Genomic DNA, 57,671 nt, shown 5'->3' on the forward strand with positions numbered 1-57,671 from the left:
GCAGGAGGAAACCGAGCGCGCGCTCGAGCACCTCGATCAGTTGATCCGCCTCGAGGGGCCGAACTCGATCGCGGCGATCGTGCTCGAATCGGTTCCCGGGACCGCGGGGATCATGGTGCCTCCGCCCGGTTACATGGCCGGCGTCCGCGAGATCTGCGACCGCTACGGCATCGTGTTCATCGCGGACGAGGTGATGTCGGGGTTCGGCCGGACCGGAAAATGGTTCGCGATCGACCATTTCGGTGTCATACCCGACCTGATCACGTTCGCGAAGGGGGTCAACTCCGGCTACGTTCCGCTCGGCGGTGTCGCGATCAGTGAGAAGATCGCGGCGACGTTCGCCAACCGGCCGTACCCGGGCGGACTCACCTACTCGGGACATCCGCTCGCCACCGCCGCCGCGGTCGCGACGATCAATGCGATGGAGGACGAGCGGATCGTCGAGAACGCGGCCAGGATCGGCAGCGAGATTCTCGGTCCCGGACTGCGTGGCCTCGCCGACCGGCACCCGTCGATCGGTGAAGTGCGCGGGCTCGGCGTGTTCTGGGCGATCGAACTCGTCGCCGACCGTGCCACGAAGGAACCGCTCGCCCCGTACGGCGCGTCCAGTCCGGCGATGAACGAGGTGATCGCGGCCTGCAAGGCAAGTGGACTGCTGCCGTTCGCCAACTTCAATCGTATTCACGCGGTGCCGCCGTGCACCGTCACCGAGGCCGAGGCCCGTGAGGGTCTCGCGGTCCTCGACACGGTTCTCGACATCGCGGACGCACACCGCAACTCCTGACACACCCCGTCCGACGACACACCCGTGTCCCGGCACTCGATCCGCCCCGCGGTCAATGGCGCCCGCGGGGCGGATCTTTCTCTATTCCACGACAACCACTCGGCGCCCGGATCTCAACGGAGAGAATCTATGAGCTCGATTTCGTCCACGATCGCCCTGTCCCTGCCGGAAGGCTATGTCGAAGAACGGGATCGGCCACCGCTTCCCGACGTCGCCATCCTCGACCGACTGACCGCCGACGCCTTCGACCTGCACGTCGACACCGCCGGAACCGGTGAGAATCCGCAGTTCCGGGTCACGCTCTACAGCGGCGGCTCGACCGTGTCGCTCGAGCGGGTGCTCCGCCTCCTCGGGAGTCTCGACCTCGCGGTCGACGACCAGCGGACGTCCGTATTCCGCCGCGCCGACGGACTGGTGTGCCGGCTCTACGACTTCCGGGTGTCCGCGGGACCGCTCGTCGCGTCCGCGATGGCCGCGGGATCCGTCGAGCCCGAGGCCGTCGTGGAGACGTTTCGGGCGATGTGGTCGGGCCGGGCGGAGGCGGATCGGTTCAACGTGCTGGTGCTCGCCGCCGGCCTCGACTGGCGGGAGGTCGTGCTCCTGCGCGCCTACGCGCGCTTCCTGCGGCAGAGCGCTCTGCCCTACGACCAGGGCCGGATCGAGGCGGTGCTGTTGTCGCGTCCCGAGTTCGCCTCTGCGCTCGTGGGTCTGTTCCACGCGCACTTCGATCCGCGCGGGCATTCTGCCGGCGACGTCGAAACCTGCCGAGCCACGGTCGAGTCACTGCTCGAAGAGGTCGAGGGCCTCGACGCCGACCGGATCCTGCGCGCGTACGTGAATCTCGTCTCGGCGACGACCCGCACCAACTTCTACCGGGACGGGACGCTCGGCCCGGCCCGGCCCCAACTGTCGCTGAAGTTCCGCTCCGGCGAGATCGACGAACTTCCGCGGCCGCGGCCGTTCTACGAGGTCTTCGTGTATTCACCGGACATGGAGGGTGTGCATCTGCGATACGGACCCGTCTCGCGCGGCGGCCTCCGCTGGTCCGACCGCCCCGACGACTATCGCACCGAGATCCTCGGACTCGTCAAGGCGCAGGCGGTGAAGAACGCCGTGATCGTGCCCGCAGGCGCCAAGGGCGGTTTCGTCGTGCGCAATCCGTCGTCCACCGGCCTGGACTGCTACCGGCAGTTCATCTCCGGGTTGCTCGACGTCACCGACAACCGTTCGGACACCGCCGAATCGGTTCACCCGGACGGCGTCGTCTGCCGCGACGGCGACGACCCCTACCTGGTGGTGGCGGCGGACAAGGGCACGGCCACGTTCTCCGACGCCGCCAACGAGGTGGCCCGGAAATACGACTTCTGGCTCGGTGACGCGTTCGCGTCCGGTGGTTCGGTCGGCTACGACCACAAGAAGATGGGCATCACCGCGAAGGGTGCCTGGGTGAGCGTCACCCGGCATCTTTCCGAACTCGGAATCGACGTCGATCGTGACAGCTTCACGGTGGCGGGGATCGGCGACATGAGTGGCGACGTCTTCGGCAACGCCATGCTGGAGACGTCGAGCATCGGGCTGGTTGCCGCGTTCGACCACCGGCACATCTTCGTCGACCCCACTCCCGGCCGCGAGCAGGCCTGGCAGGAACGCCGTCGGTTGTTCGAGCTGCCGAGGTCGTCGTGGGCCGACTACGACCGGACGCTCATCAGTGCGGGCGGGGGTGTCTGGTCGCGGGAGAGCAAATCGATTCCGGTGAGCAGCCAGATGCGGACTGTGCTCGGTCTCGCTCCGTCGGTGACGACGCTGACGCCGCCGGAGATGATCCGCGCCATCCTCGCAGCCCCGGTGGATCTGCTGTTCAACGGCGGCGTCGGGACGTACGTCAAGGCCTCGTCGGAGTCGCACACGGACGCGGGGGACAAGGCGAACGACAACGTCCGGATCGACGCCGGCCGGCTGCGCGCACGGGCCGTCGCCGAGGGCGGGAACCTCGGCATGACCGCACTCGCCCGCATCGAATTCGCCCGCACGGGTGGACGCGTCAACACGGACGCACTGGACAACTCGGCCGGCGTGGACTGCTCGGACCACGAGGTGAACATCAAGATCCTGCTCGACTCGCTGCCGGTCGACCGGCGGCTCGATCCGGCCCGGCGCTCGGACCTGCTCGGGACACTCACCGACGACGTGTCGGAACTCGTCCTCGCGAACAATCGCGCACAGAATCGGGTTCTCGGCGACGCCCGGTCGAACGCCCACCGGATGGTGGACGTGCACGCACGGATGGTGGGCGACCTGGTCGACAAGCGCGGCCTGGACTGCGAACTGGAGGCGCTGCCGAACGCCGACGGCTTCACCGAACTGTCGGAGGCGGGGCTCGGGTTGACCTCACCGGAACTGGCGACCCTCCTCGCGCACGCCAAGCTGGATCTCAAAGCGGAACTGGTGGATTCGGCCGTCTTCATCGACGGGTACTTCTCCGGACGGCTCGGCGCGTACTTCCCGGCTGCACTGCGCTCCGTCCTCCCCGTCGACGCGCACCCCCTCCGCCAGGAGATCCTCGCCACCGAGATCGTGAACGACATCTTCGCCCGCGGCGGGCTCACCTATGCGCACCGGTTGCGCGAAGAGACGGGGGCCGGGCCCGCGGATGTGGTGCGCGCGTTCGTCATCACGTCGGAAGTGTTCGGGCTTGCGGAACTCTGGTCCGACATCGCCGCGGCGAAACTGCCGCCGGCGACGGAGTACGAGCTGGTCGTCGAGGCCCGCAGGTTGCTCGACCGGGCGTCGCGGTGGTTCCTCGCCAACCGACGCCAACCGCTGTCGGTGGACGCCGAGATCGACGACTTCCGGCGTGCCGTCCACACGCATTCCGGCGACGTCGGCGGATGGCTCCGCGGCGCCGAGGTACTGGCGATGGAGGAAACGCGGCGAATCTACGACGAGGCGGGCGTCGAGACGTCCATCGCCCGGCGGATCGCGGACGGCCTCTACCGGTTCAGCCTGCTCGACATCGCCGACGTCGCCCGCGAACTGGACCACGACGTCGCCGAGGTGGCGCCGCTCTATTTCGCGCTCTCCGATCACCTCGGTGTGGATCGGTGGCTGATCAAGGTGTCGGCGCTTCCACGGGGTGAACGGTGGCACACCCTCGCCCGGGTGGCGCTGCGTGACGACCTGTACCGCTCCGTCCGGCTCCTGACCCGCGACGTGTTGTCCTCGGGTGAATCCGGAGATTCAGCGGACTCCCGGATTCTTCTGTGGGAGAGCACGAATCGGGCGAGAATCGAGCGCGCTCGCCGGACGCTGGGGGAGATCGACGCCGCGTCCACCCACGATCTCGCGTCACTGTCGGTCGCGGCGCGCCACGTGCGCTCCATGGCCTGATGCGCTTCGCGCCTGTGAGTACTTATTAACCGCCCGCGGTTAATAAGTACTCACAGGCGAAGCTATACGGTGCGCGCCGGGTCGGCGGCGGGGGCGTCGTCCTCGTCGTCGTCGGGCACGAAATCGGCCTCGACGGCGGACGCCGGTTCCTTCCAGACCCACGGCTGACCGTCCTGGACGACGCGCCGGTAGGCGTACAGCACGATCGACAGGGACAGGACGAAGACCCCGACGATCAGTTCCTTCGTGCTGCCGTAGCCGGTGATGGAGGCGCTGAGAGCGCCGACGACGACCATGATCGTGTCGACGACCACGAGGACGCCGGCGATGTACACCCACTGCTTGCCGAGCTTGATGGGGCGATGGGCGTCCGGTTCGTCGCGGCGCAGGTTGAGGAAGCCGGTCAGCGACAGGATGTGGCAGATCAGGTAGCCGACGATGCCTGCGACGATGACGGCGAGGGCCTCGCCGACGAACAGGATCAGGATGACGTTGACGAGCAGGTCGAGCGACATGGCCCGCCCCGGGACCTTGAAACGGTTGAGTTCACCGAGTTGCTTGATGGTGAGGCCCTCGCGGGCGCTGCCGTGGAGCACGCGTCCGCCGTCGGCGGTGGTCATGACCATCAGGAGAACGAGGCCGGCGATGAGGCAGATCGCCATCACGATGTCGCCGCCGGGGAGGAGGCTTTCGAACACGGTCAGGTAGAAGGAGACGGGGTTCTCGGCGACGTCCGCCTGGTCGACGAGTCCGCCGACGCCGAACGGGACCAGGATGTAGACGGCGATGACGAAGAAACCGGCCAGTCGCAACGCAATTCGGCTGTCGCGGATGGTGTCGCGGAACTCGGGCACGAACGAGGCGACCGCCTCGATGCCGTAGACCGACCAGGCGAGGACGAACATCCAGGCGATGGCGGTGCGCCAGCCCGCTTCACCGCTGGCGGCGATATCCCAGTGCAGGTTGCTCATCGACCAGGTGTCGGATAGGAGCGGAGCGGCCGCGAAGACGACGATCGGGACGAGGACGAGGGCACCGGTCGCGTACATCAGCCACATCGCGGGACGCATCCCGAGGACGTTCAGTCCCCAGCCCATGAACAGGACACCCAGTGCGATGACGTGGGGTAGTCCGATGGTGGCCAGGCCCGTGGAGAACGTCCACGTCTGTTCGGGGAACCACTCGGCCTGGACCAGTTTCCCGATCTGGAGGCCGTAGATGGCGAGCGAACTGGACCACGAGAACCAGTAGCCGTAGGTCGCGAGCGGACCGACGAGGGTCGAGCGGGTCCGCCAGCCCTGATGGGCGTACATCGAGATGCCGCCGACCTTGTCGACGAACATGCTGGCCATCTCGGAGTAGATGAAATTCTGCAGGCACGCCAGGACGGCGACGGCGCCGAGGAGGACGAGCGTCGTCCAGGCGCCGATCAGGCCGATTGCGTAGCCCATGCCGACGAACAGTGCGGCCGGGATGGAGAGGCTGATGGTGAAGCCGTCCCACCACCGCAGGTTCTTCTCATAGGTGTGGTCGTCGGCGAAGGAATCGTGCAAGCTCACGGGATTCTCCAGTTCTGGGCCTTGTCGGCGCAGTGTGTGTATTCAGAATGCGGCCCTCGGTGACTCGAGTCGAGTGGGGTGGAGGCCGACGGGCCGCCGCAAGTATGTGATTCAAGACACTAACACCGCGCAATGCGTCGCACAAGACAAGATATCAACGCAATGCGCATCAACTGAGGCTTTGCGTCCATGAAATGCAGTCTTTTGTCCCCGGAACGCCACTGATCTCGTCGTTCTGGATAGAGTCGGTCCATGTCTCAGCACACTCTGGACGAACTGGACCGCGCGATCCTGCGGCAACTCGAAGACGATGGGCGGCGAGCGTTTCGGGAGATCGCCCGCAACCTGGGTTCGTCCGAGGCGACGGTACGGGCCCGCGTGAAGCGTCTGCAGGACCTGAACATCCTGCGCATCGTCGCGTTCGCCGATCCCGAGCGGCTGGGCGACTCCCAACTGGCTCTCGTGTTCCTCACCGTCGACCCGGCCCGGCATCAGGACGTCGTGGACACGCTGACCGAGATGCCCGAGATCACGTACGTCTCGACGCTGCTGGGGCGGAGCGACATCTGCGTCGAGGTCGGCAGCGCCAACAACGCCGAACTGTGGGCCTTCCTCAATCAGCACGTCAGCGCCATCGAGGGCGTGCGCACCACGGAGACCATCTCGATCCTCAAAGTGCACAAACTGCGGTACGGCACGCCCTCGAAGGAGTAGCCCTACTGCGTCGCGCCGAACACCGTGCGGTGCCACGCTTTCCGCGACACTCCGGTGATGTCGCTCATGACGTGCTTGACGGTCAGGTACTCCTCGAACGAGTACGTCGACATGTCCTTGCCGAAGCCGGACGCGCCGACCCCGCCGTGCGGCATCTCGCTGATGATCGGGATGTGATCGTTGACCCACACACAACCCGCGTCGATCTCCCGTGATGCGCGCTGCGCGCGGTACAGGTTCGTCGTCCACGCCGACGCGGCGAGACCGTAGTCGGTGTCGTTGGCGCGGCGGATCGCGTCGTCGTCGCCCGAATGACGGCTCACGGTGAGCACCGGTCCGAACACCTCGTCGCGGTACACCTCCGCATCCTCGGTGACGTCGGCGATCAGGGTGGGGAGGTAGAACGCTCCGGGCAGGTCGGGGGCGGATCCGCCCGTCACGATCCGGAAGCCGGCGGCGCGGGCGCGCTGCACCATGCCGTCGACCCGGTCGCGATGCGCGAGCGTGATCAGCGATCCGAGGTCGGTGTCCGGGTCGTAGGGATCGCCCACCACCACCCGTTCCATCAGTTCGGCCACACCCGCGACGAAGTCGTCGTACAGCGAGTCCGCCACGATTGCGCGGGTCGCCGCGGTGCAGTCCTGGCCGCCGTTGATCAGCGACGCCGCGACCGCGCCGTGCACTGCCGCCTCGAGATCGGCGTCGTCGAACACGACGAACGGGGCCTTGCCGCCCAGCTCGAGCTGCACGCGGGTGCCGTTCGTCGATGCCTGCGCCATCACCGTGCGGCCCACGGCGGTCGACCCGGTGAAGGTCAGCATGTCGATTCCGCGGTGTCCGGCGAGCGCGGCGCCCACCTCGGCGCCGGTGCCCGTCACCACGTTGAACACTCCGTCGGGGAGCCCGGATTCGGTGGCCAGCCGGGCGAGGCGGAGCGTCGTGAGGGGGGTGAGCTCGCTCGGTTTGAGCACGACCGTGCACCCGGCGGCCAACGCAGGAATCACCTTCCAGACTGCCATCTGCAGCGGATAGTTCCACGGCGTGATCGACCCGACGACGCCGACGGCGTCACGCCGGATGCTCGACGTGTGGTCGGGGGAGTACTCCGCGGCGGCCTTGCCCTCGAGATTGCGGGAGGCTCCGGCGAAGAAGTCGATGTTGTCGATGCTGCCCGGGACGTCGAACTCGCGAGCGAGCCGGATTGCCTTGCCGGTCTGCGCGACTTCTTCGCGGGCGAACAGTTCCGCGTCGCGCTCGAGTGCGCGGGCAAGGGTGGTGAGAACTGCTGCGCGCTCGGCCGGGGCGGCACCCGACCAGCCGGGGAAGGCGGCACGCGCCGACCGGACGGCGGCGTCGACGTCCCGGGCGGTCGCGAGGGTCAGTGCCGTGACCGGGGCGCCCGTCGCCGGATCGATGATGCGGTGGATGTCGCCGGAGCCCTCGGCCGGGGATCCGGCGATCCAGCAGCCGGGCACGGTGGTGGGCAGGCCGAGCGAGGTGGACGGCGGAAAAGGGACCGAGACGGTCATGAGATCACTCCAAGACGGGGGCGAGAAAAAAGATTCACCCACAGTAGAAGAGCGCACTCGTGTTGGCTACCCGACGCCACGAATTCAGTCACCAATCCGGAACATTTCCTGCGCATTGCGTCAATATTTATCAAGTTGCTACTTGAATTCGCGGGCAGAAGGCGTCACGATTGACGCATGCCGGATCGGACCTCGGCGTTCGACGGCCTGCCGAGGCGATCGGCCCGGATTCGGCCTCTGATGCTGGACCAGTCCGAATTCGACTGAACCGAAACACAATTGAGGACTACGATGACTGCAGTCACCGAAAGAACCACGACCGGACTCGAAGCGTCCGCCCGCCGCCATCTGTGGGGGCATTTCTCCCGGCACGGGGACAACATCACCCCGCCGATCATCACCCGCGGCGACGGCGCCCGGATCTGGGACTCCACCGGTAAGAGTTACCTCGACGGRCTGTCCGGGCTGTTCGTCGTCCAGGCCGGRCACGGCCGGGCCGAGCTCGCCGAGGCCGCCGCCAARCAGGCCGAACARYTSGCGTTCTTCCCRCTCTGGTCCTACGCCACCGAACCCGCCATCGAACTCGCCGAACGCCTCGCCGGCTACGCCCCSGGCGAYCTGAACCGGGTCTTCTTCACCACCGGCGGCGGCGAGGCCGTCGAAAGCGCCTGGAAACTGGCCAAACAGTACTTCAAGAAGGTCGGCAAACCCGGCAAACACAAGGTCATCTCCCGCTCCATCGCCTACCACGGCACCCCCCAGGGCGCCCTCGCCATCACCGGCATCCCCGCGCTGAAGGCGCCGTTCGAACCGCTGACCCCCGGCGCGTTCCGGGTCCCGAACACCAACATCTACCGCGCCCCCGACCCCCTCGGCAGTGATCCGAAGGCGTTCGGGATCTGGGCCGCCGACCGGATCGCCGAGGCCATCGAATTCGAGGGCCCCGACACCGTCGCCGCCGTCTTCCTCGAACCGGTGCAGAACGCCGGCGGCTGCTTCCCGCCGCCGCCCGGCTACTTCGAGCGGGTCCGGCAGATCTGCGACGAGTACGACGTGCTGCTGGTCTCGGACGAGGTGATCTGCGCGTTCGGSAGGATCGGGTCGATGTTCRCGTGCGAGGACTTCGGGTACGTGCCCGACATCATCACCTGCGCCAAGGGCCTGACSTCGGGGTAYTCGCCGATCGGGGCGATGATCGCCTCGGACCGGTTGTTCGCACCGTTCGCGGACGGGACGTCGATGTTCGCGCACGGCTACACCTTCGGCGGGCACCCGGTCTCCGCSGCGGTGGCRYTGGCGAACCTGGACATCTTCGAACGCGAGGGCCTCAACGCGCACGTCGCCGAGCAGGCGCCGGCGTTCCGGGCCACCCTCGACAAAYTGACCGATCTGCCGATGGTCGGGGACGTGCGCGGGGAGGGGTTCTTCTACGGCATCGAACTGGTCAAGGACAAGGYCACGAAGGAGTCGTTCAGCGACGCCGAGGCCGAGCGGATCCTGCACGGGTTCCTCTCCACCGCCCTGTTCGACGCCGGCCTGTAYTGCCGGGCCGACGACCGCGGCGACCCGGTCATCCAACTCGCACCCCCGTTGATCTGCGGGCAAACCGAATTCGACGAAATCGAAAACATCCTCCGCGGCGTCCTCACCGAAGCGTGGACCCTGTTGTAACGCAACAGGCCCCACACGAAGGCGGCACTTCGACAACGGCGTCGAGGTGCCGCCTTCGTGTTTCCGGTGCGCCTCACGCGCGCATCGCACCTTCTCACGAGAACGGCAGAATCATGACTTCCCACTCCTCGCTGTCCGCGAACGGCGGTGCCGGCCCGGACGGCCCCGATCGCGGCGAGAGCATGCATCCCCTGAACCGCGGATTGGGCGTCGGCGCCATCGTCTTCATGGTAGTGGCCGCCGCCGCACCGCTCGCCGTCGTCGCCGCCCAGGTGCCCATCGTCATCGCGTTCGGCGGCGGTATCGGTGCGCCGCTGTTCTTCCTGATCGCCGCTGTCATCCTCACCCTGTTCGCGGTCGGGTACACGCTGATGAGCAGGCACGTCCGCAACGCGGGGGCGTTCTACTCGTACGTGCAGGCCGGGCTCGGACGGATCAACGGGCTGGGTGCCGCGTTGCTGGCGCTCGTGTCGTATTCGATGCTCCTCATCGCCGTCTACTCCTATCAGGGGGTGGCGGCGAGCAACGCCGCCGCGCAGTACCTGCATGTCGACGCCCCCTGGTGGGTGTTCTCGTTCGCAGCTTTCGGGATTGTCTCCGTGCTCGGGTACCGCGACATCGAGCTCAGTTCCAAGGTTCTCGGGGTACTCCTGATCGCGGAGGCGCTCATCGTCGTCGTGCTCGACGTCGCCATCCTGGTCAAGGGCGGCGCAGCAGGACTGACAGCCGCCCCTCTGCTGCCGACCACGTTGTTCGACGGCTCGCCCGGGCTGGGTCTGATGTTCGCGTTCTTCGCCTTCTTCGGGTTCGAGGCCACGGCCGTGTTCCGGAACGAGGCGCGCGACCCCGACCGCACCGTTCCGCGCGCAACGTACGTCGCGGTCGTGTCGATCGGTGCGTTCTACGCGCTGTCCGCGTGGGCGGTGGTCGTCGGAGCCGGTGCGACCGATGCGGTGGATACGGCATCGGACGATCCCGTGAACATGGTGTTCGACCTCGCCACCCGGTACGCGGGGACGGTCGTGCACGACATCATGCAGCTTCTCGTGGTGACCAGCGTCTTCGCGTGCGTGCTGTCGTTCCACAACGTCATCACGCGATACCAGTTCACTCTCGGCTCGATGGGAGTGCTGCCGTCGGCGCTCGGCCGGGTCAGCCCGAAGTACGGGGCGCCCTCGCGCTCGTCGATCGTCCTGACCGCGATCTCCGGAGTGCTGCTTGCGGTGGTCGCGGTCAGCGGTATCGATCCGATCACCCAGGCCTACACGTGGCTGTCCGGTGCGGCGACGCTCGGGATCGTCCTGCTCATGGCGCTCACCAATCTGGCGGTCATCGTGTTCTTCCGCAGGCACGATCTCGACAAGCGCCGGTGGCACACGGTGGTGGCACCGTCGCTCGCGATCCTCGGTCTGCTCGCGGTGGTCGCTCTCGTCGTGACCAACTTCGAACTCCTCATCGGAGATCGGCTGGGCGCGTTGATCATCGGAGGCCTGGTGCTCGCCGCGTACGGCGTCGGTGTGGTCGTCGCCCTGCGGATGCGACGGTCCCGCCCGGCTGCCTACGCGGCGCTGCGGGACGGCGAACCGCAGACCGGCGACCGACGCTGCGCAATGCGCAGCAGGACCGACGAAGTTCGACGCAAAGTTTTGGTGTTTCTAGGGTTGTGTGTCGGTTTGCGCGCTGTTAGTGTGGTCTGCAACACGCAAAGCGTTGAATCAATCCGCATTGGCTGCCGAAATGCGCAGCATCGGGTCCCACCCGCCGCCGAAGCGGCGCAATCAGAGGAGCGTGTCTTGACGATTCAGGACTTTCCCACCGCAGACTGGCCGGGCGGCAAGGCCGCCGCGGTGTCGTTGACCTTCGACGTCGACGCGGAGGCCGGCTGGCTCGGGGAGGGCGACGAGTACGCACGCCGTCTGACCATCCTGTCCGAGGGCCGCTACGGCGTCACGCGCGGAGTGCCGCGCATCCTCGACCTGCTCGCCCGATACGACATCTCGGCCACATTTTTCGTTCCCGGACACACCGCGCAGCATCACCCCGCGATGGTGGAGAGCCTGCTCGACGCGGGGCACGAGATCGGACACCACGGACACCTGCACCTGCGCAGCGACAAGGTGAGCGAGCAGCAGCAGATCGACGAGATCGACAGGGGCCTCGAAGCCCTCGAGCGGCTCGGCGTCCCGCGGCCGAAGGGATATCGCTCCACGTCCTGGGAACTCACCCCCGAGACGTTCGCTCTGCTCGTCGAGCGCGGATTCCTCTACGACTCCAGCTGTATGGGCGACGACCGCCCGTACATCGAGTCCTGGGACGGCCTCGAGATCCTCGAACTGCCCGTGCACTGGTCGCTCGACGACTGGCCGCGCTTCGGCTGGAACATCGACGGCGGCGGCAACGTCGCCGACCCTGAAGAACTGCGCCGTTGCTGGACAGCCGAATTCGAGTCCGCCCGCGCCGAACGTCGGCACACGAGCTTCACGATGCATCCCGAGGTCATCGGACGCCCCTACCGGCTCGCCCAGTTCGAGCAGGTGGTGGCGCACATGGCCGAATCCGGCGACGTGTGGTTCGCCCGCCTCGACGAGGTCGCCGAGTTGGTGGCGCCGCGACTGCTGCGGGTGGCGTCGTGACCCGCCGGTTCCGCTCCACGCAGACCCGGCCGTGGGACCGCGGCTACGAGTTCGGCAGTGCCCACGCGGAACAGGTCGGCGCGTCGGTGGCCGCGTACCAGCAGCTGTTCGACCGCGCTGCCGGCTCGGCCGTCGACCTCGACCGCTGGGGGACCCTCGCCCTCGAGCGGATCACGGCGGCCGCACCCGCACTCGCCGACGAGATCGCCGGCATCGCGGAGGGTGCCGGTCTGCCGGTGGCCGCGGTCGCGGCGATCAACGCACGGACGGAAGTGCTTGCGACGGTAGGCTCGACCACACCGAGCGAGTGCTCGACCGTCGTCCGGCTCCGGGACGGGGCGCCGCCGGTTTCCGTGCAGGCGTGGGACTGGTTCGCCGAACTCGCCGACCTGTGGCTCGTCTGGGAGATCCCGCACGAGAACGGTCACCTGACCACCACCGTCACCGAATACGGCATCGTCGGCAAGATCGGCGTCAACGACCGCGGCCTGGGCGTGCACTTCAACATCCTCCACCACACCGGGGACGGAAACGGGATCGGCGTTCCGGTGCACGTGCTCGCCCGCGCCGTGCTCGACGAGTCACGCGACCTCAACCACGCGCTCGTCCGGCTCGCCCAGGCGGAGGTGTCCGCGTCGACGTCGCTGACACTCGTCGCGAGCACCGGCGGCGAATCCACCGCCGCGAGCGTCGAACTCAACCCCGGCGGGATCGGGTACGCACTGCCGGACCCCGACGGCCTCCTCGTCCACACCAACCATTTCCTCAGTAGCCCAGCGAACCTGCACGACAGGGAACTCCGGGACGGACCGGACACCGTGATCCGGTTCGACATGCTCCGCCGTCGACTGGCCGGCAGACCGGACGTCGACGCCCCCGCGGTTGTCGAGGCGATGACGTCGCACCTGCTCGGCGGCGGAGCGACGTGCTGCCACGTCGACCCGGCCCTGCCGGCGTCGGCACGCTTCGAAACCCTCGCCACCGTCTCGCTCGACGTCGAGAACGGAACCCTGACCGCCCATTCCGGTGGGCCCTGCACCATTCCTGCCGATTTCGCGGCACCGACCAAGGAGAACACCGTGCTGAAACTGAAGCGCATCGACAACATGGATATCCTCACGCGCGATGTCGACGCCCTCGTGGAGTTCTACCACGGCGGCCTCGGGCTGCCCTTCCACCTCCCGTACGAGAAGGACGAGGAGTGGGCGGCGATCGACATGGGCAACGTGACGCTCTACATCTTCAAATCCGAATTTGGCGAACACGCTCCGCGCCGCACCGCGGTCAACCCCGACAACGCACCCGGCTACGATTCGATCGCGTTCGAGGTCGACAGCCTCGACGAGGCCGAGGCCGCGCTGGACGGGCGGGTCGAATGGGTCGACGAGCGGATCCAGTGGAAGCACCCCAGCGGCACCTGGTACCAGTACCGCCCGTTCTTCGACCCCGACGGCAACATGCTGTACGTCACCGAGCCGCACATCGTGGGAGCCGGCGCATGAGTGTTACCGCGATTCCGAGTGTTCGGCTGGACGACCGCGTCGCGCTGGTCACCGGCGCGGCTCGGGGCATGGGCGCCGCACACGCGCGGACCCTCGCGTCCCGCGGAGCCGACCTGATCATCGCCGACCGCGACGCCGCGGAACTGTCGGCGGTCGCCAAGGAGATCCGCGACAGCACCGGCCGTCGCGTCGAATGCCTCGACCTCGACGTCACCGCTGCGGACGCCGGCGAACGGGTCGTCGCCGTCGCGAACGACAATTGGGGCCGCCTCGACATCCTGGTCCACAACGCCGGCATCATGCACGACTGGAAGACCCTCGCCGAGACACCCGTCGCGAACCTGCGGCCGTACCTCGACGTCAACGTCCTCGGGCCGTACGCCATCACCCGCGCCGCCGCGCCGCTCCTCGCCCGCAGCGAGGCACCGCGCGTCATCTTCATCTCCTCGCAGTGGGGGCAGGTCCCCGGCGGCCACTCCTACGGCTACATGGTGTCCAAGACCGCGCAACTCGGGCTGATGAAAGCGCTTGCCTCCGAACTCGTCTCGCAGAAGATCCTCGTCAACGCCGTCGCACCGGGCGCGATCCACACCCGGATGGTCCCCGACGACGTCTACGCCGAGGAACTCGCCGCCGTTCCCCTCGGCCGTCTCGGTGACGCCCACGAAATCGCCGCGGCCGTCGCCTTCCTCGCCTCCGACGGAGCCGCCTTCATCACCGGACAGACCCTCGCGGTCAACGGTGGAGCGCTCGTCGTCGGCGCCTGAACTCCCCGAAAGGACCCTCGTGACCACCTCGATCCCCACCCCCACCAAACGCGAACTGGCCGAAGCGTCGATGCGCCGCTCCTGGTTCCCCGTCGCCCGCCTCTGCGACCTCGACAAGCCCCAGACGGCCACGCTTCTCGGCGTCAGCCTGGTGATCTACCGCGACGGCGAGGGGCGGATCTCGGTGCAGTCGCGGCGCTGCCCGCACCGCGGCGGCGACCTGTCGATGGGCGAAGTGCACCAGAGCTCCATCGGCTGCCCCTACCACGGCTGGGAGTTCTCCAGCACCGATGGCAGCTGCAGCCGCATCCCGTCCCTGGCCGATCAGGGCAAGATCCCACCGCGCGCGTCGATCGCCACCTACCCCGCCGTCGAACGGTTCGGTCACGTCTGGACGGTGCTCGAAGACCCGATCCGCGGCATGTACGAGATCGAGGAGTGGCAGGGCCTCGACCTCGAATGGCTCGCCGCCGACCCCATCGACTCGTCGGTCGGAGTCGGGGTGACGATCGAGAACTTCCGCGACGTCGCGCACTTCCCCTTCGTCCACAAGGTGTCGATGGGCCCGACACCGGAGGTCGTCGAACCGCTGAACGTCAACCGGGACGGACTCGACGTCTGGATGGACCGGCCCCTCGACGCCGGCTCCGGCGACTGGGCCAACGACGGCGACTGCATGATGCGGTACCGCTGCTCCGCACCGGGTCTCGCGTCCATCACCTACCACTACGAGAAGCTGGGCCGCCGCGTCGTCGCCGGGTTCCCGTCGCCGATCGATTACGAGCACGTCAAGATCTTCTGGGGCGTCGCCAACGAGGTCGGCTACCGCGGCGCGGACCTCGAGGAGTGCCTGCGCGTCGAGGAGATGGTGTACCTCGAAGACATCCCGATCGTCGAATTCATCGAACCCCGTGAAATCCCGTGGGATTCCGAGTTCCAGGAATTCTCCGTACCCGCCGACCTGTTCACCCTCAACTACCGGCGCTCGTTCACCGCGCTGATGAACCGCGTCAAGGACGGCAGTCATGTCAACGAGTTCGTCTGACCCGCAGACCCTCCCGCTCCGTGTCGTCGCCGCCCGCTGGGAGGCGGAGTCGATCACGTCGTACGAGTTCGCCCGTTCCGACGGCGGCGAGCTGCCGGCCTGGGAACCGGGCGCGCACGTCGACGTGCACCTGCCGTCGGGGACGGTCCGGCAGTACTCGCTGTGCGGCGATCCCGCCGACACGAGCCGCTACCGCATCGCCGTCCTCGAACTGCCCGCGGGCAGGGGTGGCTCGGTGGAGGTCCATCGCGAGCTGCGCCCGGGTCGCGTGGTCGAGATCGGCCGTCCCCGCTCCAATTTCGCGTTGACCGAGGCGGATAGGTACGTGTTCGTCGCCGGCGGCATCGGCATCACCCCGATGCTGCCGATGATCCGGGAAGTGCAACGCCGCGGCGGAACCTGGGAGCTCGTGTACGGAGCGCGCACCGCCGAGCACTTCGCGTTCGTGAGCGAGCTGGACGCGTCCGCGGTGCGGCTGGTGCCGCAGGACACGAGCGGTCGCCTCGATCTGGAGGCCGTCGTGGCGTCCTCGGCGGGGGCGGCGGTCTACTGCTGCGGGCCCACACCGCTCATGGACGCGCTGGTGGAACGAATGTCGCAGGCGGGTCGCGCCGGCGACCTCCACCTCGAACGGTTCGCCGCGGCGGCCCCGGCGGTCGGGTCGAGTGGTGAGTTCGAGGTCGAACTCGCCCGCAGCGAGAAGGTACTCCCGGTGCGTCCCGACCAGACCGTGCTCGAAGCGGTCCGCGACGCCGGCATCGACCATCCGTCGTCGTGCGAGATGGGCATCTGCGGGTCCTGCGAGGTGAAGGTCCTGAGCGGCGACGTCGACCACCGCGACGACCTCCTCACCGAAAGCGAACGCGCGCAATGCAACAGCATGATGATCTGCGTGTCCCGCGCCCGGGGTGATCGTCTGGTCCTGGACCTGTGATGCGGCTCCGCCACCCGTGAGTACTTATTAACCGCGGGCGGTTAATAAGTACTCACGGGCGCGAAGCGCACGACGACGCCGGGACGGAGCAGGGCAGGGGGAGTGCGCCCGGCATCCCAGATCGGTTCGTCCGTGGTTCCGATGAGCTGCCATCCGCCGGGCGAGGAGCGGGGGTAGATTCCCGTGAACTCCCCTCCGAGCGCCACCGTCCCGGCGGGGACGGAGGTCCGCGGCGTCGCGCGGCGCGGCACGTGCAAGTCGGGTGCACCGCCGGTGAGATAACCGAAACCGGGGGCGAAGCCGCAGAACGCCACCGTCCACGGCGTTCCGGTGTGCGCCGCGACGACGCCGTCGACACCGAGCCCGGTCAGTTCGGCCACGTCCTCGAGGTCGGGGCCGTCGTAGCGCACGGCGATCCGGACCTCCTCCGGGGCGTCCTCGGCGACCGCCGCCGCCGGTTCCGTCGTCCGCACCCACTTGGCGACGCGGTCGCGGCTCGTCGCGCCGTGGTCGAACCGCACCAGGATGGTGCGCGCCGCCGGTATCACCTCCCGGACCCCGGGTGGCCGGGAGTCGTCCAGAGCACGGAAGTGCGCGAGCACAGTGCCCTGGTCCTCGAACTCGGCGAGGATCGCGCTTTCTCCGACGTCGAGGATGCGCATCACACGAACGGCTCCACCGTGACGCCCTCGGCGTCGAGCAACGACCGGATGGCGGTGGCCATCTCGACGGCGGCGGGCGTATCGCCGTGTACGCAGACGGATTCGGCGGTGACCGCGAGGACGGTGCCGTCGACGGCTTCGAGGGTGTGATCGACGACGAGTCTGCGGACCCGCTCCGCCACGACCGCCGGATCGCGCAGGACCGCGCCGTCCGTCGTGCGGGGCACCAGCGTTCCGTCGGGCGTGTACGCGCGGTCCGCGAACGCCTCGATGACCGTCCGCAGCCCGGCCTTCTCGGCCTCCTCCAGGAACACCGAACCGGGCAGACCGAGAACCGGAAGCGTGTCGTCGTACGCGGTCACCGCCGCGACCACCGCGCGGGCCTGCTCACGGTGATGCACGATCGCGTTGTACAGCGCGCCGTGCGGTTTCACGTACGCCACCGCGGACCCGGAGACCTGGGCTAGACCGTCGAGTGCGCCGATCTGATAAACGACGTCGGCCGTCAGATCACGCGGGGCGACGTCGATGAACCGGCGCCCGAACCCGGCGAGGTCGTGATAGCCCACCTGCGCGCCTATCCGGACCGTCAACTCGGACGCCGCGGAACAACAGGCCCACAGCGTCGCGGGGTCGCCCGCATGAAAACCGCAGGCCACGTTGGCGCTGGTCACGAGCTTCAGCATCGCCACGTCGTCGCCGAGGGTCCAGGCACCGTAGCTCTCGCCGAGGTCGCTGTTCAGATCGATTGCCGGCACATATTCGATACTAGGGTTCCGAATGCCGTCTTGTAGATTCTCTCGCGGGGGCGGGCGGAACCGGTGAGGGTCCTGCTGCGTCAGAACAATTGACCGTGTGTGGCGGACCGCGCCATCGGAGGGGGAAACGTGACCGACCCGGCATACATCAAGGATCCCGAGAACTTCCACTCGGACCAGTGGGACCACGCGAGGATCGCGAGTGCCGTCGCCGGCATGGACGTCGAGCACGTGAGCGGCATCGCGCGAGCCTGGACCGAACTGGGGACGACGGCCCACGACGCGATCGTCGAGTTCAGCGACGCGATCAAGAAGGCGATCAGCGAGAGCTGGCAGGGGGCTGCCGCGTCGGCGGCCTATGGCGAGACCGAGCGGTACTCGACGTCCGCGCCGGAGGCACAGGATCAACTTCACGGAGTGGCGGCGGCGCTGACCCCGCTGGCGGAGACGGTCGCGTCGCTGCGGTCGCAGGTCCCCGAAACCATCGGCACCGGACTGTGGGACAAGCTGACCCCCTGGGACACGGACACCGAGGACGAGTACTACCGGCGCGAGGGCGAAGCGCGCGAGAAGATGGCCACGATCTACAACCCGGGGCTCGCGACTTCGGACGGCAACGTCCCGGCGTTCACGAGACCGGAGAGCCGGGTCGATGTTCCTTCGGGTCCGTCCGCGCCCGGCGTCGATTACTCGAGCGGCGCCCCCAGCTCGAGCGAGCGGTTCGGGGGACCGAGCGCCGGCCGGCCGACTTCCGGCGACGCTCCGGATAGCGACAGTCCCGCCAGCGACGCGTCCGCTGCGCCCGGCACCCCCGCAGTGGACGGCGCGCAGCAGAATGCGGAAACCGCGCCGTCGTCGCCCACCGCGCCGGCGGTGACGGCCCCGGCCTCGGTGTCGGTCGATCAGGCGCAGAGCCGGTCGGCGATGCCGCAGGGCGCCGATTCGTCCTCGGGTGCCGGTTCGCGATCCGCAGGTGCGGGTGCGGGTGGGGGTGCCGGTGCGGGCGGATTCGGCGTCGGCGGGCTCGGCGGCGCCAGCGGCGTCGGCGCCGGAAGTCGGGCGGGGGCTGGTGCCCGGCCGGGCTCCACACCCGGGGTCGCGGGGGCCGCAGCCGGTGGTCGCACGGGCGCCGGGATTCGAGGTACCGGCCCGATGGGCGGCGGAATGATGGGCGGCGCCCCCGGGGCTGCCAAGGGCGGCGGCGAGGACAAGGAACACAAGACGCCCGACTACCTGATCACCCTCGACAACGGCAACGAGCTGATCGGCAAACTGCCCCTCGTCTCGCCGCCGGTGATCGGCGCATGAGCGTGCGCAATTGGCGGCTGCGTCCCGAACTGTTCGAAGCCCTGTGGGCAGGCACCGGGCAGGACCGCATCCCGTACCCGTTCCGGATCGTGAGCGCACACCCCGGGCTCAACGCCTATGTGGCAGAGCAGAACCGGATACGAGAAGCCTTCGGGGGAGCCGAGCACGACGACGTGAAGTCGGCGTTGGGCGTGCTCGCCGAGCCCGAGGTGTATGTCGAGATCTCCGGCTCCACCGTCGACGAGACACCGATCCGCATCATCGGTGCCCAGCACCGGCAGTGGGTCGTGATCGCGTCACAACTCCCCGGCCGGGCACCGCGGATCGGCGGCGACGTGGTGATCGGCGCCGGGCAGGCCGGAAAACTGGGCGCGCAACTGATCGGCCTCATCCCGCAGAACGCCGCCGGCAGGCGCCGGTTCCAGCGACGGGACGACGAAGATGCCCACTTCTCCCAGGGAATCCTGCAGGAGGTCAACCGGGCGGCTCCCGTCCCCAGACTCGAATCCGCTGTGCAGAAGGGATACGCGGGCCGCGGCAAGATCCGAGTCTTCCGCGGCCCCCGCTACGGCACCGGCCGCGACGTCGGCGTCATGCAGTGGATCGACATCGCCGGCGACGGCCGCTACGTGATCGGCCCGCACGATCCCGCCGCCGCGCACCCGGCAGGTCCTGACCAGCTCGTATCCTCGCTCGACACCCTGATCAGGGTGGGTACGACTCCTCGGGCAGGCTCGGTCGGTGCCCGCGATTGGTAGATTGCCACGCGCCGGCGATTGCGCAGGTGGGGACACAGCACGACACAGGGAGGGGCACAAACATGGCGGGGCCAGAAGCACCGGAAGCCGGTTGGAAGGCTTTCACCGAGAACATCGTGGGGGGAGGCAGGCTCGAACTCGACCCGGCCGGGTTAGAACAGTGCATCAAGCTGTGCCAGGAGCATGCGGAGGATATGCGCGAATTGGTCAGGCGCGCGCGAAACGACCTTCGAGCCCTGGACCTCGGTATAGGTGAAGAAGACATCGAATCAGCGAAGGACCTTGCTCGGAAGTTCGACGAGAAGGCAATTGGCGGCAGCGGAACCATCGATTCCGGCAACACCGCGGTGGGGTTGTTTCTCGCTCATGAGGCCTACGCACTCGATATGAAGTCGATGTTCGAGGCGACACTCACACGGTATCGGGAGCAAGATTCAGCGCTTGCCGGAGACTTGAATCAGTCAGGACAGCAACTGTGATCTATTACCGCAAACGCGTCGGATCCGTGGTCATTCTCGCGGCAGTCTTCGCGCTCAGCGCTTGCAATCAATCAGTCGATGGTCAGCCGGGCCAGCAACCGGAACCTGAGATCACATTCCATCCGTGCGACGGACTCCCGCCCGACGCGATCCGCGCCATCGGTCTCGATGTGCGGCCGCCGGAACGCGATGACACCGACGTCCCACGCGCTCTCGGCTGTGGGTATTTGTCTAATAATCCGAATTACGGCATCACGATCGCAGCGCGTGCCGAAACGTTCAGCAGCGTCGAGTCGAGCGACCGCTTCGACGTCCTGAGGGAGACCGACATCGGCGGGCGGAGTGCGCTGGTGTCGGATTTTCGCGGTGGTAGTGCGTGCACGGTGTCGGTGGCGATCGAGCCGGGGATTCTGGAGTTCATGATCGGGTACAGCGAGTTGGAGGATTTCACGACTGTGGATGCAGCGTGCGATCAGGCAACGAAGGTGGCGACGACGCTGGCGCCGTATTTCCCCGACCACCTCTAGGCCCGCTTGCACTGAGCCGCCACCCTTCGGCGTGTGAGGGCCGATTCGGCCGCCGAGCGGCGAATAGTGGCGGCTCAGTGCGTGTGTGCGTGGGTGTGGGCGATGCGTCCGGCGTTCTTGCGTCGTGAGGAGCCGCTGAGTCGGCATGCGAGGTAGATGACGAACGAGATCGTGGTGACGAAGCTGGACACGGGCACGCCGGGTGCGAGGGACAGCAGGATGCCGCCGACGGCGGCGAGTTCGGCGAACACGATCGACAGGATGGTCGCCTTGAGGGGGCTGGCGGTGACGTAGGCGGCGGCTGCGGCGGGGGTGATGAGCAGTGCCATGACGAGTAGTGCGCCGACGATCTGGACGCCGAGGGCGGCGGTGATGCCGACGAGGACGGCGAACACGATCGACAGGGCGCGCACGGGGACTCCGCGGGCTTCGGCGACGTCGGGATCGGTGCTCGAGAAGAGGAGGGGACGGTAGATCAGGCCGAGGACTCCGATGACGAGCACGGCGCAGAGCAGCAGCAACTGCAGGCCGCTGTCTCCGGGCGCCACGATCTGGCCGATCAGCAGCGAGAAACTGGTGCCGGTGCGCCCTTGGTACGACCAGATGAACAGCACCGACAGGCCGAGGCCGAACGCCATGATGACGCCGATGACCGAGTCGCGGTCGCGGGCCTTCGCGCCGAGCAGCCCGAAGAGGACGGCCGCGACCACCGAACCGGCGATGGCGCCTGCCCCGACGCTGACGCCGATGAGCAGGGCAGCGGATGCGCCGGTCAGGGACAGTTCGCTCGTGCCGTGCACGGCGAACGACATCTGCCTACTCACGATCAGCGGTCCGATGGCTCCCGCGAGGAGGCCGAGGATGGCGCCCGCGATCAATGCCTGCTGCACGAAGTCGTACTGCAGGAGGTCGACGGTGGCGGAGACGTCGAACATGCGTGACATGGCGTCGGTGAACTTGTTGCTCATGCGTGTCCCTCGTCGGTGTGGTGCACACCCTCGCCGGGGCGGAGGCCGCCCGCGCTGCCGAGGGCGTCGATGGCGTCGCCGGTGCCGATCACGACGAGGCGGCCGCGCACGTGCAGCACCTCGACGTCGGTGCGGTACAGCTCGGACAGCACCTCCGACGTCATGACCTCTTCCGGTTTGCCTATCCGGAACTGGCCGTCGACGAGGTAGAGCACGCGGTCGACGAGGGGGAGGATCGGGTTGATCTCGTGGGTGACGAACAGGACCGCGGTGTCGTGGGTGCGGCGCCGCCGGTCGATGAGTCCGGACACGAGGTTCTGGTTGGCCAGGTCGAGGCTGAGCAGCGGCTCGTCGCACAGCAGGATCTGCGGGTTGCCGACGAGGGCCTGCGCGATCCGCAGTCGCTGCTGCTCACCGCCGGACATGGAACCGATCGGCGCGTCCGCGTAGTGCTGGGCGCCGACTTCGGCGATCGCCGCGTCGACGATGGCCCGGCGCCGGCCTCGCCGGAGGAGACCCGTTCCCCACTGGTGGCCGTCGACGCCGAGCCCGACGAGGTCGCGGCCGCGGAGCGGCAACCCGTCGTCGAGCGACTTCTGCTGGGGGATGTACCCGACGTGCGAATTGCCCTTTCGCGCCGGGGTTCCGGCGATGCGCGCGGTGCCGGAGCTGAGGGCGAGCTGACCGAGCAGCACCTTGAGCAGCGACGTCTTGCCCGACCCGTTGGGTCCGAGGACGGCGACGAATTCGCCGGGTTCCACGGTGAGGTCGAGGTCCTGCCAGAGTGTGCGTTCGCCGAAGGACAGTCGCGCCCCCGTCAGTTCCAGTGCGGGGACGCGACCGTTGCCGGCGTTCTTCGAAGTGGGTTCTGTCACAAGCCGATCAGTTCTATTGCAGAGCCGCGGCGAGCGACTCGGCGGTGTTGGTCTGCCACTGAATGTAGTCCAGGCCTTCGGGGAGGGTTTCGGTCACCTCGACGACGGGGATGCCCGCCGACTCGGCCGTGGCCCGCACGTCCTGGGTGACCCGGTCCTGCGTCTGCACGTTGTAGACGAGGGCCTGCACCTGCTTGCCGGTGAGCAGCTGTCGCGTGGCGGCGATGGCGGCGGGCGCGGGGTCGTTGCCGTTCTCGATGGCGCTCGTGAAGTCGGGCGGGGTGACGTCCTTCAGGCCCGCGGACTGCAGCAGGTAGTAGGCGATCGGTTCGGTCTGGGCGACGGGCGCGTCCTTGTGGGCGGCCGCGATGCCGTCGGTGATCGCGGAGATCTGCTCGAGCTGACCGTGGAAGGTGGCGGCGTTGGCCTTGTAGGCGTCGGCGTTGTCGGGATCGAGTTGGCCGAGCTTGTCGGCGATGGACTGCGCGGTGGCATCGACGGTGTCGACGTCGAACCAGACGTGTTCGTTGACGTCGCCGTGGTCGTGGCCCTCGTGCGAGTCACCGCCGCCCTCGCCCGCGTGCGCGCCACCCTCGAGGAGGTCGAACGCGTTGACCGTGAGCTGGTCGCTGTTGCCGGTGCCGATGATGTCGTCGACGAAGTGGTCGTATCCGCCGCCGTTGTAGACGATCAGCGAGGCGTCGGTGAGCTTGGCGGCGTCGGTCGGGCTCGCCTCGAACGAGTGCGGATCGGACGACGGTTCGGTGATGATCGAGGTGACGTCCACCTTGTCGCCGGCGACGGCCTGCGCGACGCTGCCCCACACGTTCGTCGACGCGACGACGGTCAGGGTGCCGTCACCGGTCGTGTCGGAGCCGCACGCGGTGAGGGTGAGGGCCGCGGCGAACGACAGCCCGACGGCCGCCGTGACGGCACGAAAACCTGAGGAAGCGCGCACAGAAAACTCCTGACCGAATACGAACGCTAAACGCTATTGGAAACCGTTACCGTTGCACTTTAGCGGATAGGTCCTGGTAGTGCACTTTCGGTGCAGCCCCGACGCGCCCGAACGCGGGCCAGGTACTAACGTCCCCCTATGCCCAGGTCTCGACAGCCTCGTCGCCAAGCCACGCTGGCGTCGCTCGCGGCCGAGCTCAATATTTCGCGAACGACGGTGTCCAACGCCTACAACCGGCCCGATCAACTTTCCGCGGAACTCCGCGACCGGGTGCTGCAGGCGGCCAAGCGCCGCGGCTATCCCGGCCCCGACCCGGTGGCCCGATCCCTGCGCACCCGCAAGGCCGGGGCCGTGGGACTGCTGCTCACCGAGGCCCTCAGCTACTCCTTCCGCGACCCCGCCGCGATGAGCTTCCTGTCCGGACTGGCCGAGTCGTGCGAGGCCGCCGGGCAGGGTCTGCTCCTGATCCCGGCGGGCCCGGGTCGCGAGGAGGCGGACGCCGCCGCGGTCGTGCAGCAGGCGGGCGTCGACGGGTTCGTCGTGTACTCGGTGGCGGACGACGACCCGTACCTCGCGGCGGTGTGCGAGCGGCACCTGCCGATGGTCGTGTGCGATCAGCCGCGGGAAATCCCGGGTGCGTCGCTCATCGGCATCGACGACCGCGGCGCGATGCGCGGACTCGCCGACTACCTGATCGGCCTCGGCCACCGCGACATCGGCGTGCTGAGCATGAGGCTGGGGCGCGACCGCGCGGACGGGGTCGCCGACGCGGAGCGCCTGCGGTCGCCGAACTTCCACGTCCAGCGCGAACGCATCGAGGGCGTGCGCGACGCCATGTCCGACGCCGGCCTGGACCCCGCCACCCTCACCGTCATCGAGCGGTTCGAGCACACCGGGAAGTCGGGGCACGCCGGTGCCGCACAGGCGCTCGCCGTGAATCCCCGGATCACCGCGCTCGTGTGCACCACCGACGTCCTCGCGCTCGGCGCACTGGACTGGGCGCGCTGGCAGGGCATCGACGTGCCCGGACAGCTGTCGGTCACCGGATTCGACGGCGTCGACGACGCACTGCGCGAGGGCCTGACCACCGTGCGGCAACCCCAGGAGGAGAAGGGTCGCCGGGCAGGCGCCCTGCTCATGTCCCCATCACACTCCGGGGTCGCGACCGTCGAAATGCTCGAGACCGAACTGCTGCGCGGTTCGACGGCCGGGCCCGCCAGACGCTGACCCGGCCGCCGGCTCAGGCCAGGAGCTGAGCGCAGCGCAGCAGTCCCAGGTGGCTGTACGCCTGGGGGTGGTTGCCCAGCGACCGCTCGGCGACGGGGTCGTACTCCTCGCTGAGCAGTCCGGTCGGTCCGGCGGCGTCGACCAGTTGCGCGAACAACGCTTCCGCCTGCGACCGCTGACCGATCAGCAGGTACGCCTCCACCAGCCAGGCCGCGCAGAGGTGGAACCCGCCCTCGGTGCCGGGCAGTCCGTCGTCGTGGTGGTACCGGTACACGGTGGAACCGCTGCGCAGTTCCGCCTCGGTGGCCGTGACGGTGGCCGCGAACTTCTCGTCCGRCGGGTCGATCAGCCCGGACAGTCCGATGTACAGGGTGGCGGCGTCGAGGTCGGTGCCGTCGTAGGCGGCGGTGTACGAGCGGACCTCGTCCTTCCAGCCTTTCTCGCGCACCTCGTCCGCGATCTTGTCGCGCAACGGCGTCCACCCGGGCTCGATGTCGCGGCCGAAGTGCTCGGCCAACGCCACCGCACGGTCGATGGTGACCCACCCCATCACCTTGGAATACACGTGGTGCCGGGGGTTGTCGCGGATCTCCCAGATGCCGTGGTCGGGTTCGAACCAGCGACGTTCGACGGCCTCGACCATGGCGCAGACCAGTTCCCAGTCCCGGTCGTTGAGCGCCACCTCGGCGCCCTGCTTCTCGCGGGCGTGGGACAGGTCGTGGATGAGCTCGACGATGGGTCCGAACACGTCGAGTTGGACCTGCTGATTGGCCGCGTTGCCGATGCGGACCGGCCGCGAGCCCGCGTAGCCGGGCAGCGAGTCGATGACGGCCTCGGGCGGCAGACCGCCACCGTGCAGCGTGTAGAGAGGGTGCAGGCGTTCGGGGCCGGGTAGCGTCTCGAGGACGTCGTGCACCCAGTCGAGGTAGCCCTCGGCCTCGCTGAGGGAGCCGAGGCTCACGAGCGCGGACGCGGTGAGCGCCGCGTCGCGGAGCCAGCAGTAGCGGTAGTCCCAGTTGCGGACGCCGCCGATCTCCTCGGGCAGCGAGGTGGTGGCGGCCGCCATGATCGCTCCGGAGTCGACGTGCACCAGACCGCGGAGGGTGAGCGCGGAGCGCTTCATCAGGTCGGGTTTGAGCGTGGGCAGGGTGAGGCTCTTCGCCCAGTCCGACCAGTACGATTCGGCCAGTGCGCGACGCTCCTGCTCGGGCGTCTCCGACGGTCCGAGTTCTTCGGTGCCGCACCGCAATTCCAGGACGACGTCGCCACCGGACGGATCGACGACGGCATGCGCGGTCTGCTGGTTGCCGTCGGAGGTGACGTTCCACTGCACGCCGGGGGAGCGCAGCACGATCGGCTCGTTGGTGCCGTGCACCCGCAGTCCCTCGCTGACCGCCTCGAGGATGACCTGGCCCTGACCGAATTCGGGCCGCGGTGCGAACGTCACGACGGCGGCGGCCTGCCCGCTGATCACCCGGGTCAGGTCGGTGCGGCCCAGACGGACGTCGTGCGGCAGGTAGTCGGTGACGGACAGGCTGGCCCACCGGGTCTGCACGGTCATCGTGCTGTCGATGTACCGCTGGCTCAGCGGCAGGGCGCTGCGGTGCGGGCCGACGCTGAAATGGCCGGCCTCCGGTCCACCGAGCAGGTGCGCGAACACGGACGCCGAGTCGGGTTCGGGATGACACAACCAGGTGAGGGTCGCGTCCGGCGTGACGAGGGCGACGGTCCGCGGGCTGGCGAGCATGGTGAGGCGCTCGATCGGCGGCGCGTGGGCCCCGGACAGCCAGGTGCGGCGCTCCTCGAGCAGGAACGCGAGGGCCGCGGCGACATCTTCGGTGCTCGACACCCGGAATTCGGCGAGACTGTCGCCGGGGCCGACCTTCACGCCGAGGTCGGGGCCCTGGAGGCGTGCGAACGCCTTCTCGTCGGTGACGTCGTCGCCGACGAACACTGCCGCGGTCGCGCCGTCCTGGTGGCGGATCAGGTCGAGGGCATGGCCCTTGTCGGTGGCGACGACGGCCAGTTCGATGACGGACTTGCCCTCGGTGACCTGCACGCCCACCCGCTGCCCGGCGTCGGCGCGCACCGCGGCCAGTGCGCGGGCGCCTTCCTCGGCGTCGGCGTTGCGGACGTGCAGGGCGACGCTCGCCGGCTTCGCCTCCACCGACGTGCCGGCGTGCAGGGCGGAGATCCGCCGGAGTTCCTCGGTGATCTCTCCGAGAAGTTTCTTGGCGTCGGCGTCGATCGCATGGATGAAACCGATGTCGAATTCCGAGCCGTGGCTGCCGACGAGTTGAACCTCGGCGGGCAGCCGCGAGAGCGCGGCGAGGTCTTTGAGTGCCCGGCCCGAGATCACGGCCGCCGTGGTTCCGGCGAGGCTGGCCAGGGCGCGGAGAGCACGCACCGATTCGGCGTGGGGAAACGCCTTTTCGGGGTCCGAGACGATGGGGGCCATCGTGCCGTCGTAATCGGACGCGACGAGCAGACGAGGGGTCCGCGCGACCCGGGAGAGGGCACGACGAAGTTCGATGGGCAGATCATGGGCGCTCACACGTTCAAATCTAGGGGATGTGACGGATGTGAGCGCGTTCTCGGCCGGGGCTGTGCCCCGATCGCGTCCTACTCGGGTCTGCGGCTCCCGTCACCGAGCAGCAGTTCGACGGTGAGTTCGAGCCGATTCGCGACATCGGTCGCCGACGAGCGGCGTGTGAGCCAGGCCACCAGGTTCGACAGCCACACGTCGGAGATGACGCGGGCGACGGCCAGTTGGTCCTCGGTGGGTTCGGTGTCCGTCATCGCGCGGGCGAACAGCCGGTCCATCAGCTTGCCCACCTGATCGACCTCGGCGGCGGCGGACGCGTCGGCGAACATGAACGCGCGCGTCATGGCCTCGGTCAGCAGCGGGTCGCGCTGCATGGCCCGGGTGATCTGGCTGAGGATCAGCTGCATCCGCTCGAGGGGGTTCCGGCCCGGCGGGTTCTTTCCGCGGGAGTCGATCCGCTCGAACTCGCGGGCGAGCGCCGACACCAGCAGGTGCACCTTGGACGGGAAGTAGCGGTACAGCGTTCCCACGGCGACGTCGGCGCGTTCGGCGACGGCCCGCATCTGCACGGCTTCGTATCCGCCCTTGGACGCCAGGGCCAGGGTCGCGTCGAGGATCCGCTTGCGCCGTTCCTTCTGCGCGTTGGAACTGAGATCGTCCTCGCCCAGCGTCGCCGCAGCGACCGTCGTGGACCGTGATCGAGAGCTGGTCGTCATTACCTGTTTTCCTTCGCGCCTTGACTCATGGCCAGGTGTCATATTAGAACACGTTCTAGACGAATGTGTCATTCAGGAGAGGCGGATACCCGTTGTGACTATCGCCACCACCGAGGAACAGAGAGCTGCAGCGGGTGCGATCCAGGCTTGGGCGCGGTCGACGGACCCGCTGGTCACAGTACGGCAAGGACCAGCAGATTCGTGGCACACGTCGTGGCCGTCCTTCTCTTCGCTCGGAATTTTCTCGGTCGCCGTGCCCGAAGAGGTCGGTGGGTCGGGGGCGGAGATCGTCGATCTCGCCGCGATGCTCGAACAGGCCGCGACCGAACTCGCCCCGGGTCCTGTTCTCTCCACCGCTCTGGCCGCTCTCGTCGTCGGGCGCAGCTCCGGCGCCGCCGCGAAACGATGGTCCGAGGATCTCGCCGACGGCGCGATGCCGTGCGCGGTGGCTCTCGGCAACTCCCCGGTGAACGCGACCCTCGGGGCCGACGGCGGGTTGACGGTCACCGGCGACGCCGGCTTCGCGATCGGCGGCGACGCGGGCGTCGCCGTGCTGTTGCCTGCAGACACGGGCGAGCAGGTCGTGTGGTGCCTGGTCGACGGTGAATCCGACGGCCTGAACATCTCGGTCGCCGACACGATCGACAAGAGCCGTCCGCTCGCGCGGGTGCGGTGCGACGGGGTGGCGGTGGCGGCCGACCGCGTGGTCACGGGGGTGCGGGACGGGCTGGTGTCCGACCTCGCCGCGACCCTGGCCGCCGCGGAGGCGTCCGGCATCGCGGCCTGGTGTCTGCGAACGGCGGTGGAGTACGCCAAGATTCGCGAGCAGTTCGGAAAACCGATCGGATCGTTCCAGGCGATCAAGCACCTGTGCGCGGAGATGCTGTGCCGCGTCGAACAGTCCGGGGCCGCGGCGTGGGACGCGGCCGTTGCGGCGGAGGACGCGTGGAATGCGGACGGTGGCGAGCTCCCGGTGGCGGCGGCGGTGGCGGCGACGATCACGCTCGACGCCGCCGTCGAGACCGCCAAGGACTGCATCCAGGTGCTCGGCGGAATCGGCTTCACGTGGGAGCACGACGCCCACTTCTACCTGCGCCGGGCGACGTCGCTGCGGCAGCTGCTGGGCGGCTCCGCCCGCTGGCGGTCGCGGGTCACGGAACTGACCCGGGCGGGCGCTCGCAGGCACCTGTCGATCGACCTGACGGGCCTTGGCGCCGAGCGGGCCCGGATCCGCGCCGACATCGCCGCGCTGGTGGCGCGGCCGGAGCCGGAGCGACGCGCGGCCTTCGCCGAGTCGGGCTACCTGGCCCCGCACTGGCCCGCGCCCTACGGGCGAGGTGCGCGCGCCGCGGAGCAGATCCTGATCGAGGAGGAACTGGCGGCCGCCGGGATCGGCAGACCCGACCTCGTGATCGGCTGGTGGGCCGTGCCGACCATCCTCGAGCACGGCAGCGCCGCGCAGATCGAGCGTTTCGCCACCCCGACGCTGCGCGGCGAGATCATCTGGTGCCAGCTGTTCAGCGAACCCGGCGCCGGCTCCGACCTGGCGGCGCTGCGAACGTCGGCGGAGAAGGTGGACGGCGGGTGGCGGCTGAACGGCCAGAAGGTGTGGACGTCGAGGGCGCAGGAGGCGGACTGGGCGATCTGCCTGGCCCGCACCGATCGGGAGGCGCCCAAACACAAGGGCATCAGCTACTTCCTCGTCGACATGACGAGCCCCGGCATCACCATCTCGCCGCTGCGCGAGATCACCGGCGACGCCCTGTTCAACGAGGTGTATCTCGAGGACGTGTTCGTGCCGGACGACCTGGTGGTCGGGAATCTCGGCGACGGCTGGAAGCTGGCCCGCACCACGCTGGCGAACGAGCGGGTCGCGATGGGCGGGGGCTCCTCGCTGGGCGCGGCGATGGAGGAACTGCTCGCACTCGCGGGTGACGGCGACCCGGTCACCGACGACACGCTCGGCCGGCTCATCGGCAACGCGCTCGTCGGCTCGCAACTGGAACTGCGCACCACCCTCCGGCAGCTGGACGGCCAGGACCCCGGGCCCGAATCGAGCGTCCGCAAGCTGGTGGGCGTCCGGCAGCGGCAGGCGGTCGCGGAATTCGCGATGGAACTCGGCGGCACGGACGGCTGGGTGGAGGGACCGCTCGCGCGCGAGTTCCTGAACACCCGCTGCCTCTCGATCGCGGGCGGAACGACGCAGATCCTGCTGACCGTGGCGGCCGAGCGCATCCTCGGGCTGCCGCGCGGCTGAGCCGGGCCGGGCTCGGCCTTTCGCGGGGTCCGGGATGGTGATACAACTAGAACACGTTCTAAATCGAAAGTGGGATTGTCAGCGTGGACTTCACTCGAGACGAAACCCAGGAGGCCGTGGCCCAGGTCGCGGCCGGACTGCTGGCCCGCGACCTCGACGGCGACGCCCTCTGGGCCGCCTTCGCCGACGCCGACCTGCTGACCCTCGCACTGCCGGAACGTCTCGGAGGCGAAGGGCTCTCGGTCACCGACGTCGGTGCGCTGCTCACCGAGGTCGGGCGGCAGGCGGCGCAGGTCCCGGCCCTCGCGACGCTCGGATTCGGGGTGCTGCCCATCGTCGCGCTGGGCGACGACGCGCAACAGGACGCCCTGCTCACCGGTCTCGCCGGCGGTCGCACTTTCACGGCGGCGCTCGCCGAACCCGGGGCGCAGTTCCCGGCACGGCCGTCGGTGACCGCGGTCGCGGAGGGCGACGGCCACTCCGTCACCGGACGCGTGCTCGCGGTCCCGTACGCCGAGCGGGCACACCGGATCCTGGTGCCGACGGACGCCGGGGTGGTGCTGGTGGATCCGGGCGCGGACGGCGTCGCGCTCACACCGACGCCCTCGGCGTCGGGCAGCCCCGAATTCGCGATCACGTTCGACCGGGCGCGGGGCGATCTGCTCGCGGCCGGCGACAACGCGGTGCAGACGCTGTACCGGATCGCGCTGGCCTCGATCGGGGCGGTGGCCGACGGACTGCTCTCCGGTGCAACGGTTCTGGCGGGCGAGCACCTGGCCACCCGGCACCAGTTCGGCAAGCCGCTCGCGACGTTCCAGGCCGTCTCGCAGCAGATCGCCGACGTCTACGTCACGTCCCGCACCCTGCACGTGTCGGCGCTCGCGGCGTCGTGGCGGGTGTCCGAGGGCCTGGACGCCCAGGACGATCTGGACGTGATGGCCTACTGGATCGCCGCCGAGGTGCCCGCCGCCATGCAGGTGCTGCACCACCTGCACGGCGGGATCGGCGTCGACGTGACGTACCCGCTGCACCGCTACTACTCGACCGCCAAAGACCTGGCCCGCCTCGTCGGCGGCGCCTCGTATCGACTCGACCTCGTGGGGGCCCGGTGTTCATCGATCTGACCGACGAGCAGCGGGAGCTGCAGGCGGAACTCCGGCGCTACTTCTCCGGGCTGATCTCCCCGGCCGAGGCCGAGGTGATGCGCACCGAGCGCCACGGCGCCACCTACCGCGAGGTCATCCGCCGGATGGGTAAGGACGGCTGGCTCGGGGTGGGCTGGCCGGTGGAGTTCGGCGGTCGCGGCTTCGGAGAGATCGAGCAGCAGATCTTCGTGAACGAGGCTGTGCGCGCCGATGTTCCGCTGCCCTCGGTGACGCTGCAGACGGTCGGGCCGACGCTGCAGACCTACGGCACCGAGGAGCAGAAGCGCAAGTTCCTGCCCGCGATCCTGGCGGGCGAGGTGCACTTCGCAATCGGCTACACCGAACCCGAGGCGGGAACCGATCTGGCGGCGCTGCGGACCACGGCCGCCCGGGTGGGGGACGAGTACATCGTCAACGGCCAGAAGATCTTCACCACCGGCGGCCACGACGCCGACTACCTGTGGCTCGCCGTCCGCACCGGTTCGGCCGACTCGCGGCACCGCGGCATCTCCATCCTGATCATGGACACCAAGGACCCCGGCTACAGCTGGACACCGATCATCACGTGCGACGGCGCGCACCACGTCAACGCCACGTACTACTCCGACGTCCGGGTGCCCGCGAACATGCTGGTGGGCGAGGAGAATCAGGGTTGGCGCCTGATCACCACCCAGCTCAACCACGAACGCGTCATGCTCGGACCGGCAGGCCGGGTCGGGGGACTGTACGACCGCATTCGCAACTGGGCGGTCGCGCACGACCTCCTGGGCGAACCGGACGTGCGGCGCGCGCTCGGCGAGATCCACGCGACGTACCGCCTCAACGAACTCCTCAACTGGCAGGTGGCGTCCAGTGAGTCGGACGCCGTCGACATCGCCGACGCGTCCGCGACGAAAGTGTTCGCCACCGAACGCATTCAGCGCATCGGCAGGCTCGCGGAGGAGATCGTCGGACGTTACGGCGACCCGTCCGAGCCGGCGACCGCCGACCTCGTGACGTGGCTCGACATGCAGGTGAAACGCAACCTCGTCATCACGTTCGGCGGCGGCGTCAACGAGGTGATGCGCGAACTGATCGCGACAGCCGGCCTGAAGCTTCCCCGAGTCCCGCGATAGGAGCGCCGCGCGATATGAGTTCCGAACAGATTCTCGCTGCCGCAGAGGAGGTCCGGTCGGCGGGCCCGAGTGCTCCCCGGCCCGGACGGGACCCGATCAACCTGCCGATGATCCGCAATTGGGTGGAGGCGATCGGCGACAAGAATCCGATCTACGTCGACGAGGCGGCCGCGCGGGCAGCGGGACACGACGGCATCGTCGCCCCGCCCGCGATGGCGCAGGTGTGGACGATGCAGGGCCTGAACGCCGTTCGGCAAACCGACGACCCGCTCGGGCGCATGACGACCATCCTCGACGAGGCCGGGTTCACGTCCGTCGTCGCAACCAACTGCGATCAGATCTATCACCGCTACCTGAAGGTCGGGGAGGAGGTCACCATCACCACGACCCTCGAGGATGTGGTGGGCCCGAAGAAGACGGGCCTCGGCGAGGGATGGTTCTTCAACACCCGCAGTGTGTGGCGCGACGCCGCAGGCGAACCGGTGGCCGAGATGCTGTTCCGGATTCTGAAATTCATGCCGAAGACCGACCGGCCCGGGCCGTCGGGGAACGGGCAGGGTGCGTCCTACGACGACCTGGACCCGTCGAGGATGATGCGGCCCAGCGCCTCGCCGGACACCCAGTTCTTCTGGGACGGCGTGGCCGCGCACGAACTGCGGATCCAGCAACGCGAGGACGGGTCGCTGCAGCACCCGCCGGTGCCCGCGCTGTGGAAGGACAAGTCGGAGGCGACGGACTATGTCGTCGCGTCCGGCCGCGGCACGGTGTTCAGTTACGTCGTCCACCACGCGCCGAAGGTCCCGGGACGTTCGCTGCCGTTCGTGGTGGCGCTGGTCGAACTGGAGGAAGGCGTCCGCATGCTCGGCGAACTGCGCGGGGTCGAGCCCGCCGACGTGACGATCGGGATGCCGGTGGAGGCGATCTACCTCGACTTTCCCGGTGACGACGCGACGGGCGGCGCGCCGTGGACCCTGTACGCGTGGCAGCGCGGAGCGAAGGAGCAGTCATGACGTCCACTCTCGATGTCGTCGTGGGAACGACGCTTCCGGAACTGTCCGTCACCGGCGACCCGACGTTCGTCGTCTCGGCCGCACTCGCGACGCGCGACTTCCAGGACGTCCACCACGACCGCGACCTGGCGCAGCAGCGCGGATCGAAGGACATCTTCGTCAACATCCTCACCGACACCGGTCTGGTGCAGCGGTTCGTCACCGACTGGGCGGGACCGACCGCGGTGATCACGTCGATCGCGCTGCGCCTGGGGGTGCCGTGGTACGCCTATGACACGCTCACGCTGAGCGGCACGGTGGCGTCGGTGGACGACGGCGTCGTCACGCTCGATGTCGTCGGGAAGAACGGTCTCGGCAACCACATCACGTCGAAGGTGACCCTCGTCCTGGACGGACGCACGAACGGAGCGGGTGCATGAGCGGGTTGTCGGGCAAGGCTGTCATCGCCGGGATCGGCGCCACCGACTTCTCGAAGGATTCGGGCCGGAGCGAATTGCGGCTGGCGGCGGAGGCCGTGACGGCGGCGCTCGAAGACGCCGGGCTGACACCGGCGGACGTCGACGGGCTGACGTCCTTCACGATGGACACCAACACCGAAGCCGCCGTGGCCCGTTCGGTCGGTATCCCGGATCTGAAGTTCTTCAGCCGCATCCACTACGGCGGGGGCGCGGCGTGCGCGACCGTGCAGCAGGCCGCGATGGCCGTCGCCACCGGCGTCGCCGACGTGGTGGTGGCGTACCGGGCGTTCAACGAGCGGTCGGGGATGCGGTTCGGGCAGGTGAACTCCGGTCTGGTGCAGCAGGTGAACTCGTCCGGTACCGACAACGCGTTCTCCTACCCGCACGGCCTGTCGACGCCTGCGGCGTTCGTCGCGATGGTCGCGCAGCGGTACATGCACGAATACGGCGCCACGAGTGAGGACTTCGGACGGATCGCGGTCACCGACCGCAAGCACGCGGCCACCAATCCGAACGCCTTCTTCCACGGCAAGCCGATCACCCTCGAGGACCACCAGAATTCCCGCTTCATCGCCGAACCGCTGCACCTGCTCGACTGCTGCCAGGAGTCCGACGGCGGCATCGCGATCGTGGTCACGTCGCCGGAGCGGGCGAAGGATCTGAAACAGAAGCCGGCGGTGATCGCGGCGGCGGCGCAGGGGAGCGGCAGCGACCAGTACATCATGACCAGCTATTACCGGCCCGAGCTCGCGGGACTGCCCGAGATGGAACTGGTCGGCAGGCAACTGTGGGATCAGGCCGGACTCGGCCCGCAGGACATGGATCTGGCGATCCTGTACGACCACTTCACACCATACGTATTGATGCAGCTCGAAGAGCTCGGCTTCTGCGGTCGCGGCGAGGCCAGGGACTTCATCGCCGACGGCGCCATCGATCTCGACGGCAGCCTGCCGCTCAACACCCACGGAGGCCAGCTCGGGGAGGCCTACATCCACGGCATGAACGGCATCGCCGAGGGGGTGCGGCAGATCCGCGGCACGTCCGTCAACCAGGTCTCCGGTGCGCAGAACGTCCTCGTCACCGCAGGCACCGGAGTGCCTACGTCAGGGTTGGTGCTGACGGCCTGACACCGGCCCGGGACTGCCTGCGCGCGATGTGTTTCGCGACGTAGGCGGCGTCGCGGCCCACCCCGCCGGTGAGCATCGACGCGAATGCCTGCAGGAACGGCAGACCGACGAAATACAGTCCGGGATGGTCGGGTGAGACTCCGCGGGACTGCTCGGGCCACCCGTCCGCACCGGTGACGGGGATCTGGATCCAGGTCGTGTCCTTGCGGAACCCGGTGCACCAGATCACGTTGCGGACGTCGAGAGCGGTGCCGTCGTCCAGGATCGGTGTGCCGTCGCGCACGTCGGTGACCTTCGCCGGGAAGTGCTCCACACCAGCCGCGGCCAGGTCGGCGCGCTTGACCCGGAGCAGTGGGCCGCCACCCGAGCGGACGTGGGTGCGCATCTTCCGGCCGATGGGGGTGCGTTCGGTCAGAACGTGATTCGCCATGAACCACATGATCGGGATCGCGACGTGCGCGGCGCGCCCCTCGAGGTCGAACGGCACCTCACCGCGGACGGGACCGCAGATCGTGGTGCGATGCGAACGGGAGGCCTCCAGGGCGATGTCCGCGCCGGAGTGGCTGCACCCGACCACCAGCACCGGCCCGTCCTGCAGTTGGGAGGGATTGTGGTAGTCGCTGGAATGCAGTTGCCGGATCCGGGGGTCGAGGCGGTCGGCGAGGTCGGGGATGACCGGGGTCTGCCAGGTGCCGGACGCGACGACGACGTTGCCGGCCTCGAATCGGTCCGTTCCGGCGGTGACGACGTAGCGGTCGCCGAGACGGGACAGTCCGTCCACGGTGACGCCGGTCCGGACCGGCAGCGCGAACCGCTCCGCGTAGGCCTCGAAGTAGTCGGCGACCTCGTCCTTCCCCGGCCAGGACCAGGCGGGGGCGGGAATTCCCCAGCCGGGCAGCCCGTCGTACCGGGCCGGACTGTAGAGCCGGAGCGAGTCGAACCGTTCCCGCCACACGTCCCCGACGCGGTCGTGGGCGTCGAGGATCACGAAGTGCTGCCCGCGTTGGGCGAGGTGGTAGCCGGTGGCGAGGCCGGCCTGCCCGGCACCGATCACGATCGTGTCGAAACGTTCTGTGGACATCGGGTGCCTTCTTCCCTCGGTGTTCGGTGGTTGTGCTCAACGCTAGGAGCGAGGCCGACCCGGGCGCGTCGGGAGAAAGGCGCAGATACGTACGACCGTATGGGTACTTTCATGTAGCCGGGCCGACGAGGTGATGCTCGTAGGCATAGGCCGTGGCCGCCGACCGCGACGAGATTCCCAGCTTGACGAAGATGTTGCTCAGGTGCCGGGCGACCGTCTTCTCGCTGAGGAACAGTTCCGTCGCCACCGCCCGGTTACTCTTGCCCGCCGCGACGAGGCGGAGCACGCACACTTCACGCGGGGTCAGCGGAGTGGAGTCCGCGGAGCCGGGACGGAACTCCGCCCGTAGTCGTTCGAGGTCGGGGAGCGCGCCCAGTTGCCGGTACGTGGCGGATGCGAGGTCGTGCTCCATCTGCGCGGTGTCTTCGTCGCCGAGGTCGCGGCACACCAGCGCGACCGACTCCCGGACCCGCGCGCACTCGTAGGGCGCGCCGATCTCCTGCCAGCGCCGCCACGCGTCGCGCAGAACGGTCAGCGCGTCACTGCCCCGCCCCTCGGCGTGCAGCACCGATCCTGAAGCCTGCGCCGCCAGGGCACACAGATAGGGAATCGCGAACCCGGATGCCGTCGAGTCGAGTTCGTCCGCGGCCGATCTCGCCGCCGGGACGTCGCCCGAGGCGAGCAAGATCTCCACGCACGCGGGCAGCAGCCGGGCGCGTTCCACGGCGCCGGTGGCTTCGTCCAGAGCACAGCGGATCGACGCGGCCGCGCTGCCGACCCGCCCCTGCGCCATCCGCAGCAGCGCGAGTCCGGGTTGCGGGCGCCTGCCCAAGCGGTTCGCCTCCAGAAACAACTTCTCGGCCTGGGCGACCTCGCCGCGCAGGCGGTGGAGGTCGGCCATCACGTAGGCGGCGGACCCGGCCGCGGGTTGCGAGGCGAGTCGTTCGTGCGCCCGCCGCGCCGAGTCCATCGCCGTCGGCCAGTCGCCCTGCAGTTGCAGGATCTCGGCACGGTGGACGAGGCATTGGCCGCGGTAGGGGACGAGGCCGGGTTGCGAGGAGCACCATTCCTCCAGCGCCACAGTCCATTCCCGGGACCGGCGGAGGTCGCAGATGTTCTGGCACTGCTCGATCACGGCGCAGTACACGATCCCCGCGACCACCGGGGACACGTTGTCGGACGTCACCCCGACCATCGCCTCGTCGAAAGCGGACACCGCCTCCGCGACGTGCCCCAGCAGGACGAGCGAATGGCCGGTGCCCAGCACCCCGAGCGTCGTCAGATCCGGGTCGGCGAACCGGATGCCCACGTCCGTCACCGTGCGGAAGATGTCCTGGGCCGCGGTGCCGTCGCCGTCGTCGATCCGGCGTAGCCCCTGCGGCACCAGCAGGTAGCCACGCTCCGCGCAGTCCACGCCCGCGGTGTCCAGAAGTCGCTGGGCCTTGCCCAGCCAACCGCCGCCGCGGGCGTGCTCGCCCCGCATGAGCAGGCCGAACGAGAGCCAGAACGCGCACCGCGCCGAGCGCACCGGTCGACCCGTGCGGGTCCACTCGTGCACCGCCCGCTCCCACCATTCGGTGCTGGCGTCGTCCTCACCGAGCAGGTACGCGGCGGTGGCGAGCAGTTCGAGGTCGTCACCCGGCAGCGGGTCCCGCCGATCGGCGCTCGACAGGCGGGTGTAGGTGTCGCGCCAGTCTCGCCGCTCGAAGGCCGCACGGCCCGTCCGGAGTTCCGACGCCGCATCCGACATCATGGTCTCCTGCCGAAGATCTGCACGCTGACCTGCCCGAATTTCAGACTACCGCCGCACAGGGCCTGCCCGGAACGTCGAATATTCCGCTGTACGTGTCGGTGCCTCGAGTCACACTGGGTCGACACGCCAACGGATGGGAACTTCTGATGGTCGATGCGATAACGGCAGAGGGTCTGGTCAAGAAGTACGGCAAGGTCACAGCGCTGGACGGGGTCGACCTCGCGGTCCCCGCGGGAACGGTGATGGCGCTGCTCGGCCCGAACGGCGCAGGCAAGACGACGGCGGTGCGGGTCTTCACCACCCTCCTCGTCCCCGACGCCGGCCGGGCAGAGGTCGCCGGTCTCGACGTCGTCCACGACGCGCGGGTGCTCCGGTCCCGGATCGGCGCGTCGGGTCAGTACGCGGCCGTCGACGAGTACCTCACCGGTTTCGAGAACCTCGAGATGGTCGGTCGGCTCTACCACCTCGGGGCCAAACGCAGTAAGGCGCGAGCCCGCGAACTGCTCGAACAGTTCGACCTGGTCGAGGCGGGAGATCGCCCCGTCAAGGGCTACTCGGGCGGCATGCGCCGGCGTCTCGACCTCGCCGGAGCGCTGGTGGCCGAGCCGGAGGTGCTGTTCCTGGACGAACCGACCACCGGGCTCGACCCCCGCGCCCGGCTGGCTCTGTGGGACGTCATCGACAATCTGGTCGCCCGGGGCACCACGCTGCTCCTGACCACCCAGTACATGGAGGAGGCCGAGCGCCTCGCCGACCAGATCGCGGTGATCGACCACGGTTCGGTCATCGCCCGCGGAACCGCCGACGAATTGAAGGATCGCGTGGGCGGTGAGCGCATCGAGTTGAGCGTCCGGGAGGGCATCGACCTCTCCGTCGTGCGCGACGAACTGGCCCCGCTCGCCGCAGGCGAGATCCTGCTGGAAGAGAACGTCCGCCGGGTGACGGTGCCGGTGACCGGCGGTGCGGACGCCCTCGTCGAAGCGCTGGGCCGACTCTCCAATCGAGGAGTGAAAGTGTTCGACGTCGGTCTGCGCAGACCGACCCTGGACGACGTCTTCCTCACCCTGACCGGACACGAAGCCGAAGAGGAGCACGTCTCATGAGCGCACCACAGACGGCGTCCGTGCACACCGCGCTCGCGGACGGGCTCACGATCGCCAAACGCAACATGATCAAGATCAAGCGCGTCCCCGACCTCATCGTGTTCACCACGTTGTCGCCGATCATGTTCGTGCTGCTGTTCGCGTACGTCTTCGGCAGCGCGATCCAGGTTCCCGGAATGTCGTACCGCGAATTCCTGATCGCCGGGATCTTCACGCAGACAGTCATCTTCGGGGCCACATGGACGGGCCTCGGGATGGTCGAGGATCTGCAGAAGGGGATCATCGACCGATTCCGGTCGCTGCCGATGGCCCCGTCCGCCGTCCTCCTCGGCCGCACGTCCACCGACGTCCTGATCAACATCGTCAGCCTCGTCGTGATGTCGCTGACCGGTCTGATCATCGGGTGGCGCATCCACTCGAGTCTCGGCGAAGCAGTTCTCGGCTACCTGCTCCTGCTGTTGTTCGCCTACGCCCTGTCCTGGGTGATGGCGGTGGTCGGACTCTGGATCCGCACCCCGGAAGTGTTCAACAATGCCAGTTTCATCGTCATCTTCCCGCTCTCGTTCATCGCGAACACGTTCGTCGAGACCACCAACTTGCCCGGCCCGCTCAAGGTGATCGCCGAATGGAACCCGGTGTCCGCGGTGACACAGGCCGTGCGGGAACTGTTCGGAAACACCAACCCGGCCATGACCGTTCCCGACGCCTGGCCGTTGCAGCACCCGGTCATCGCCTCACTCCTGTGGTCGGCGGTCCTGCTGGTGATCTTCGTACCGTTCGCAATCCGGCGGTACAAGAAGGCGGTCAGCCGCTGAACGGTCGCGGCCGTGCTGTCGCCGGACGAACGGGACGCTCGTTGCGTCAGATCGAACGAGCGTCCCGTTCGTCCGAGGCGCTAGTGGAGTTCGCGCGGCGAATCGACGTCGCGTCCCGAGCCCAGATCGGAGCAGTCGACCGCCTCGGCGCCGTGTGCCGCGAGGTACTTCCGCGCGCCGGAGTCCCCGGTGAGGCTGTGCCGCAACGGGAGCCAGTGGTCCCGGCCGATCAGAACCGGGTGACCCGGGCGTCCGCTGTAGTGGGCCTGGCGCAGCGCCGACCGGGCGTCGCCGGGCGGCACCGACACGATCCGCCGGACGGCGTCGACACCGAGGTCGGGGAGGTCGACGAGGGTGATGACGACGGCGTCGACATCGTCGAACGTCGCCGCGACCTCCAGCCCCCGACGCAGGGACGCGGACATTCCCGACTGCCAGTCGTCCGCGATCCCGACGGTGACGGGGACACCGCCGGGCAGGAGGTGCTCGGCCTCGTCGGCGCGGGCACCGAGCACCACGACGGTCGGCTCGCATCCGGCCTCCGACAGCACCCGGACCCCGCGCGCGAGCCACGGTTCTCCGTCCGCGCCGACGACGAGCGCCTTCGGCATGCCCATGCGCGAACCGGCCCCGGCCGCGAGCAGCACGCCCCCGATCGTCATCGAACTCTCACCGTCCCACGCTGCATGCGTTCAAACATACGACGGTACGGCCGTAGACTGGCCGGTGGCCTCGGCAGGCCCAACAGACGGCACGCCCAACAGTCGGAACGGACGGACGCATGGTTGATCCGAACAGAGTCGGCGAACCTGCCCAGCAGGAGTTCGCGCAGCGATGGGGTGGCGCGGGCAGCATCGTCGACCTCGACGGTCCCGTTCACTGGGTCGAATACGGCGAGGAGACCGAGTTCCCTCCGGTGGTCATGGTCCACGGGCTCGGCGGCTCGCACCTGAACTGGGTGCGGATCGCACCGGTCCTCGCCGAGCGCACCCGCGTGCTCACCGTCGATCTCCCCGGGTTCGGGCTCAGCCCGTCCGGACGACGCCGCACAGGGGTCGGCGCCAACGCGAAGGTGCTGCACCGTTTCCTGCGCGATGTCGTCGGCCGTCCCGTGATTTTGATGGGCAACTCGATGGGCGGCATGATCTCGCTGTTCGAGGCGGCGGCGCACCCGGAGACGGTCTCGGCGCTGGTCCTGGTCGACCCCGCACTGCCTGTCGCGCAACGGATCCCGGATCCGCGGATCGCCGCACAGTTCGCGATGTACTTCACCCCGTTCGTGGGGGAGCGGTTCCTGCAGTACTCGAGCCGGAAGTTGACGGACCGGCAGTTGGTCGAGCGGATGATCGACCTGTGCTTCGCCGATCCGAGCCGGGCGTCGGAGGATTCCCTCGACGCCGCAGCGGCGCTCGCGGGCTACCGGCGCGGGCTGCCGTCCGAGGACGCGGCGTTCCTCCAGGCCAGCCGCTCACTGATGCGGGTCCTGGCCCGCCCGCGCCGGTACCTCGACACCATGCGGTCGATCGCGCAGCCGGTCCTCCTGCTCCACGGCGACCGCGACCGGCTGGTTCCGGTCGCGGCGGCCCGCAAGGTGGCGACCGCGAATCCGCGGTGGGACAGCGTGATTCTCGCGGATGTGGGGCACACTCCGCAGCTCGAGGTCCCCGACACGATGCTCGACCGTGTGCTGACGTGGGTCGACCGGCACGGTCTGATCGACGTCTAGGTTTCGGCCGCTCCGCCGGTCCCGGCGATCGACTGCGCGAGCGCACGGAACAGGTGCGTCAGTTCGGGCCGCGTCGCAGTTCCGCTGCGGACGACCCCGCACACCGGGATGCGCAGTCGATCGTGCGCCTCGCGCAGGAAGCTCAGCCCCCGCCGGGGCGTCGCGTCGGCGGTGTCGGCGTACAGCACCGTCCACGACCGCGGGGTGGTGAGGACGTCGAGGGTGGCCGTGTGGTCGCTGGGGATCGACGGTCCGAGCATCACGCGCTGCCCGACCTGCCGGAATGCGTCCTCGACGACGTTGTGGATCAGGATCTGACTGCTGCGGGGCGGCAGCAGCAGGGGGTAGGGCGCCAGTTCGCTGAGGTCGACGGTCGAGACCCCGGCGAGTGGGTGTTTGCTCGACGTCACGATCACCAGGTCCTCGAGCCCGAATTCGACGGTTTCGAGGCCCGGCCGGTCGACGCCGCCGCGGATGAGTGCGAGGTCGGCGTCACCCGACGCGACGGCGGTCATCCGGTCGGTGAAATCCTTGATGACGAATTCGATGTCGAGCTGCGGGAAGTCTTCGCGGACAGCCGATATCGCCTCGAGGCTCTGGGTCGCGAAGCTCATGCTCGCGCTGATCCGGAGCCGGTTGCGGGGGTCGAGTCCCACCGACAGCGCGCGCGCCTCGAGGCCCATCATCTCGGCGGCGATGGGCATCAGTCGTTCGCCCGCCGCGGTGAGCCGGGTGGCGCGTGTCGAGCGTTCCAGCAGGGTGGTGCCCAACTCGGATTCGAGTTTGGCGATCTGATGGCTGATCGCCGACTGGGAGATGAAGCAGCGTTGTGCCGCGCGCGAGAAACTGCCCTCCTCGCCGACCGCGAGGAAGTAGCGAAGCTGTCGGAACTCCATGACCTGAGGTTACGTCCTTCGGGGAAGACTTATGAGCAATCGAGATAACACTATTTCGATTTCCCCAGCTTACTGGCAATTAACAACGGTCGATCCCTAATGTGGAGCTCATACGCGGAGCTAAGTAGACGCATGAAGCAGTAGGAGGTTTTCGGTGGATCGCACACAGGTCGTCATCGTGGGATCGGGATTCGGCGCACTCGCGGCGGCGAAGAAGCTCGGCAAGGCCGGCACGCCGTTCGTGCTGATTTCCGAGACCACCGAGCATCTGTTCCAGCCCCTTCTGTACCAGGTCGCGACCGGTGTCATCTCGCCCGGCGAGATCGCCCCGTCCATCCGCGCGATCCTCGCCAAGTACCCCAGCGGCGACGTCCGCCTGGGCCGCGTCGTCGACGTCGACCCGGACAAGAAAGAGGTCGTCTACGAGGCCGGCAGCATCCGCCACACCATCGGTTACGACAGCCTCATCGCCGCGACGGGCGCCCGGCAGGCCTACTTCGGGCGCGACGAGTTCGCCGAGGTCACGTACGCGCTCAAGACCGTCGCCGACGCCGACCGGCTGCGCAGGCAGATCGTCCGCTGCTTCGAGGAGGCGCACACCACCTCCGACCCGGAGCGTCGTCGCGACCTGCTGCACTTCATCGTGATCGGTGCCGGCCCGACCGGTGTTGAACTGGCAGGTCAGATCAAGGAACTGGCGGGCCGCTACTTCGAGAAGTCGCTTCGCGACATCACGTCCGAAGAGGTCACCGTCACGCTCGTCGAGGGTGCGAACGAGACGCTGCCGGTCTTCGGCGGCAAGCTCAGCAAGTACACGCAGGACTCGCTGGAGAAGGCGGGTGTCGAGGTGGTTCTCGGCACGATGGTCACCGACATCGACGACCACGGCGCCACCCTGTCGTCGCCGAGCACCGGTTTCGAGAAGCGCCTCACGGCGGACACCATCATCTGGTCGGCGGGGATCCAGGCCAACGACTTCGCGGCGGTGCTCGCGGACCGGACCGGCTGCGAGACCGGCCGCGGTGGCCGGCTGCTGGTCGACGAGGACCTCACGGTGGGCCGCTACGACGACGTCTACGCGATCGGCGACATGGCGTCGCTGAACAACCTGCCCGCGCAGTCGCCGTTCGCGATGCAGGGTGGACGCCACGTCGCGGCCATCATCACCGGGAAACGCGCCCTCGGCACGCCGTTCACGTACCGCGACAAGGGCAGCATGGCGATCATCAACCGGTTCCGCGCGATCACCCGCGTCGGCAAGGTCGAGCTGACCGGTGTGCTCGCCTGGTTCCTGTGGCTCGCCGTGCACCTCGTCTACCTGGTCGGATTCCGCAACCGGTACGTCGCGGTGATGTCGTGGTGCGGTTCGTTCCTCGGACACCGCCGCCCGCACTTCCACTACGCCCAGGAGATCGAAACGATCGAGTTGAGCGACCAGCGGGAGGACGCCGCAGCCTAACGTGGTCCCATGACCGTCACCAGCGCTGGAGTAATCCTGTATCGCACAGACGATGCGGGGGTGCTCCAGTTGTGGATCGTGCACATGGGTGGCCCGTTCTGGGCGCGCAAGGACGACGCCGCGTGGTCGATCCCCAAGGGCGAATACGGTGAGGGCGAGGATCCGTACGCGGCCGCGCTGCGCGAGTACGTGGAAGAGATCGGCGCACCGCCGCCCGCGGTCGAGTACGAGTTGCTCGGCGAATTCCGGCAGCCCTCACGCAAAGTGATCACCGTGTACGCGGCAGAGGTGAGCGAAGACGTCGCCTTCGTCGAGAGCAACACGTTCGAACTGGAATGGCCGCCGCGGTCCGGGAAGATTCAGCAGTTTCCCGAGGTCGACGACGCCCGCTGGTTCCCGTCGGATGTCGCCGAAACGAAGCTGGTCAAGGGGCAGCGTCCCATCGTCGAGGCACTGCTGCGGCTTCGCCGCCCGTGAGTACTTATTAACGTCGGGCGGTTAACAAGTACTCACGGGCGGCGAAGCCGCACGCCACACGGCGGCGGGGGTCATCGGGAGCCGCCGAAGCCGGGCGCCGGTGGCGTCCGCGATCGCGTTGGCCAGGGCCGGGGCGACCGGGTTGTACGGGGACTCACTCATCGACTTGGCGCCGTGCGGGCCCAGCTCGTCGTAGGTGTCCGCGAAGTAGACCTCGGTGTCCGGCACGTCCACGAGCTGCGGGATGTGATAGTTCCGCAGCTGCGGGTTGAGGACGGTCCCGGCGCCGTCGAGCAGGATCTCCTCGTACAGCGCGCTGCCGATGGCCTGCGCCACGCCGCCCTCGACCTGCCCGCGGCACTGCTGCGGGTTGAGGACCGTGCCGGCATCCGCGGCCTGGATGGACTGCAGGATCCGGACCTCCCCGGTGACGGTGTCGACCGCGACCCGGAAGGCGTGCACGTTGAACACCACCGACCGCGGGGTGCCGTCGTGGTGGCCCTCGGCCCGGAGCGGTCCCTCGGGTACCAGCTTGTCGAGTTCGACGGTCCGCCCGGCGACCACGACCGCGTCGGGTGTGAGCGCGCAGTCGCTGTCCTCGGCGGCGCCGGCGACGCGACGGGCGACCTCGAACAACAGCTCCCGCAGCCGGGTTCCGGCGAGATGTACCGCCTTCCCGGCGACGACCGTGCCTGCCGAACCGAATGCTCCGGTGTCGTGCCCGGCGACGTCGGTGTCGGATTGGATCACGGTGATCCGGTCGGCGGTGGTGCCGAGCGCGGATGCGGCGAGCTGCGCGTGCACGGTGGTGGTGCCGTTCCCGAACTCGGCTGTGCCCACCCGCAGTTCGTACCGGCTGCCCTCGACGAGGGTGCAGGACACGTCCGCGAAGTGCCCCCGCGGCGGGATGGTCGCGATCATGGACGCCGCCATGCCCTCACCGACCCGCCACTGCGGCCCGTCCGGCGGAAGCGCGTCGTTGCCGCGGCGCAGGGCGGCCTCCGCCAGGTCGAGGCACTGGTCCAGTCCGTAACTGCCGTACGTGAGGTCGCCGTGTTCGACTTCGAAATCGACGAAGTCGTCGCCCGGGACGACCACGTTGCGACGACGCAACTCGAACGGGTCGATCCCCAGCTCCGCGGCCAGCTGGTCGAGCGCGGACTCCACCGCGAAGATGATCTGCCCCAGCCCGTAGCCGCGGAACGCCCCGGACGGCAGGTTGTTGGTGTAGACGGCCTGGGCGTCCACCCGCTTGTTCGGCGACCGGTACAGCGCAACGGATTCGCTGCAACCGTGGAACATCACGCCCACCGAATGATTGCCGTACGCACCGGCATCCGACAGCACGTCGACGGCGAGTGCCGTCAGCCTTCCGTCGCCGTCGGCACCGACCTTCACCGACACCCGCATGGGATGCCGGCACGGGGCGATCGTGAACTGGTCGGAACGGGTGAACTCGTACTGCACCGGTCGGCCGGTGCGCAGCACGGCGAGGGCGACGAGGTCCTCCACCAGCATCTCCTGCTTCGCGCCGAAGCCGCCCCCGACGCGGGCCGTGAACACCCGGACCTGCGCGCGGTCGAGTGAGAACAGGTGAGCGAGTTCGTCGCGGACGAGGAAGGGCACCTGGGTGCTGCTGCGGAGGGTGAGGCGACCGTCGGAGTCGAGCCAGCCGATGGCCGAGTGGGTTTCGAGATGCGTGTGCTGCACGCGCTGGGTCTGCCACGTGCCCTCCACCACCGCACCCGTGTCCCGCGCCGCCGCCAGTCCGGCGGCGAGGTCGCCGGTCTCGCCGTGGACCTCGGCCACCAGATTCCGGGCCGGGTCCGCGATCCGGGACTCGGTGCCTTTGTCGCCGTGCAGCAGGGGTGCACCCGGGCGGCGCGCCAGGTCGGGGTCGAAGACCGGTTCGAGGACTTCGTACTCCACCTCGATCAACTGCAGTGCGCGCCGGGCGATGTCGACGGAGTCCGCGACGACCGCGGCGACGCGCTGCCCGCGGAACCGGAGGATCGTGTCGAACACGTAGGTGTCGTCGGGGTCGTCGGTGCGGAACTCGTGACGCGCGGTGGAGAAGGCCACGCCCGGACTGTCGCGGTGGGTGAGCACCGCGTGGACGCCGGGCAGTCGCTCGGCGGCGGACGTGTCGAGGCGGGTGATGCGGGCGTGCGGGTGCGGGCTGCCGAGGATCTGGATGTGGGTCAAACCGTCGACGGCCAGGTCGAGCGTGTACGGTTCGGCGCCGCACACCACCCGGGTGGCCGCGGGTGCGGGAATCGACCGTCCGAACGACTCACCGGCACTGTCCGATTCGGTGGTGCACACGCCGCCGACGGCGTCGCGGATGGAGCGATAACCGGTGCAGCGGCAGAGATTTCCCTTCAGCGCGCGCGGCAGGTCGGCGCGTTGCGCGGAGTCGAGCGCGGACGCGGTCACCACCATCCCGGGTGTGCAGAACCCGCACTGGAATCCCGCCGCGTCGACGAATTGCCGTTGCACGGGATGGAGTTGGTCGGGACTGCCGAGACCGGCGGCGGTGGTGACCTCGCGGTTCTCCGCGCGATGCGCCGGCACCACGCAGGAGTGCACCGGGGCGCCGTCGAGCAGCACGGAACAGGCGCCGCAGTCCCCGGCGTCGCAGCCCTTCTTGACCGCGAACCGCTGCTGTTCCCGCAGGAAGGTGCGTAGGCACTGACCGGGCCGTGCGTCGGCGTCCACCGACTGACCGTCGACCGTCAACTTCATTCCAGCTCCCTCCGGATCTCCTCGGCGAGGACGCCCGTGACGTGACGACGCCAGTCCGCGGCGCCGTGCGCGTCCGTCAGGTAGTCGTCGGGGGAGATCCGTTCGGCCAGAGTGGCGTTCAACGCATCGGTGCCGGGAACGGCGGGGAAGCGCAGGACGAACGGGCGGACGGTCGACGCGGTGACGGTCAGCGTGAATCCGTCCGCGCCGACGCGTCCGGCGAGCAGGGCACCGGACCGTCCGAGCGGCGAGTACGCGATCTTCCGCAGCGCCGTGCGGCCCCGCAATGCGGCGGCGGGGAGGTGGATGCTGCGGATCAGTTCACCGGCCCCCAGCGTCGTGCGGCCGGCCCCGGTGACGAACCGCTCTACCGGAACCCGGCGTTCACTGCCGTCGGCGGACCAGATCAGGAGTTCGGCGTCGAGCGCGCAGCACAGCGTGATCATCGCGCCGGCAGGCAGCGCCAGCGCGAGGTTGCCGCCGACGGTCGCGGTGTGCCAGATCTTCCACGACGCGGCGAGCGACTCGGCGCACGGCCGGAACAGGTTCTTCGCCGACCACTCGGCGGGAAGCGGTGCATTGCAGAGGTTCTCGATGGTGCACGTCGCGGCGAGTTCGAGTCCGTCGTCGTGGACGGTGATCGCAGGCCAGTCGAGGGTGGCCAGGTCGACCAGCCGGGTGACCGTCGGTTGCGGCTCCGAATACAGCCAGGTGCCGCCCGCCAGGTACGCCGTTCCGGGTTCCGGGGCGGGCAGGTCGTCCCGGCTGCGCGGCGCCGAGATCTCCGTCACGAACGACAGATCCATGGTCTCACCCCGCCTTGCGCACCAGGGCCCGGTGGGCCTGCTCGACCTCCGCGGCGACGTCGTCCTCGTTCACGGTGATCACTCTTCCACGCTCGACGACGGCGCGCCCGTTCACCAGAAGCAACTCCAGCGGCGCCGTGGCCCCGAGAACCAAAGCCGCCACCGGGTCGGTGATGCCGGAATGTGCGAGGGTGTCGACCCGCCACAGTGCGAGGTCGGCCAGTTTGCCGGGTTCGAGGGAGCCGAGTTCGTCGTCCCGGCCGAGCACCCGGGCCCCGCCGATGGTGGCGAGTTCGAGCGCGGTGCGCACCGTCATCTCGCGCGGGCCGCCGCGTGCCCGGGCGAACAGCACGGCGTGGCGGGCCTCCTCGAGCATGTTGCACGCCTCGTTGCTGGCGGCGCCGTCGACACCGAGTCCCAGCGGGACCCCGGCCGCGTGGAGGTCCCGGGCCCGGGCGATCCCGGCGCCGAGGCGGGCGTTGGACGTGGGGCAGTGGGCGACGCCCGTGCCGGTGCCGGCCAGGGTGGTGATCGCGACGTCGTCGAGGTGGACGGCGTGGGCGTACCAGACGTCGGGACCCACCCAGCCGAGTCGCTCCATGTACTGAACCGGGGTGCAGCCGAACCGGTCGAGGCAGAAGTCCTGCTCGTCAACGGTTTCCGCGAGGTGGGTGTGCAGTCGCACGCCGGCGGACCGGGCGAGGGCCGCGGCCTCGGTCAGCAGGTCGGCGGTGACGGAGAACGGGGAGCAGGGCGCCACCGCGACCCGCAGCATCGAGTCGGGCGCCGGGTCGTGCCAGCGGTCGATGACGTCCTGGGTGCCGGTGAGGACGTCGTCGAGACGCTCCACCACGGAGTCTGGTGGCAACCCGCCCCGGCTGTGGCCGAGGTCCATCGACCCCCGGCTGGGGTGGAACCGCAGCCCGACGGTCCGGGCGGCCTCGATCTCGGCACCGAATACGTCGCCGCCGTCGCGGGGCACGACGTAATGGTGGTCGGTCGTGGTCGTGCACCCGTGTTTCGCCAGCCAGGCGAGACCGCCGGTGGCCGCGGTCCGGACGGCGTCGGCGTCGATGCCCGCCCAGATCGGGTAGAGGGTGGTCAGCCAGCCGAACAGGTTGTCGTCGGCGGCGAGCCCGCGGGTGATCCACTGGTACAGGTGGTGGTGGGTGTTCACCAGTCCGGGTGTCAGCAGGCAGCCGCGTCCGTCGACGACCCGTGCGCCCTCGATCTCCGGCGCGGGACCGGCACCGACGTCGACGATGCGGTTGCCCCGGACGACGACGTAGCCGTCCGGATGCTCGGTACCCGACGTGTCGACCGTGGCGACGTACGCACCGGCGACGACGACCGTGCCGGGGCCCTCGGACATCAGCTGAGCCACCCCGCGTACGCGGACCACGCGGGCCCGGGGTTCGGGGCGTCGGAACGCTGCACCGTGGCCTGGATCAGGCCGTACGGGCGGTCGGCGGCGTGGAAGACCTCGTTGTCGTTCTCCACGCCGAAACGCGCGAGGTCGTGTGCGAAGTGGTGCTTGTTCGGGGCGGACAGCCGCACCTCCGCGAGCACGGGGTAGCGCTCCAGGATCGCCTTGCCGATCTCGTACAGCGTCTGCTGCAGGGCGAGCGAATGGACGGTCGCGAACGTCGCGACGATCTGCTCCTTGATGCCGGCGTAGACGCTGTTCCAGTCCACGTCGGTGGTGACGAACCGCCACTGCACGACCAGCGACGTCGCCATCACCCGGTCGTGGGTCTCCTCGAGGATCGTGTACTCGTCCTTCAGGAATCCGAAGAATTCGCTGCCCGTGGACTTGAGGATCACCAGATCCTTCAGCCCGCCGACCACCCACGTGCCGTCGCCGTCGACGGTGATCGCCGCGGTGCGCACCTCCTCACCCTTGCGCACCCAGGTGTGGTCGTGTTCCGCCCCGTCGACCACCGCGCGCTGCCAGGCATACTCCTCGATCTCGATGCGGGCACCCGCGACCGGGGCCACATCGTCCACGAAGTGCCGTGCCAGCGTCAGCCCGTATTCCTCGATGGAGTCGAGTCCCTTCTCCTTCGCGTAGGAGTACGCCGTCTGCTTCTGGGTGTCGGTGGGCAGCACCGAACTCTGGTCGCCGGCGAGGTGCGCGGCCGAGAAGTCGCCGCGCAGGCACGTCGACACGCTCACGTCCCGGATCTCGTGCCGCGGGGTGTCGCGGTAGATCCGCACGATGCGGTTCTCGGCCTTGCCGTACTGGTGCTCGCCCAGGACGATGGCGCCGGTGAGGTCGGTCATTCTTCAGCTCCCGCGGTAGGTGGAATAGGCGAACGGGGACAACAGCAACGGGACGTGATACCCCTGCTGCGGGTCGTCGAGGACGAACGTGACGGTCACCTCCGGGTAGAACGTCTCCCGGCCGCGGGCGGCGAAGTAGTCGCCGGTGGCGAAGACCAGCGAATAGGTGGCCGCGGTCAGACCGTCCGGCGCGATCTCGGCGATGCGGCCGTCCGAATCGGTCGTCGCGCTCGCGAGGACGTCGCCGGCCGGGGACACCAGCTGGACGTTCACCCCCGTTGCGGGTGTGCCGTCGGTGGCGTCCAGTACGTGGGTGCTCAGGATCTTGGACATCAGGGGACCGTGTCTCCGATCTCGCCGAGAAGGCGTTCCAGGCGCAACCGGTTGATGGCGGCGAGTTCGGTCCGCAGGATCTTGCGTTCCGTCGCCGCGTCGTTGCCGAGACGCGCGTGCAGCACGTCGAGTAGTTCCTGCGCCGACCGACCCGACGCGCACACCAGGTAGACGTGCCCGAACCTCTGCTCGTACTCCTCGTTGCCCGCCAGCAGGCGCGCGCGGACGTCGTCGTCGGCGGACGCGACCGCCGACTGTTCGCGCGCCGACGACGGGTTGTCCGCGCGGTCGCCGATCCGCGGATGACCGGCCAGGGCCGCGTCGACCTCGGACTCGCTCAGGTCGGCCAGCACGTTGTCGGCGACGGTGTGCAGCGCGTCGGCGGACGGGAACGGCCGCCCGGCGGCCATCCGCTGCGCCCACACCGTCGACGCACAGCACTGCACCAGCAGGTCGGCGGCCCGCGCGTCGCTCAGCGCGTTGAACGCGATCAGGCCGGGCGGTTCGGTCATGACGGCTCCTCGCTCGTGCGCCTTTTCGGTATCTCTGGCTACCACTATGGCGCACAGGGCGCAGCCATTCGGGGTCAGCGACCGAAACCCTCGAGCAGTCCGGTGTATTTCTTGGGCAGGGGAGCCGCGAACTCGCCGCGCGCGCCGGTCCGCAGACCGAGCGTCACGAGGGACTGCACCATGAGGGTCGCCGCCGCCACGCCGTCGACCACCGGCACGCCGAGTTCCGCCGAGATGACCGCGCACAGGTCCGCCATGCCCGCGCAGCCCAGCACGATCGCGTCCGAACCGTCCCGGTCGAGGGCGACGCGGCAGGCCTCGGTGATCACCTTCACCGCGTCCGGGTCCCGGTCGAGGTCGAGGACCGCGATCTCGCACGCGTGCACCCCGAGGCAGAAGCGTTGCATGCCATACCGTTCGGCGAGTTCCCACGCCCGCCCCCGGGTGCGTCCCAGTGTGGTGACGACACTGAACCCGCGGCCGAGGAAGCTCGCGGTGTGCATGGCCGCCTCGGCGATGCCGAGCACGGGGCCGGAGGCCAGTTCCCGGGCCGCGTCGAGGCCCGGATCGCCGAAGCAGGCGATCACGTACCCGTCCACTCCGGCCTCCTCGCCGCGCGCGATCTCCTCGAGAAGCCCGGGGACACTGAGTGCTTCGTCGTAATGACTCTCGATCGAGGCGGGGCCCATCTGCGGGCTCACCGCCTCGACGAGCGTCCCGGGCCCGGCGACGGAGCGGGCGCAGTCGCCGATCTTGTCGGTCATCGCCCGGGTGGTGTTGGGATTGACGATCTTGATGTGCACGTTCCTCGACCTACACCTCGGCCGGGCCCGTGCGGTGCGCACGACGCGCGCCGGTGGACAGCGCGAAATAGCAGAGGAATCCGATGCCCATGCCCAGGAACCACGAGTACTGGGCGGCGCCGGCCATGCCCCACACGTCGAGTCCGAACGGCTGGGCCTTGAGGATCACGGGAACCATCGCGACGAGCGCGCCGACGACGGTGGAGATGATCGCGGCCGGGTTGTAACCCTTTTTGTACCAGTATGTTCCGTCGTGCGACATGGTGAACATGTCGTCGAGGATGATCCGCTGCCTGCGCACCAGGTAGTAGTCCGCGATGAGGATTCCGAACAGCGGCCCGATGAAGGCACCGAGCGTTTCGAGCGTGTAGTGGATCACCTCCGGGTTGTTGTACAGGTTCCACGGGGTGATCAGGACCGATCCGACGGCGGCGATCATTCCGCCGGTCCGCCAGCTGATGCGCTGCGGGCTGACGTGCGAGAAGTCGAAGGCCGGGGACACGAAGTTGGCGACGATGTTGATACCGATGGTGGCGACGATGAAGGTGAGCAGGCCGAGGACGACGGCGAACAGGTTGTCCATCTGCGCGACCGTCTCGACCGGATCGGTGATCAGGCGGCCGTACACGGGCAGGGTCGCCGACGCGGTGACGACGGTGAGGATCGAGAAGAACAGAAAGTTCACCGGGAGGCCGAGGAAGTTGCCGCGCTTGACCGCGGCGAACGTCTTTCCGTACCGGGAGAAGTCGCCGAAGTTGAGCATCGGGCCCGAGAAGTACGACACGACAAGGGCGATCGCACCCAGCACCACGGGCACCGCCGACCAGCCGGTGTAGTTCACCTCGCCGAGGTTCAGGCTGATGTTCGACCAGCCGGCTTCGCTGATCAGGTAGATGGCGAGCATCAACATCACGACGTAGACGGCGGGGCCGCAGAAGTCGATGAACTTGCGGATGCTTTCCATGCCGCGCCAGAAGACCAGCGCCTGCAGCACCCACATCGTCATGAACCCGGCCCAGCCGAGCGCCGACAGGCCGAGGAATCCGTGCTCGTGCACGTCCGCCCAGGGCGCCAGGCCCGGCCAGATCTTCAGGCCGAGGATCACGAACGCGTGCGACGCCAGGTAGGTCTGGATTCCGTACCAGGCGACCGCGATGAGGCCGCGGATGACGGCCGGGACGTTCGCGCCCAGGACGCCGAAGGCGCTGCGGCACATGACCGGGTAGGGGACACCGGTGACCTGGCTGGGTTTGGCCACCAGGTTCGCGAACACGTTGACGATCGCGATGCCGACCACGAGGGCGACGAGGACCTGCCAGCTGGTCAGCCCGAGCGCGAACAGGCTGCCCGCGGTGACGTACCCGCCGACGCTGTGCACGTCGGACATCCAGAACGCGAAGATGTTGTACGACGACCACGACTGGGTCTTCAGCGGCGCGAGGTCGTCGTTGGTCAGTCGCGGGTGGTAGCCGGGTTTGATCAGCCCGGCGCCGGCCAGGTGTGCACCGGGGACGGTGTCCCCTTCGGAGGAGGAGGGCGCTGTCTGAGTCATCGTTTTGCTCCCTGGTGCAGTCCGGAGACGACTGCTTCGACGTGAGGGTGCCTCGGTGAAAAGCACACCACCGAAGCGCTGGGAGCAAAAGTAGTTTTCGGATATTTCCTGACTGTGACGGCGAAGATATATTCTCGCGGGCACCCGATCGGGCCGAGAATATATCTTGCCGCACGGCCTACCCGGGCGTGTCCCGGAAGATCCCGGTGTCCGTGGGCAGGGCGGCGATCACCGTGTCGAGTTGTTCGTTGTGCCGATCGGTGGCCGCCTTCAGCGCGGCGGCGTCCCGGGCGAGGAACGCCGCGAGCATGTCGCGATGCCCGAGGTGCAGCCGCAGCCGCTCCGGGGTGTCGACCTGCGACATCGGCTGCACCGGCTCGGTGATGTTCCACGCCGCCTCGAACATGTGCAGCAGCCGCTGCATCCGGCACGGCGACGCCAGGGCGAGGTGGAAGTTGCGGCTCTCCCGGTGATACGCGGTCAGGTCGTCCTCGAGAACCGAGCGGTCGAGCGCCGCGTACGTCTCGCGGGCCCTCATGTCGTCGGCCTCGTCGGCCAGGGTGATGGCCACCGAGTGCGCCGCCGACTCGAGGACGCCCCGCACCAGGTAGAGCTCCTCGAGTTCGTCGACGGTCAGCCGGGCAACCGTGTATCCGGCATTGGCCCGGTGATCGACGAGACCCTCACCGATCAGCGTCTTCAGCGACTCCCGGATCGGGATGCGGCTGACACCGAAGTGCTCGGCCACCTCGTCCACCGGAATCGGGGTGCCCGGCGGGGCGCCGCCGCTGAGGATCACTCGGCGCAGTTCCTCCAGGATCACGGTCTGCGAGCTGCCGGGATCCCGGTTGGCCAGGTTCGTGACCAGCAAGGACGGTCTTCGCGGGGGCATCGGTCCGTCCTCAGGCGGGGTGGACGGCGCGCCAGTGGCGGGCGATCTCGATGCGCCGGGCGACCCACACGTCGTCGTGGGACTGCACGTGGTCGAGGAAACGCTCCAGCGCCGCGGTGCGGGCGGGCCTGCCGACGATGCGGCAGTGCAGACCCACGGACAGCATCTTCGGCGCCCCGGCCGTGCCCTCCGCGTACAGGACGTCGAAGGCGTCCCGCAGGTGCGCGAAGAACTGCTCGCCGCTCGGGAAACCGCCAGGCGACGCGAACCGCATGTCGTTGGTGTCGAKGGTGTACGGCACCACCAGGTGGTCGACGAGGCCCTTCCCGGGGGCGTCGACCTTCACCCAGTACGGCAGGTCGTCGGCGTACGAGTCGGAGTCGTACTCGAAGCCGCCGTGCTCGACCACCAGTCGGCGGGTGAGCGGGGAGTCGCGGCCGGTGTACCAGCCCAGCGGGGCCTCGCCGGTGAGGTCCCGCAGGATCTCCACCGCCTCGGCCAGGTCCCTGCGTTCGGCGTCCTCGTCGGACAGCTGGTACGACTTCCACCACAGGCCGTGGCAGGCGATCTCGTGACCGAGTTCGCGAAAGGCGCTGACGGCCTCCGGGTTCCGCTGCATGGCCTTGGCCACCGCGAAGATCGTGAGCGGCAGTCCGCGCCGTTCGAACGCCCGGAGCACCCGCCACAGCCCGGCGCGGGAACCGTATTCGTAGATCGATTCCATGCTCATGTGCCGGTTCGGGAACGGCTGCGCACCGACCATCTCCGACAGGAACGTCTCCGACGCGTCGTCGCCGTGGAGGACGTTGTTCTCGGCGCCCTCCTCGTAGTTGAGGACGAACTGGACAGCGATCTTCGCCCCGCCCGGCCACTGCGGATCGGGCGGGTGCGGCCCGTATCCGACCAGGTCACGGGGATAGCTGTCATCGAAACCGTGGGTCATGCCGTCAACCCTGCCCGACCCGCGTCGGTCAGGGAACCCCACAACCGCAACCGCGCCATGCCGCCGTCCGGGAAGATGTCGAGCCGGGCCTCCGTGACGGGCCGGTCGCTGTCGATGACGAAGCGGTGCCTCGTGTCGGGCTGCAGGCGCGTCCGCGGGAGCAGTTCCGTCCACTCGCCGTCGCCGTCCCGGCCGAGCAGGCTCGCCTCACCGGGGGCATTGCCGAGGAAGTAGGAGGTGTCGAGTTCGGCCAGCGACACCGTGCCCTGGGCGGCGAGCCGGATCTCGACCCAGTCGTTGCCGTCGTCGCGGCGGCGGGACGTCTCCCAGCCGTCGCCCATCACCCGGGCGAGACCGGGGAGCAGCATGTTCTGCGGCGACCCGTAGAACATGTTGGAACAGGACGTGACTCGGGCGCCGTTCTCGAGGGCCGCGAGATCGACGGGGCCCGCGTCGAGGAAACGGGGGTCGGGACGGCCCTCACCGTGCACCCGGAGCCGGGCGACACCGCCGTCCGGGTGCATCGTGAGCTTCACGTGCGTCCACCGAGCGCCGGAGTCGACCGCGAACGGATTCTCGGTGTCACCCTGAACGGGGCTGCGCTCGACGATCGTGGTCCAGTCGGCGGCGACCAGTTCGTCGGCGGACGGGTAGCCGTCGACGGACGCGGCCTGCACGGAGATCTCCGGTGGGTAGTTGCCCTTGAACCAGGCGGTGTCGACCACGACGCCGCGCACCACACCGGGAACCCCGAGCCGGACGATCGCCTCGTCCGTGCCCGCCACCCGGCGGCGGCGGGTCTCCCAGCCGTCGTACACCTGACCCTTGTGCCCGAACGTCGCCGGCTGGTACACGGCGGCCGTCGGGCGGATGAGGTTCTCCCGCTCGGCGAACAGCTCGTCGTTGGCCCACACGACGGCGCCGCCGAGTGTGCGTACGGCCAGGTCCGGCAGACTCCGGAAGCTGGGCGGGGTCAAGGCGTTCGGGGTCACGGGCGCTGGTACCTCCTGATCGGGCGTGGGCCAAGTGTAGGACCTCGGAGGGGGTGGTGCGGGTGGTCCTCGTGGGCGGGGAGGCGGTCAGCTCTCCGCGACCACCGCCCGGGTGAGGAGGTCGCGGAGCGTGTCCACCGTGCATCCGGGGGCCTGCGCGCGGACCGCGTCCTCGTCGAACGCTCCGCACGCCAGCCCCCGCAGCACCACCGTCGCGAGGGCCTGCGCGGTGGCCGGTTCGTCCATCACCCCGCCGCCCTGGCGGTCGAGGTAGGCCTGCAGGCGGGTGGCCGCGGCGGGCAGGGCGTCGCGGTAGAAGTCGAACGTCGCGAGCCAGCGGGTGATCAGATGCCCGGGATGCATGTCCCACCCCTGGTAGTACCCGCGTTCGAGCGAACGGGTGACGAGCCGGTAGTGCCGGGCCAGCGCCGCGCGGATCTCCTCGTCGCTGCCCTGCGGGACCACCTGGGTGGATCCGTCGCACACCCACACCCCGGTTTGGGCCGCCGCCACCAGCATCACGGACTTGGCGTGGTCGGCCACCGGGTGCTCGAGCGACTGGAACCGGGAGGCGATTCCGCAGGCCGCGCTGTAGTCGTAAGTGCCGTAGTGCAATCCGGCGCAGCGTCCCTCGGCGAGCTGGATCGCCTTCGCGACGGTCACGGTGCCGTCCGGCCCGAGGACGGCCTGCGGGCTCTCGATCTGCAACTCGAAGCGCAGCGACCCGTCAGGAAGCCCGTACGCGCTCTCCAGTTCCTCGCACAACGCGACGACGGCGGTGACCTGCTGGGCTGCACGCAGTTTCGGCACGGTGAACACGAAGCCGTCGGGAACCCCACCCGCGCCTTCGAGGACGAGTTCGAGCGTGCGGATCCCGCGGCGGCGCTCGTGCGGCGCCAGGCCCTTCGCGCGGATCCCCAGCGACCGCGGTCCGGACAGGTCGGACGACAGCTGTCGCAGCGTGCGACCCGTCTCCAGTGCGGCCGCGTCCTCGACGTCGTCGCTCCGCCAGCCGTAGCCGTCCTCGAAGTCGATCCGCAGATCCTGGATCGGACTGCGCTCGAGCGTCGCGCGCACGTCGG

50 protein-coding genes (2 of these 50 running past the window's edge) are annotated in these 57,671 nt (G+C 68.8%); 25 read left to right on the forward strand and 25 right to left on the reverse strand.

What is annotated here, in order from left to right; translation table 11 throughout:
• Positions 1 to 784, forward strand: partial view of an aspartate aminotransferase family protein gene (locus AC1DWT_RS05715; RefSeq protein WP_072939519.1) — the 3' portion only. Its footprint begins 605 nt before the window's first position; 784 of the gene's 1,389 nt are visible here — the last part of the coding sequence; the start codon falls outside the window, past its left edge; it ends in the stop codon at positions 782 to 784.
• Between the two features lie 129 nt (positions 785 to 913).
• Positions 914 to 4,171: an NAD-glutamate dehydrogenase domain-containing protein gene (locus AC1DWT_RS05720; RefSeq protein WP_477919998.1), complete on the forward strand. Its 3,258-nt coding sequence runs from the start codon at positions 914 to 916 to the stop codon at positions 4,169 to 4,171.
• 62 nt (positions 4,172 to 4,233) lie between these two features.
• On the opposite strand, the gene AC1DWT_RS05725 is transcribed toward AC1DWT_RS05720, so the two are convergent.
• A complete protein-coding gene (locus AC1DWT_RS05725) occupies positions 4,234 to 5,730 on the reverse strand; it encodes an APC family permease (RefSeq protein ID WP_072939513.1) in 1,497 nt (498 codons plus the stop codon).
• A 252-nt stretch (positions 5,731 to 5,982) separates the two neighbouring features.
• On the opposite strand from AC1DWT_RS05725, the gene AC1DWT_RS05730 reads away from it, so the two are divergent.
• Complete coding sequence (locus tag AC1DWT_RS05730; RefSeq protein ID WP_072939510.1) at positions 5,983 to 6,444, forward strand: Lrp/AsnC family transcriptional regulator; 462 nt, start codon at positions 5,983 to 5,985, stop codon at positions 6,442 to 6,444.
• Between the two features lie 2 nt (positions 6,445 to 6,446).
• Here the strand turns inward: AC1DWT_RS05730 and AC1DWT_RS05735 are convergent, their stop codons facing one another.
• Positions 6,447 to 7,973 carry a gamma-aminobutyraldehyde dehydrogenase gene (locus tag AC1DWT_RS05735; RefSeq protein ID WP_477919999.1) on the reverse strand — a complete coding sequence of 509 codons (1,527 nt, stop codon included), beginning with the start codon at positions 7,971 to 7,973 and terminating at the stop codon, positions 6,447 to 6,449.
• Between the two features lie 291 nt (positions 7,974 to 8,264).
• On the opposite strand from AC1DWT_RS05735, the gene AC1DWT_RS05740 reads away from it, so the two are divergent.
• The 6 genes from AC1DWT_RS05740 to AC1DWT_RS05765 all read left to right on the forward strand — a co-directional run bounded on the left by AC1DWT_RS05740 (position 8,265) and on the right by AC1DWT_RS05765 (position 16,525).
• Complete coding sequence (locus AC1DWT_RS05740) at positions 8,265 to 9,644, forward strand: aspartate aminotransferase family protein (protein WP_477920000.1); 1,380 nt, start codon at positions 8,265 to 8,267, stop codon at positions 9,642 to 9,644.
• 113 nt (positions 9,645 to 9,757) lie between these two features.
• The gene (locus AC1DWT_RS05745; RefSeq protein WP_477920001.1) at positions 9,758 to 12,277 is read left to right on the forward strand and encodes an amino acid permease; all 2,520 of its coding nucleotides are present in this window, start codon (positions 9,758 to 9,760) and stop codon (positions 12,275 to 12,277) included.
• A complete protein-coding gene (locus AC1DWT_RS05750; RefSeq protein ID WP_477920002.1) occupies positions 12,274 to 13,779 on the forward strand; it encodes a C45 family autoproteolytic acyltransferase/hydolase in 1,506 nt (501 codons plus the stop codon). The genes AC1DWT_RS05745 and AC1DWT_RS05750 overlap by 4 nt, the downstream gene beginning before the upstream one ends.
• Positions 13,776 to 14,546: an SDR family NAD(P)-dependent oxidoreductase gene (locus AC1DWT_RS05755; protein ID WP_477920003.1), complete on the forward strand. Its 771-nt coding sequence runs from the start codon at positions 13,776 to 13,778 to the stop codon at positions 14,544 to 14,546. The genes AC1DWT_RS05750 and AC1DWT_RS05755 overlap by 4 nt, the downstream gene beginning before the upstream one ends.
• Before the next feature lie 19 nt (positions 14,547 to 14,565).
• Positions 14,566 to 15,591, forward strand: a complete 1,026-nt coding sequence (locus AC1DWT_RS05760) for a Rieske 2Fe-2S domain-containing protein (protein ID WP_477920004.1) — start codon at positions 14,566 to 14,568, stop codon at positions 15,589 to 15,591.
• Positions 15,572 to 16,525 carry a PDR/VanB family oxidoreductase gene (locus tag AC1DWT_RS05765; protein ID WP_477920005.1) on the forward strand — a complete coding sequence of 318 codons (954 nt, stop codon included), beginning with the start codon at positions 15,572 to 15,574 and terminating at the stop codon, positions 16,523 to 16,525. Before AC1DWT_RS05760 ends, AC1DWT_RS05765 begins: the two co-directional genes overlap by 20 nt.
• 41 nt (positions 16,526 to 16,566) lie before the next feature.
• On the opposite strand, the gene AC1DWT_RS05770 is transcribed toward AC1DWT_RS05765, so the two are convergent.
• Positions 16,567 to 17,187, reverse strand: coding sequence for a 5-oxoprolinase subunit B family protein (locus AC1DWT_RS05770; RefSeq protein ID WP_124396258.1), 621 nt, complete (start codon positions 17,185 to 17,187; stop codon positions 16,567 to 16,569).
• Entirely contained in the window at positions 17,187 to 17,945 is a 759-nt protein-coding gene (locus tag AC1DWT_RS05775) for a LamB/YcsF family protein (protein ID WP_072939489.1), read from the reverse strand. The genes AC1DWT_RS05770 and AC1DWT_RS05775 overlap by 1 nt, the downstream gene beginning before the upstream one ends.
• Positions 17,946 to 18,074: 129 nt before the next feature.
• Between AC1DWT_RS05775 and AC1DWT_RS05780 the strand changes: the two genes are divergently transcribed.
• The 4 genes from AC1DWT_RS05780 (at position 18,075) to AC1DWT_RS05795 (ending at position 21,017) form a co-directional block, all read left to right on the forward strand.
• On the forward strand, positions 18,075 to 19,253 hold the full coding sequence (locus AC1DWT_RS05780) for a hypothetical protein (RefSeq protein WP_124396259.1): 1,179 nt from the start codon (positions 18,075 to 18,077) through the stop codon (positions 19,251 to 19,253).
• Complete coding sequence (locus tag AC1DWT_RS05785) at positions 19,250 to 20,011, forward strand: ESX secretion-associated protein EspG (protein WP_477920006.1); 762 nt, start codon at positions 19,250 to 19,252, stop codon at positions 20,009 to 20,011. The genes AC1DWT_RS05780 and AC1DWT_RS05785 overlap by 4 nt, the downstream gene beginning before the upstream one ends.
• A 62-nt stretch (positions 20,012 to 20,073) precedes the next feature.
• Entirely contained in the window at positions 20,074 to 20,490 is a 417-nt protein-coding gene (locus AC1DWT_RS05790; RefSeq protein WP_477920007.1) for a hypothetical protein, read from the forward strand.
• 26 nt (positions 20,491 to 20,516) lie between these two features.
• Positions 20,517 to 21,017: a DUF3558 domain-containing protein gene (locus tag AC1DWT_RS05795; RefSeq protein ID WP_477920008.1), complete on the forward strand. Its 501-nt coding sequence runs from the start codon at positions 20,517 to 20,519 to the stop codon at positions 21,015 to 21,017.
• A 74-nt stretch (positions 21,018 to 21,091) separates the two neighbouring features.
• Here AC1DWT_RS05795 and AC1DWT_RS05800 read toward each other — a convergent pair whose 3' ends face one another.
• Genes AC1DWT_RS05800 through AC1DWT_RS05810 form a run of 3 tightly spaced genes read right to left on the reverse strand, consistent with a single transcriptional unit; the run spans position 21,092 to position 23,818 of the window.
• The gene (locus AC1DWT_RS05800; protein ID WP_072939481.1) at positions 21,092 to 21,985 is read right to left on the reverse strand and encodes a metal ABC transporter permease; all 894 of its coding nucleotides are present in this window, start codon (positions 21,983 to 21,985) and stop codon (positions 21,092 to 21,094) included.
• A complete protein-coding gene (locus AC1DWT_RS05805) occupies positions 21,982 to 22,860 on the reverse strand; it encodes a metal ABC transporter ATP-binding protein (RefSeq protein ID WP_072939478.1) in 879 nt (292 codons plus the stop codon). The genes AC1DWT_RS05800 and AC1DWT_RS05805 overlap by 4 nt, the downstream gene beginning before the upstream one ends.
• 13 nt (positions 22,861 to 22,873) lie before the next feature.
• A complete protein-coding gene (locus tag AC1DWT_RS05810) occupies positions 22,874 to 23,818 on the reverse strand; it encodes a metal ABC transporter solute-binding protein, Zn/Mn family (RefSeq protein ID WP_072939476.1) in 945 nt (314 codons plus the stop codon).
• A gap of 138 nt (positions 23,819 to 23,956) precedes the next feature.
• On the opposite strand from AC1DWT_RS05810, the gene AC1DWT_RS05815 reads away from it, so the two are divergent.
• Complete coding sequence (locus AC1DWT_RS05815; protein WP_072939473.1) at positions 23,957 to 25,045, forward strand: LacI family DNA-binding transcriptional regulator; 1,089 nt, start codon at positions 23,957 to 23,959, stop codon at positions 25,043 to 25,045.
• Positions 25,046 to 25,058: 13 nt separating this feature from the next.
• On the opposite strand, the gene otsB is transcribed toward AC1DWT_RS05815, so the two are convergent.
• Both otsB and kstR read right to left on the reverse strand, forming a co-directional pair.
• Complete coding sequence (gene otsB, locus AC1DWT_RS05820) at positions 25,059 to 27,599, reverse strand: trehalose-phosphatase (RefSeq protein ID WP_477920009.1); 2,541 nt, start codon at positions 27,597 to 27,599, stop codon at positions 25,059 to 25,061.
• 68 nt (positions 27,600 to 27,667) lie between these two features.
• Positions 27,668 to 28,306 (reverse strand): cholesterol catabolism transcriptional regulator KstR, encoded by a 639-nt coding sequence (gene kstR, locus AC1DWT_RS05825; RefSeq protein WP_005566090.1) that lies wholly within the window; start codon positions 28,304 to 28,306, stop codon positions 27,668 to 27,670.
• 94 nt (positions 28,307 to 28,400) lie between these two features.
• On the opposite strand from kstR, the gene AC1DWT_RS05830 reads away from it, so the two are divergent.
• The 6 genes from AC1DWT_RS05830 (at position 28,401) to AC1DWT_RS05855 (ending at position 35,418) form a co-directional block, all read left to right on the forward strand.
• Positions 28,401 to 30,563 (forward strand): acyl-CoA dehydrogenase family protein, encoded by a 2,163-nt coding sequence (locus tag AC1DWT_RS05830; RefSeq protein WP_477920010.1) that lies wholly within the window; start codon positions 28,401 to 28,403, stop codon positions 30,561 to 30,563.
• Between the two features lie 83 nt (positions 30,564 to 30,646).
• Positions 30,647 to 31,687, forward strand: a complete 1,041-nt coding sequence (locus AC1DWT_RS05835; protein ID WP_072939466.1) for an acyl-CoA dehydrogenase family protein — start codon at positions 30,647 to 30,649, stop codon at positions 31,685 to 31,687.
• The gene (locus AC1DWT_RS05840; RefSeq protein ID WP_072939465.1) at positions 31,672 to 32,823 is read left to right on the forward strand and encodes an acyl-CoA dehydrogenase family protein; all 1,152 of its coding nucleotides are present in this window, start codon (positions 31,672 to 31,674) and stop codon (positions 32,821 to 32,823) included. Before AC1DWT_RS05835 ends, AC1DWT_RS05840 begins: the two co-directional genes overlap by 16 nt.
• A 14-nt stretch (positions 32,824 to 32,837) precedes the next feature.
• Positions 32,838 to 33,833 carry a bifunctional MaoC family dehydratase N-terminal/OB-fold nucleic acid binding domain-containing protein gene (locus AC1DWT_RS05845; protein ID WP_477920011.1) on the forward strand — a complete coding sequence of 332 codons (996 nt, stop codon included), beginning with the start codon at positions 32,838 to 32,840 and terminating at the stop codon, positions 33,831 to 33,833.
• Positions 33,830 to 34,252 (forward strand): MaoC family dehydratase, encoded by a 423-nt coding sequence (locus AC1DWT_RS05850; RefSeq protein ID WP_072939460.1) that lies wholly within the window; start codon positions 33,830 to 33,832, stop codon positions 34,250 to 34,252. The genes AC1DWT_RS05845 and AC1DWT_RS05850 overlap by 4 nt, the downstream gene beginning before the upstream one ends.
• A complete protein-coding gene (locus AC1DWT_RS05855; RefSeq protein WP_072939458.1) occupies positions 34,249 to 35,418 on the forward strand; it encodes a lipid-transfer protein in 1,170 nt (389 codons plus the stop codon). Before AC1DWT_RS05850 ends, AC1DWT_RS05855 begins: the two co-directional genes overlap by 4 nt.
• Here the strand turns inward: AC1DWT_RS05855 and AC1DWT_RS05860 are convergent.
• Positions 35,390 to 36,499 carry a flavin-containing monooxygenase gene (locus tag AC1DWT_RS05860; RefSeq protein WP_072939456.1) on the reverse strand — a complete coding sequence of 370 codons (1,110 nt, stop codon included), beginning with the start codon at positions 36,497 to 36,499 and terminating at the stop codon, positions 35,390 to 35,392. The two genes, AC1DWT_RS05855 and AC1DWT_RS05860, sit on opposite strands and share 29 nt — an antisense overlap.
• Before the next feature lie 109 nt (positions 36,500 to 36,608).
• The gene (locus tag AC1DWT_RS05865; RefSeq protein WP_072939585.1) at positions 36,609 to 38,249 is read right to left on the reverse strand and encodes a helix-turn-helix transcriptional regulator; all 1,641 of its coding nucleotides are present in this window, start codon (positions 38,247 to 38,249) and stop codon (positions 36,609 to 36,611) included.
• Between the two features lie 149 nt (positions 38,250 to 38,398).
• Here AC1DWT_RS05865 and AC1DWT_RS05870 point away from each other — a divergent pair, with 149 nt between their 5' ends.
• Together AC1DWT_RS05870 and AC1DWT_RS05875 are read left to right on the forward strand one after the other, a co-directional pair.
• Positions 38,399 to 39,355 (forward strand): ATP-binding cassette domain-containing protein, encoded by a 957-nt coding sequence (locus tag AC1DWT_RS05870; protein ID WP_072939455.1) that lies wholly within the window; start codon positions 38,399 to 38,401, stop codon positions 39,353 to 39,355.
• Entirely contained in the window at positions 39,352 to 40,170 is an 819-nt protein-coding gene (locus AC1DWT_RS05875) for an ABC transporter permease (protein ID WP_072939452.1), read from the forward strand. Before AC1DWT_RS05870 ends, AC1DWT_RS05875 begins: the two co-directional genes overlap by 4 nt.
• Positions 40,171 to 40,250: 80 nt before the next feature.
• On the opposite strand, the gene AC1DWT_RS05880 is transcribed toward AC1DWT_RS05875, so the two are convergent.
• Entirely contained in the window at positions 40,251 to 40,832 is a 582-nt protein-coding gene (locus tag AC1DWT_RS05880; RefSeq protein WP_072939449.1) for a nucleotidyltransferase family protein, read from the reverse strand.
• Positions 40,833 to 40,951: 119 nt separating this feature from the next.
• On the opposite strand from AC1DWT_RS05880, the gene AC1DWT_RS05885 reads away from it, so the two are divergent.
• A complete protein-coding gene (locus AC1DWT_RS05885) occupies positions 40,952 to 41,896 on the forward strand; it encodes an alpha/beta fold hydrolase (protein ID WP_072939447.1) in 945 nt (314 codons plus the stop codon).
• Here AC1DWT_RS05885 and AC1DWT_RS05890 read toward each other — a convergent pair.
• Positions 41,893 to 42,792, reverse strand: a complete 900-nt coding sequence (locus tag AC1DWT_RS05890; protein WP_477920012.1) for a LysR family transcriptional regulator — start codon at positions 42,790 to 42,792, stop codon at positions 41,893 to 41,895. The genes AC1DWT_RS05885 and AC1DWT_RS05890 overlap by 4 nt on opposite strands.
• Before the next feature lie 154 nt (positions 42,793 to 42,946).
• Here AC1DWT_RS05890 and AC1DWT_RS05895 point away from each other — a divergent pair, with 154 nt between their 5' ends.
• Complete coding sequence (locus tag AC1DWT_RS05895) at positions 42,947 to 44,251, forward strand: NAD(P)/FAD-dependent oxidoreductase (protein WP_072939443.1); 1,305 nt, start codon at positions 42,947 to 42,949, stop codon at positions 44,249 to 44,251.
• A gap of 9 nt (positions 44,252 to 44,260) precedes the next feature.
• A complete protein-coding gene (locus AC1DWT_RS05900) occupies positions 44,261 to 44,728 on the forward strand; it encodes an NUDIX hydrolase (RefSeq protein WP_477920013.1) in 468 nt (155 codons plus the stop codon).
• Between the two features lie 21 nt (positions 44,729 to 44,749).
• On the opposite strand, the gene AC1DWT_RS05905 is transcribed toward AC1DWT_RS05900, so the two are convergent.
• The 12 genes from AC1DWT_RS05905 to AC1DWT_RS05960 form a co-directional block, all read right to left on the reverse strand.
• Complete coding sequence (locus AC1DWT_RS05905) at positions 44,750 to 47,473, reverse strand: molybdopterin-dependent oxidoreductase (RefSeq protein WP_477920015.1); 2,724 nt, start codon at positions 47,471 to 47,473, stop codon at positions 44,750 to 44,752.
• Complete coding sequence (locus AC1DWT_RS05910; RefSeq protein WP_477920016.1) at positions 47,470 to 48,279, reverse strand: FAD binding domain-containing protein; 810 nt, start codon at positions 48,277 to 48,279, stop codon at positions 47,470 to 47,472. Before AC1DWT_RS05910 ends, AC1DWT_RS05905 begins: the two co-directional genes overlap by 4 nt.
• 4 nt (positions 48,280 to 48,283) lie before the next feature.
• Complete coding sequence (locus tag AC1DWT_RS05915) at positions 48,284 to 49,651, reverse strand: 8-oxoguanine deaminase (protein ID WP_206014569.1); 1,368 nt, start codon at positions 49,649 to 49,651, stop codon at positions 48,284 to 48,286.
• Positions 49,651 to 50,562, reverse strand: a complete 912-nt coding sequence (gene pucL, locus AC1DWT_RS05920; protein ID WP_206014570.1) for a factor-independent urate hydroxylase — start codon at positions 50,560 to 50,562, stop codon at positions 49,651 to 49,653. Before pucL ends, AC1DWT_RS05915 begins: the two co-directional genes overlap by 1 nt.
• A 3-nt stretch (positions 50,563 to 50,565) precedes the next feature.
• Positions 50,566 to 50,895 (reverse strand): hydroxyisourate hydrolase, encoded by a 330-nt coding sequence (gene uraH, locus AC1DWT_RS05925; RefSeq protein WP_206014571.1) that lies wholly within the window; start codon positions 50,893 to 50,895, stop codon positions 50,566 to 50,568.
• The gene (gene uraD, locus AC1DWT_RS05930) at positions 50,895 to 51,407 is read right to left on the reverse strand and encodes a 2-oxo-4-hydroxy-4-carboxy-5-ureidoimidazoline decarboxylase (RefSeq protein ID WP_477920017.1); all 513 of its coding nucleotides are present in this window, start codon (positions 51,405 to 51,407) and stop codon (positions 50,895 to 50,897) included. The genes uraH and uraD overlap by 1 nt, the downstream gene beginning before the upstream one ends.
• 74 nt (positions 51,408 to 51,481) lie before the next feature.
• Positions 51,482 to 52,210 carry an aspartate/glutamate racemase family protein gene (locus AC1DWT_RS05935; protein ID WP_072939425.1) on the reverse strand — a complete coding sequence of 243 codons (729 nt, stop codon included), beginning with the start codon at positions 52,208 to 52,210 and terminating at the stop codon, positions 51,482 to 51,484.
• Between the two features lie 10 nt (positions 52,211 to 52,220).
• A complete protein-coding gene (locus tag AC1DWT_RS05940; RefSeq protein ID WP_206014573.1) occupies positions 52,221 to 53,762 on the reverse strand; it encodes an NCS1 family nucleobase:cation symporter-1 in 1,542 nt (513 codons plus the stop codon).
• Between the two features lie 178 nt (positions 53,763 to 53,940).
• Positions 53,941 to 54,654, reverse strand: a complete 714-nt coding sequence (locus tag AC1DWT_RS05945; protein ID WP_477920019.1) for a GntR family transcriptional regulator — start codon at positions 54,652 to 54,654, stop codon at positions 53,941 to 53,943.
• 10 nt (positions 54,655 to 54,664) lie between these two features.
• Positions 54,665 to 55,597, reverse strand: coding sequence for an allantoinase PuuE (gene puuE / locus AC1DWT_RS05950; protein WP_477920020.1), 933 nt, complete (start codon positions 55,595 to 55,597; stop codon positions 54,665 to 54,667).
• Positions 55,594 to 56,589: an allantoicase gene (gene alc, locus AC1DWT_RS05955; protein WP_477920021.1), complete on the reverse strand. Its 996-nt coding sequence runs from the start codon at positions 56,587 to 56,589 to the stop codon at positions 55,594 to 55,596. The genes puuE and alc overlap by 4 nt, the downstream gene beginning before the upstream one ends.
• Positions 56,590 to 56,676: 87 nt before the next feature.
• A protein-coding gene (locus tag AC1DWT_RS05960) for a DUF6986 family protein (protein ID WP_206014576.1) crosses the window boundary here: on the reverse strand, positions 56,677 to 57,671 show its 3' portion. 253 nt of this gene lie beyond the right edge of the window; only the last 995 of its 1,248 coding nucleotides appear in the window; the start codon falls outside the window, past its right edge — the gene reads right to left on this strand; it ends in the stop codon at positions 56,677 to 56,679.

It is taken from the genome of Rhodococcus sp. P4_B6 (genome assembly GCF_056402215.1).

Bases quoted from the DNA above. Each gene is read 5' to 3' on its own strand.
- AC1DWT_RS05720 (WP_477919998.1), top strand. From the start codon at position 914: ATGAGCTCGATTTCGTCCACGATCGCCCTGTCCCTGCCGGAAGGCTAT.
- AC1DWT_RS05730 (WP_072939510.1), top strand. From the start codon at position 5,983: ATGTCTCAGCACACTCTGGACGAACTGGACCGCGCGATCCTGCGGCAA.
- AC1DWT_RS05735 (WP_477919999.1), bottom strand. From the start codon at position 7,973: ATGACCGTCTCGGTCCCTTTTCCGCCGTCCACCTCGCTCGGCCTGCCC.
- AC1DWT_RS05745 (WP_477920001.1), top strand. From the start codon at position 9,758: ATGACTTCCCACTCCTCGCTGTCCGCGAACGGCGGTGCCGGCCCGGAC.
- AC1DWT_RS05755 (WP_477920003.1), top strand. From the start codon at position 13,776: ATGAGTGTTACCGCGATTCCGAGTGTTCGGCTGGACGACCGCGTCGCG.
- AC1DWT_RS05765 (WP_477920005.1), top strand. From the start codon at position 15,572: ATGTCAACGAGTTCGTCTGACCCGCAGACCCTCCCGCTCCGTGTCGTC.
- AC1DWT_RS05770 (WP_124396258.1), bottom strand. From the start codon at position 17,187: ATGCGCATCCTCGACGTCGGAGAAAGCGCGATCCTCGCCGAGTTCGAG.
- AC1DWT_RS05785 (WP_477920006.1), top strand. From the start codon at position 19,250: ATGAGCGTGCGCAATTGGCGGCTGCGTCCCGAACTGTTCGAAGCCCTG.
- AC1DWT_RS05790 (WP_477920007.1), top strand. From the start codon at position 20,074: ATGGCGGGGCCAGAAGCACCGGAAGCCGGTTGGAAGGCTTTCACCGAG.
- AC1DWT_RS05800 (WP_072939481.1), bottom strand. From the start codon at position 21,985: ATGAGCAACAAGTTCACCGACGCCATGTCACGCATGTTCGACGTCTCC.
- AC1DWT_RS05815 (WP_072939473.1), top strand. From the start codon at position 23,957: ATGCCCAGGTCTCGACAGCCTCGTCGCCAAGCCACGCTGGCGTCGCTC.
- kstR (WP_005566090.1), bottom strand. From the start codon at position 28,306: ATGACGACCAGCTCTCGATCACGGTCCACGACGGTCGCTGCGGCGACG.
- AC1DWT_RS05845 (WP_477920011.1), top strand. From the start codon at position 32,838: ATGAGTTCCGAACAGATTCTCGCTGCCGCAGAGGAGGTCCGGTCGGCG.
- AC1DWT_RS05850 (WP_072939460.1), top strand. From the start codon at position 33,830: ATGACGTCCACTCTCGATGTCGTCGTGGGAACGACGCTTCCGGAACTG.
- AC1DWT_RS05855 (WP_072939458.1), top strand. From the start codon at position 34,249: ATGAGCGGGTTGTCGGGCAAGGCTGTCATCGCCGGGATCGGCGCCACC.
- AC1DWT_RS05860 (WP_072939456.1), bottom strand. From the start codon at position 36,499: ATGTCCACAGAACGTTTCGACACGATCGTGATCGGTGCCGGGCAGGCC.
- AC1DWT_RS05865 (WP_072939585.1), bottom strand. From the start codon at position 38,249: ATGTCGGATGCGGCGTCGGAACTCCGGACGGGCCGTGCGGCCTTCGAG.
- AC1DWT_RS05870 (WP_072939455.1), top strand. From the start codon at position 38,399: ATGGTCGATGCGATAACGGCAGAGGGTCTGGTCAAGAAGTACGGCAAG.
- AC1DWT_RS05875 (WP_072939452.1), top strand. From the start codon at position 39,352: ATGAGCGCACCACAGACGGCGTCCGTGCACACCGCGCTCGCGGACGGG.
- AC1DWT_RS05880 (WP_072939449.1), bottom strand. From the start codon at position 40,832: ATGACGATCGGGGGCGTGCTGCTCGCGGCCGGGGCCGGTTCGCGCATG.
- AC1DWT_RS05885 (WP_072939447.1), top strand. From the start codon at position 40,952: ATGGTTGATCCGAACAGAGTCGGCGAACCTGCCCAGCAGGAGTTCGCG.
- AC1DWT_RS05890 (WP_477920012.1), bottom strand. From the start codon at position 42,792: ATGGAGTTCCGACAGCTTCGCTACTTCCTCGCGGTCGGCGAGGAGGGC.
- AC1DWT_RS05900 (WP_477920013.1), top strand. From the start codon at position 44,261: ATGACCGTCACCAGCGCTGGAGTAATCCTGTATCGCACAGACGATGCG.
- AC1DWT_RS05905 (WP_477920015.1), bottom strand. From the start codon at position 47,473: ATGAAGTTGACGGTCGACGGTCAGTCGGTGGACGCCGACGCACGGCCC.
- AC1DWT_RS05910 (WP_477920016.1), bottom strand. From the start codon at position 48,279: ATGGATCTGTCGTTCGTGACGGAGATCTCGGCGCCGCGCAGCCGGGAC.
- AC1DWT_RS05915 (WP_206014569.1), bottom strand. From the start codon at position 49,651: ATGTCCGAGGGCCCCGGCACGGTCGTCGTCGCCGGTGCGTACGTCGCC.
- pucL (WP_206014570.1), bottom strand. From the start codon at position 50,562: ATGACCGACCTCACCGGCGCCATCGTCCTGGGCGAGCACCAGTACGGC.
- uraH (WP_206014571.1), bottom strand. From the start codon at position 50,895: ATGTCCAAGATCCTGAGCACCCACGTACTGGACGCCACCGACGGCACA.
- uraD (WP_477920017.1), bottom strand. From the start codon at position 51,407: ATGACCGAACCGCCCGGCCTGATCGCGTTCAACGCGCTGAGCGACGCG.
- AC1DWT_RS05940 (WP_206014573.1), bottom strand. From the start codon at position 53,762: ATGACTCAGACAGCGCCCTCCTCCTCCGAAGGGGACACCGTCCCCGGT.
- AC1DWT_RS05945 (WP_477920019.1), bottom strand. From the start codon at position 54,654: ATGCCCCCGCGAAGACCGTCCTTGCTGGTCACGAACCTGGCCAACCGG.